At 70.1% G+C, this 57,671-nt stretch carries 49 protein-coding genes and 1 pseudogene; 38 read left to right on the top strand and 12 right to left on the bottom strand.

Features of this window, described 5'->3' with window-relative positions; all coding sequences use genetic code 11:
* Positions 1–25 precede the first annotated feature (25 nt).
* From mqnC to ACIBO8_RS33525, 22 genes are all read left to right on the top strand, one after another.
* Complete coding sequence (gene mqnC, locus ACIBO8_RS33630; RefSeq protein ID WP_396119459.1) at positions 26–1,261, top strand: cyclic dehypoxanthinyl futalosine synthase; 1,236 nt, start codon at positions 26–28, stop codon at positions 1,259–1,261.
* Between the two features lie 268 nt (positions 1,262–1,529).
* Positions 1,530–2,276 (top strand): demethylmenaquinone methyltransferase, encoded by a 747-nt coding sequence (locus tag ACIBO8_RS33625; protein ID WP_396119458.1) that lies wholly within the window; start codon positions 1,530–1,532, stop codon positions 2,274–2,276.
* A gap of 49 nt (positions 2,277–2,325) precedes the next feature.
* Entirely contained in the window at positions 2,326–2,619 is a 294-nt protein-coding gene (locus ACIBO8_RS33620) for a hypothetical protein (protein ID WP_396119457.1), read from the top strand.
* A gap of 98 nt (positions 2,620–2,717) precedes the next feature.
* On the top strand, positions 2,718–3,998 hold the full coding sequence (locus ACIBO8_RS33615; protein WP_396119456.1) for a geranylgeranyl reductase family protein: 1,281 nt from the start codon (positions 2,718–2,720) through the stop codon (positions 3,996–3,998).
* Between the two features lie 79 nt (positions 3,999–4,077).
* Positions 4,078–4,443: an NADH-quinone oxidoreductase subunit A gene (locus ACIBO8_RS33610; RefSeq protein ID WP_396119454.1), complete on the top strand. Its 366-nt coding sequence runs from the start codon at positions 4,078–4,080 to the stop codon at positions 4,441–4,443.
* A gap of 5 nt (positions 4,444–4,448) precedes the next feature.
* On the top strand, positions 4,449–5,120 hold the full coding sequence (locus ACIBO8_RS33605) for an NADH-quinone oxidoreductase subunit B family protein (protein ID WP_071806979.1): 672 nt from the start codon (positions 4,449–4,451) through the stop codon (positions 5,118–5,120).
* On the top strand, positions 5,078–5,827 hold the full coding sequence (locus ACIBO8_RS33600; RefSeq protein ID WP_396119591.1) for an NADH-quinone oxidoreductase subunit C: 750 nt from the start codon (positions 5,078–5,080) through the stop codon (positions 5,825–5,827). Before ACIBO8_RS33605 ends, ACIBO8_RS33600 begins: the two co-directional genes overlap by 43 nt.
* Positions 5,824–7,149, top strand: coding sequence for an NADH-quinone oxidoreductase subunit D (locus ACIBO8_RS33595; protein WP_396119453.1), 1,326 nt, complete (start codon positions 5,824–5,826; stop codon positions 7,147–7,149). Before ACIBO8_RS33600 ends, ACIBO8_RS33595 begins: the two co-directional genes overlap by 4 nt.
* Positions 7,150–8,355 carry an NADH-quinone oxidoreductase subunit NuoE gene (gene nuoE / locus ACIBO8_RS33590; protein ID WP_396119452.1) on the top strand — a complete coding sequence of 402 codons (1,206 nt, stop codon included), beginning with the start codon at positions 7,150–7,152 and terminating at the stop codon, positions 8,353–8,355.
* Positions 8,352–9,668 (top strand): NADH-quinone oxidoreductase subunit NuoF, encoded by a 1,317-nt coding sequence (gene nuoF / locus ACIBO8_RS33585; protein WP_396119451.1) that lies wholly within the window; start codon positions 8,352–8,354, stop codon positions 9,666–9,668. The genes nuoE and nuoF overlap by 4 nt, the downstream gene beginning before the upstream one ends.
* On the top strand, positions 9,668–12,142 hold the full coding sequence (locus ACIBO8_RS33580; RefSeq protein ID WP_396119450.1) for an NADH-quinone oxidoreductase subunit G: 2,475 nt from the start codon (positions 9,668–9,670) through the stop codon (positions 12,140–12,142). The genes nuoF and ACIBO8_RS33580 overlap by 1 nt, the downstream gene beginning before the upstream one ends.
* Positions 12,139–13,530, top strand: coding sequence for an NADH-quinone oxidoreductase subunit NuoH (gene nuoH, locus ACIBO8_RS33575; protein ID WP_396119449.1), 1,392 nt, complete (start codon positions 12,139–12,141; stop codon positions 13,528–13,530). Before ACIBO8_RS33580 ends, nuoH begins: the two co-directional genes overlap by 4 nt.
* 1 nt (position 13,531) lies before the next feature.
* Positions 13,532–14,122, top strand: a complete 591-nt coding sequence (gene nuoI / locus ACIBO8_RS33570; RefSeq protein ID WP_396119448.1) for an NADH-quinone oxidoreductase subunit NuoI — start codon at positions 13,532–13,534, stop codon at positions 14,120–14,122.
* Positions 14,122–14,889, top strand: coding sequence for an NADH-quinone oxidoreductase subunit J (locus ACIBO8_RS33565; RefSeq protein ID WP_396119447.1), 768 nt, complete (start codon positions 14,122–14,124; stop codon positions 14,887–14,889). Before nuoI ends, ACIBO8_RS33565 begins: the two co-directional genes overlap by 1 nt.
* Positions 14,886–15,185, top strand: coding sequence for an NADH-quinone oxidoreductase subunit NuoK (gene nuoK / locus ACIBO8_RS33560; RefSeq protein WP_015618499.1), 300 nt, complete (start codon positions 14,886–14,888; stop codon positions 15,183–15,185). The genes ACIBO8_RS33565 and nuoK overlap by 4 nt, the downstream gene beginning before the upstream one ends.
* A gap of 12 nt (positions 15,186–15,197) precedes the next feature.
* Positions 15,198–17,123, top strand: a complete 1,926-nt coding sequence (nuoL, locus tag ACIBO8_RS33555; protein WP_396119446.1) for an NADH-quinone oxidoreductase subunit L — start codon at positions 15,198–15,200, stop codon at positions 17,121–17,123.
* Positions 17,123–18,661 carry an NADH-quinone oxidoreductase subunit M gene (locus tag ACIBO8_RS33550; RefSeq protein ID WP_396119445.1) on the top strand — a complete coding sequence of 513 codons (1,539 nt, stop codon included), beginning with the start codon at positions 17,123–17,125 and terminating at the stop codon, positions 18,659–18,661. Before nuoL ends, ACIBO8_RS33550 begins: the two co-directional genes overlap by 1 nt.
* Before the next feature lie 2 nt (positions 18,662–18,663).
* Entirely contained in the window at positions 18,664–20,196 is a 1,533-nt protein-coding gene (gene nuoN / locus ACIBO8_RS33545; RefSeq protein WP_396119444.1) for an NADH-quinone oxidoreductase subunit NuoN, read from the top strand.
* 223 nt (positions 20,197–20,419) lie between these two features.
* Positions 20,420–21,412, top strand: coding sequence for a polyprenyl synthetase family protein (locus ACIBO8_RS33540; RefSeq protein WP_396119590.1), 993 nt, complete (start codon positions 20,420–20,422; stop codon positions 21,410–21,412).
* Between the two features lie 219 nt (positions 21,413–21,631).
* A complete protein-coding gene (locus ACIBO8_RS33535; RefSeq protein ID WP_396119443.1) occupies positions 21,632–22,426 on the top strand; it encodes an IclR family transcriptional regulator in 795 nt (264 codons plus the stop codon).
* A gap of 88 nt (positions 22,427–22,514) precedes the next feature.
* Entirely contained in the window at positions 22,515–23,030 is a 516-nt protein-coding gene (locus ACIBO8_RS33530; protein ID WP_396119442.1) for a sigma-70 family RNA polymerase sigma factor, read from the top strand.
* Positions 23,027–23,737 (top strand): anti-sigma factor family protein, encoded by a 711-nt coding sequence (locus ACIBO8_RS33525; protein WP_396119441.1) that lies wholly within the window; start codon positions 23,027–23,029, stop codon positions 23,735–23,737. The genes ACIBO8_RS33530 and ACIBO8_RS33525 overlap by 4 nt, the downstream gene beginning before the upstream one ends.
* A gap of 24 nt (positions 23,738–23,761) precedes the next feature.
* Here the strand turns inward: ACIBO8_RS33525 and rarD are convergent, their stop codons facing one another.
* The 4 genes from rarD to eccE form a co-directional block, all read right to left on the bottom strand.
* Positions 23,762–24,694, bottom strand: coding sequence for an EamA family transporter RarD (gene rarD / locus ACIBO8_RS33520; protein ID WP_396119440.1), 933 nt, complete (start codon positions 24,692–24,694; stop codon positions 23,762–23,764).
* Between the two features lie 72 nt (positions 24,695–24,766).
* On the bottom strand, positions 24,767–25,243 hold the full coding sequence (locus ACIBO8_RS33515) for a GNAT family N-acetyltransferase (protein ID WP_396119439.1): 477 nt from the start codon (positions 25,241–25,243) through the stop codon (positions 24,767–24,769).
* Between the two features lie 633 nt (positions 25,244–25,876).
* The gene (locus ACIBO8_RS33510) at positions 25,877–26,260 is read right to left on the bottom strand and encodes a phage holin family protein (RefSeq protein ID WP_396119438.1); all 384 of its coding nucleotides are present in this window, start codon (positions 26,258–26,260) and stop codon (positions 25,877–25,879) included.
* Between the two features lie 236 nt (positions 26,261–26,496).
* Positions 26,497–28,404, bottom strand: coding sequence for a type VII secretion protein EccE (eccE, locus tag ACIBO8_RS33505; protein WP_396119437.1), 1,908 nt, complete (start codon positions 28,402–28,404; stop codon positions 26,497–26,499).
* A 264-nt stretch (positions 28,405–28,668) separates the two neighbouring features.
* Here eccE and ACIBO8_RS33500 point away from each other — a divergent pair, with 264 nt between their 5' ends.
* From ACIBO8_RS33500 to ACIBO8_RS33485, 4 genes are all read left to right on the top strand, one after another.
* The gene (locus tag ACIBO8_RS33500) at positions 28,669–29,007 is read left to right on the top strand and encodes a WXG100 family type VII secretion target (protein WP_396119436.1); all 339 of its coding nucleotides are present in this window, start codon (positions 28,669–28,671) and stop codon (positions 29,005–29,007) included.
* A gap of 19 nt (positions 29,008–29,026) precedes the next feature.
* On the top strand, positions 29,027–29,323 hold the full coding sequence (locus ACIBO8_RS33495) for a WXG100 family type VII secretion target (RefSeq protein ID WP_396119435.1): 297 nt from the start codon (positions 29,027–29,029) through the stop codon (positions 29,321–29,323).
* Between the two features lie 1,004 nt (positions 29,324–30,327).
* Positions 30,328–33,702 carry an SseB family protein gene (locus ACIBO8_RS33490; RefSeq protein ID WP_396119434.1) on the top strand — a complete coding sequence of 1,125 codons (3,375 nt, stop codon included), beginning with the start codon at positions 30,328–30,330 and terminating at the stop codon, positions 33,700–33,702.
* A gap of 17 nt (positions 33,703–33,719) precedes the next feature.
* The gene (locus ACIBO8_RS33485) at positions 33,720–34,082 is read left to right on the top strand and encodes a hypothetical protein (RefSeq protein WP_396119433.1); all 363 of its coding nucleotides are present in this window, start codon (positions 33,720–33,722) and stop codon (positions 34,080–34,082) included.
* On the opposite strand, the gene ACIBO8_RS33480 is transcribed toward ACIBO8_RS33485, so the two are convergent.
* The 5 genes from ACIBO8_RS33480 to acs all read right to left on the bottom strand — a co-directional run bounded on the left by ACIBO8_RS33480 (position 34,079) and on the right by acs (position 42,809).
* A complete protein-coding gene (locus ACIBO8_RS33480) occupies positions 34,079–35,002 on the bottom strand; it encodes an alpha/beta fold hydrolase (protein ID WP_396119432.1) in 924 nt (307 codons plus the stop codon). The two genes, ACIBO8_RS33485 and ACIBO8_RS33480, sit on opposite strands and share 4 nt — an antisense overlap.
* 43 nt (positions 35,003–35,045) lie before the next feature.
* Entirely contained in the window at positions 35,046–35,504 is a 459-nt protein-coding gene (locus ACIBO8_RS33475) for a hypothetical protein (protein ID WP_396119431.1), read from the bottom strand.
* A gap of 115 nt (positions 35,505–35,619) precedes the next feature.
* The gene (locus ACIBO8_RS33470; protein WP_396119589.1) at positions 35,620–37,989 is read right to left on the bottom strand and encodes an immune inhibitor A domain-containing protein; all 2,370 of its coding nucleotides are present in this window, start codon (positions 37,987–37,989) and stop codon (positions 35,620–35,622) included.
* A gap of 199 nt (positions 37,990–38,188) precedes the next feature.
* The gene (locus ACIBO8_RS33465; protein WP_396119588.1) at positions 38,189–40,552 is read right to left on the bottom strand and encodes an immune inhibitor A domain-containing protein; all 2,364 of its coding nucleotides are present in this window, start codon (positions 40,550–40,552) and stop codon (positions 38,189–38,191) included.
* Positions 40,553–40,823: 271 nt separating this feature from the next.
* Positions 40,824–42,809 carry an acetate--CoA ligase gene (gene acs / locus ACIBO8_RS33460; RefSeq protein WP_396119430.1) on the bottom strand — a complete coding sequence of 662 codons (1,986 nt, stop codon included), beginning with the start codon at positions 42,807–42,809 and terminating at the stop codon, positions 40,824–40,826.
* Between the two features lie 160 nt (positions 42,810–42,969).
* Here acs and ACIBO8_RS33455 point away from each other — a divergent pair, with 160 nt between their 5' ends.
* Both ACIBO8_RS33455 and ACIBO8_RS33450 read left to right on the top strand, forming a co-directional pair.
* Positions 42,970–43,713 (top strand): oxidoreductase, encoded by a 744-nt coding sequence (locus tag ACIBO8_RS33455; RefSeq protein WP_396119429.1) that lies wholly within the window; start codon positions 42,970–42,972, stop codon positions 43,711–43,713.
* 58 nt (positions 43,714–43,771) lie between these two features.
* Entirely contained in the window at positions 43,772–44,245 is a 474-nt protein-coding gene (locus ACIBO8_RS33450; protein WP_396119428.1) for a PH domain-containing protein, read from the top strand.
* Between the two features lie 291 nt (positions 44,246–44,536).
* Here the strand turns inward: ACIBO8_RS33450 and ACIBO8_RS33445 are convergent, their stop codons facing one another.
* Both ACIBO8_RS33445 and ACIBO8_RS33440 read right to left on the bottom strand, forming a co-directional pair.
* Positions 44,537–45,337, bottom strand: a complete 801-nt coding sequence (locus ACIBO8_RS33445) for an HAD family hydrolase (protein ID WP_396119427.1) — start codon at positions 45,335–45,337, stop codon at positions 44,537–44,539.
* 705 nt (positions 45,338–46,042) lie between these two features.
* Positions 46,043–46,453: an STAS domain-containing protein gene (locus tag ACIBO8_RS33440; protein ID WP_396119426.1), complete on the bottom strand. Its 411-nt coding sequence runs from the start codon at positions 46,451–46,453 to the stop codon at positions 46,043–46,045.
* A 505-nt stretch (positions 46,454–46,958) separates the two neighbouring features.
* On the opposite strand from ACIBO8_RS33440, the gene ssd reads away from it, so the two are divergent.
* From ssd to ACIBO8_RS33400, 8 genes and pseudogenes are all read left to right on the top strand, one after another.
* Positions 46,959–47,996 carry a septum site-determining protein Ssd gene (gene ssd / locus ACIBO8_RS33435; RefSeq protein WP_396119587.1) on the top strand — a complete coding sequence of 346 codons (1,038 nt, stop codon included), beginning with the start codon at positions 46,959–46,961 and terminating at the stop codon, positions 47,994–47,996.
* 71 nt (positions 47,997–48,067) lie between these two features.
* On the top strand, positions 48,068–49,987 hold the full coding sequence (locus tag ACIBO8_RS33430; RefSeq protein WP_396119425.1) for a hypothetical protein: 1,920 nt from the start codon (positions 48,068–48,070) through the stop codon (positions 49,985–49,987).
* 212 nt (positions 49,988–50,199) lie between these two features.
* The gene (locus ACIBO8_RS33425) at positions 50,200–51,387 is read left to right on the top strand and encodes a TadA family conjugal transfer-associated ATPase (protein WP_396119424.1); all 1,188 of its coding nucleotides are present in this window, start codon (positions 50,200–50,202) and stop codon (positions 51,385–51,387) included.
* Complete coding sequence (locus ACIBO8_RS33420) at positions 51,384–52,406, top strand: type II secretion system F family protein (RefSeq protein WP_396119423.1); 1,023 nt, start codon at positions 51,384–51,386, stop codon at positions 52,404–52,406. The genes ACIBO8_RS33425 and ACIBO8_RS33420 overlap by 4 nt, the downstream gene beginning before the upstream one ends.
* A gap of 10 nt (positions 52,407–52,416) precedes the next feature.
* Positions 52,417–53,190, top strand: coding sequence for a type II secretion system F family protein (locus ACIBO8_RS33415; protein WP_396119585.1), 774 nt, complete (start codon positions 52,417–52,419; stop codon positions 53,188–53,190).
* 131 nt (positions 53,191–53,321) lie between these two features.
* Positions 53,322–53,498 (top strand): DUF4244 domain-containing protein, encoded by a 177-nt coding sequence (locus ACIBO8_RS33410; RefSeq protein ID WP_396119422.1) that lies wholly within the window; start codon positions 53,322–53,324, stop codon positions 53,496–53,498.
* Positions 53,495–53,890: a TadE family type IV pilus minor pilin gene (locus ACIBO8_RS33405; protein WP_396119420.1), complete on the top strand. Its 396-nt coding sequence runs from the start codon at positions 53,495–53,497 to the stop codon at positions 53,888–53,890. The genes ACIBO8_RS33410 and ACIBO8_RS33405 overlap by 4 nt, the downstream gene beginning before the upstream one ends.
* A pseudogene (locus tag ACIBO8_RS33400) lies at positions 53,887–54,195 on the top strand (Rv3654c family TadE-like protein); the annotation flags it as partial. The gene ACIBO8_RS33405 and the pseudogene ACIBO8_RS33400, both read left to right, overlap by 4 nt.
* 157 nt (positions 54,196–54,352) lie before the next feature.
* Here ACIBO8_RS33400 and ACIBO8_RS33395 read toward each other — a convergent pair.
* Positions 54,353–56,662 carry a DEAD/DEAH box helicase gene (locus tag ACIBO8_RS33395; protein WP_396119419.1) on the bottom strand — a complete coding sequence of 770 codons (2,310 nt, stop codon included), beginning with the start codon at positions 56,660–56,662 and terminating at the stop codon, positions 54,353–54,355.
* A 133-nt stretch (positions 56,663–56,795) separates the two neighbouring features.
* Here ACIBO8_RS33395 and ACIBO8_RS33390 point away from each other — a divergent pair, with 133 nt between their 5' ends.
* Both ACIBO8_RS33390 and ACIBO8_RS33385 read left to right on the top strand, forming a co-directional pair.
* Positions 56,796–57,167, top strand: a complete 372-nt coding sequence (locus ACIBO8_RS33390) for an STAS domain-containing protein (protein ID WP_366152612.1) — start codon at positions 56,796–56,798, stop codon at positions 57,165–57,167.
* Entirely contained in the window at positions 57,164–57,604 is a 441-nt protein-coding gene (locus ACIBO8_RS33385) for an ATP-binding protein (RefSeq protein WP_396119418.1), read from the top strand. Before ACIBO8_RS33390 ends, ACIBO8_RS33385 begins: the two co-directional genes overlap by 4 nt.
* The last annotated feature ends 67 nt before the right edge of the window (positions 57,605–57,671 follow it).

The raw sequence follows: 57,671 nt of genomic DNA, 5'->3' as shown, positions 1-57,671 counted from the left end.
GGCGGGGGGACGTAGTCTTCGAGGCGTGACGGTGAACGCGGAGATCGACAGCATTCTGCGGCGGGGTGCCGACGGCGGGCGGATCACGCCCGAGGAGGCCCTGCTGCTCTACACCGACGCGCCCTTCCATGCCCTGGGGGAGGCGGCCGACGCCGTCCGGCGGCGGCGGTATCCGGACGGCATCGTCACGTATCTGATCGATCGCAACATCAACTACACGAACGTCTGCGTCACCGCGTGCAAGTTCTGTGCCTTCTACCGGGCGCCGAAGCACAAGGAAGGCTGGTCGCACCCGATGGAGGAGATCCTCCACCGGTGCGGCGAGGCCGTCGACCTCGGCGCGACGCAGGTGATGCTCCAGGGCGGCCACCACCCCGACTACGGCGTCGAGTATTACGAGAACCTCTTCTCGTCGGTCAAGGCGGCCTACCCGCAGCTGGCCATCCACTCGATCGGCCCCAGCGAGATCCTGCACATGGCGAAGGTCTCCGGCGTCTCCATCGAGGAGGCGGTCGTGCGGATCAAGGCGGCCGGGCTGGACTCCATCGCGGGCGCGGGCGCGGAGATGCTGCCCGACCGGCCCCGCACGGCGATCGCCCCGCTCAAGGAGTCGGGGGCGCGCTGGCTGGAGGTCATGGCCGTCGCCCATCGCAACGGCCTGAGCTCCACGGCCACGATGATGATGGGTACGGGCGAGACGAACGCCGAGCGCATCGAGCACATCCGCATGATCCGCGAGGTGCAGGACCTGGCCGTCGCCAACGGGTACGTGGACTCGCCGGTCGAGGCCGACGGCGGTCTGGGCGGCTTCCGGGCCTTCATCCCGTGGACGTACCAGCCGGAGAACAACCACCTCAAGGGCCGCACCCAGGCCACCACCATGGAATACCTGCGGTTCATCGCGGTGTCCCGGCTGTTCTTCGACAACATCGCCCACCTGCAGGCCTCCTGGCTGACCACGGGCAAGGACGTCGGCCAGCTCTCGCTGCACCTGGGCGTCGACGACCTCGGCTCGATCATGCTGGAGGAGAACGTCATCTCCTCGGCGGGCGCCCGGCACCGCTCGAACCTGCACGAGCTGATCTGGATGATCCGTACGGCCGGCCGTATCCCGGCCCAGCGCGACACCCTCTACCGGCACCTCGCCGTGCACCACACCGAGGCCGACGACCCCACGGACGAGCGGGTGGTCTCGCACTACTCGTCGATCGCGATGCCCGAGGGGGGCCGCAAGAACCTGCCGCTGGTCGACGCGCGCTGAGGGGTGTCGATGGGCCGTACGACCTCGCCGGTCGGCCGATCGGCCAGGCGCGGCTCGGCGGACCGGGGAGGGGCGGATTGCTCCTCGGTAACGAGCTCAGCGTGTCTCTGGCAAGCCGCGTTCGCGCTGGTTACGGTGCCTGCGTAACACCGAGTAACAACGGTGTGGCACCGCACTAACTGAAGCGTCGCCGAGGCTTTGACCGCCGGCGGTGGGTTCGGACCCGACCGATGGCGGTCGTATATATAACGCACAAGGAACGGGCGGGATGGGTCACCATCCCGCCCGTTCTGCACGTGGGAGCTGGCAGTATTCACGCGTGACGCGCGCAGACCTGGACAAGCAGCCGCACGAGGTCGCCGAGATGTTCGACGGCGTGGCCGAGCGGTACGACCTCACCAACACCGTCCTCTCCTTCGGCCAGGACCGCGGCTGGCGCCGGGCGACCCGCGCCGCCCTGGGCCTGCGCCCGGGGGAGCGGGTCCTCGACGTGGGCGCCGGCACCGGCGTGTCGACCGAGGAACTGGGGCTTTCGGGCGCCTTCGCGGTCGGCGCTGACCTCTCTACCGGCATGCTTCGGGCCGGCCGCAAGGTCCGCCGGGACGTGCCGCTGGTCGCCGGTGACGCGCTCAAGCTGCCGTTCGCGGACGAGGCGTTCGACGCCGTCACGATCTCGTTCGCCCTGCGCAACGTCGTCGACACCGGCGCCGCGCTGCGGGAGCTGGCCCGGGTGACCCGGCGGGGCGGGCGCCTGGTGGTGTGCGAGTTCAGCAGCCCGACCAATCCCGCGTTCCGCAGGGTCTACATGTCGTACCTGATGCGGAGCCTGCCGGCGGTCGCCCGGGGCGTTTCCAGCAACCCGGACGCGTACGTGTATCTGGCCGAGTCGATCCGGGCCTGGCCGGACCAGGCGGCGCTGGCGGCCCGCATCGCGGAGGCCGGCCCGTGGAGCCGGGTGGGATGGCGCAACCTGACCGGCGGGATCGTGGCTCTCCACCGCGCTACAAAGAGCTAAAAAACGCTGTTCGCCCGTTTTGGCCGTGGTCGAGGTGTTAGCTCGGGGTATGACGACAATCGACCTCTTTGTCGACGACTCGGACATCGACGTCGCGATCGACGACCGGGACGAGGGCGAGCGACGGGCCCTGGAGCTGGCGGACCGGATCCGGATGGTCGCCGCCCACGACCCGGGACACGCGCAACGGCTGGTTGATGAGCTGATCGTCCAACTGGATCGAGCTCTGGGCGGTACGTTTCGGGAATACCTGGACGGACCCGCCCGCGACGTAGCGGATCGGGCGCTGACCGGGGCAGGCAGTGAAAGTTCGGCGGTAATTTCACCGGCGGAAAATAGTTAGGGTTCCCTAACCCTAACCCGCTTCGATGCCGGTCATAGACTCCGGACTGGGCTGGCTTGTGAACTGTTTCACGAGCCCGCGCGAGACGGAGGTGAGCCGTGAACGGGAGCGTCGCCGACGAGGCGGACGTGATCGTGGTCGGTGCCGGGCCGGGCGGATCCGCCGCGGCCTACCACATGGCCAGGCACGGGTTGAGGGTATTGCTGCTCGAGAAGACCGAGTTCCCGCGGGAGAAGGTTTGTGGCGACGGCCTCACTCCGCGGGCCGTGCGTCAGCTCGTCCGGATGGGTGTGGACACCTCCGAGAAGGCCGGTTGGCTCCACAATCGTGGGTTGCGCGTCATCGGCGGTGGCGTCCGCCTCGAGCTCGACTGGCCCGATCTCGCCAGCTTCCCCAACTACGGGCTCGTGCGCACCCGCCTCGACTTCGACGACATGCTGGCCCAGCGGGCCGTTGAGGCCGGCGCGCTGCTGCGTACCGGTGTCGCGGTCACCGGGCCGGTGCTGGACGCGGACGGCCGGGCCATCGGTGTGGAGGCCAAGGTCGGTCCCGCGAAGGAACCCGTCCAGTATCGAGCCCCGCTGGTGATCGCGGCGGACGGCGTGTCCGGCAAGCTGCCGCTCGCGATGGGCCTCGCGAAGCGCGACGACCGGCCGATCGGCGTCGCCGTCCGGCGCTACTACCACTCGCCCGCCCGCGCCGACGACGACTACCTGGAGTCCTGGCTGGAGCTGCGCAGCGCGCAGAACCCGGACCGGCTGCTCCCCGGGTACGGCTGGATCTTCGGTCTCGGCGACGGCCGGGTCAATGTGGGCCTCGGCATCCTGAACTCGTCCGACGCGTTCGGCAAGACGAACTACCGCGCGCTGCTCACCGACTGGCTGGGCTCCACTCCGGAGGACTGGGGCATGCGCGGCGAGGAGAACGCCGACGGGCCGATCCTCGGTGCCGCCCTGCCGATGGGGTTCAACCGCGTGCCGCACTACACGCGCGGGATGCTGCTCGTCGGCGACTCCGGCGGCATGGTCAACCCCATGAACGGCGAGGGCATCGCGTACGCGATGGAGTCCGGCGAACTGGCCGCGGAGGTCGCCGTCCAGGCGCTCGCCCGGGCCGCCGGTCCGGACCGTGAGCGGGCGCTGCGGGCGTACCCGGCGGAGTTGAAGGTCCGTTTCGGCGGGTACTACCGGCTCGGGGGGATCTTCGTGAAGCTCATCGGCAATCCGCAGATCATGCGGATCGCCACCAAGCACGGCATGCCGCACCCGACGCTCATGCGCTTCGTGCTCAAGCTCCTCGCCAACCTGACGGATCCGCGGGACGGAGACGCGATGGACCGAATCATCAACGGTCTGACGAAGGTTGCACCTGCGGTATGAGTATTCGGGACACCCCGGTCGAGGCCCGGCGAATGCGCATTAATAGTGTGAAGCGGCTAACAGTCGAGCAGGAGAAGGCATGACGCTCAATCCTTACGTACCGATCGTCGGGCTACTGATTCTCGGTGCGCTCTTCGCCCTGTTCTCGGTGTCGGTCGCGCCCATCGTCGGCCCCAAGCGCTACAACCGGGCCAAGCTGGACGCGTACGAGTGCGGCATCGAGCCGGCGCCCCAGCCGATCGGCGGTGGGCGCTTCCCGGTCAAGTTCTACCTGACCGCGATGCTCTTCATCGTCTTCGACATCGAGACCATTTTCCTGTACCCGTGGGCCGTGTCCTTCGAGGCGCTCGGCCTGTTCGGGTTCGTGGAGATGGTCCTCTTCATCGTCACCGTCTTCATCGCCTACACGTACGTGTGGCGGCGTGGCGGCCTGAACTGGGACTGAGTGCTATGGGAATCGAAGAGAAACTCCCGAGCGGCATCCTGCTGACCTCGGTCGAGAAGCTTTCGAACTGGGCCCGCAAGTCGTCGTTCTGGGGCGCCACGTTCGGCCTCGCGTGCTGCGCCATCGAGATGATGGCGGCCGGCGGCCCGCACTACGACCTGGGCCGCTGGGGCATGGAGGTCTTCCGGGCCTCGCCCCGCCAGGCCGACCTGATGATCGTCGCGGGCCGGGTGAGCCAGAAGATGGCCCCGGTCGTGCGCCAGATCTACGACCAGATGCCGGAGCCCCGCTCGGTCATCTCGATGGGCGTCTGCGCCTCGTCCGGCGGCATGTTCAACAACTACGCCATCGTGCAGGGCGTCGACCACATCGTCCCGGTCGACATCTACCTGCCCGGCTGCCCGCCGCGGCCGGAGATGCTGATCGACGCCATCCTCAAGATGCGCGAGAAGGTCATGGCCCAGCCGCTCGGCCCGAACGGCCGCAAGATGCTGGAGGCCCGCAAGGAGCGCGGTGACGTGCCGATCGTGGCCCCGGGCGCGATGCCGTCGTCGTACCGGGTGGACAAGGCCCGGCGTGCCGAGTGGACGCAGGCGGTCAAGGAAGGCCGCGAGGAGCAGCTCCGCATCGAGAACTGGATGAAGCTGCAGCCGCACCTGCGGGAGGGTGGCAAGTGACGAACTCCGACGGCGGCGTACCGGCGACCCAGCCGGTCGGCGCGAACATCGACGCCCCCGCCCAGATCCCGCCCAGCCCCGACAAGGGCATGTTCGGCGTCAGGGGCACGGGCGACGTCTCCGGCTTCGGCGGCCTGGCACGTCGGCGCCCCACCACGGTGGACAGCCCGCGGCCGTTCGGCGGCTACTTCGACGAGGTGTACGACGCGCTGGAGGAGGCCTACCCCGGCTTCGCCGACGCGATCGAGAAGGTGGTCGTCGACCGCGGCGAGCTCACGCTGCACATCCGCCCCGAGCGGATCGCCGAGGTCTGCCAGATCATGCGCGACGACGAGTCGCTGCGCTTCGAGCTGTGCTCCTCGGTCGACGGCGTGGACTACCTGGGCAGCGATGAGCGCCGGCTGCACGTGGCGTACCAGCTGACCTCCATGACGTTCCGGCGCCGGGTGCGGCTGGAGGCCGCGGTCGCGGTCGGGCAGAGCCTGCCGAGCGTGACCTCGGTCTACCCGACGGCGGACTGGCAGGAGCGGGAGATCTACGACATGTTCGGGGTCGTCTTCGACGGCCACCCGAACCTCACCCGCATCCTCATGCCGGACGACTGGGAGGGTCACCCCCAGCGCAAGGACTATCCGCTCGGCGGCGTGCCCGTCGAGTACAAGGGCGCCGAGATTCCGCCTCCTGACCAGCGGAGGGTCTACCAATGACACAGTCCGGATACGCCACCGAGCGAGAGACCACCGAGGGCCGCGTCTTCACGGTCACGGGCGGCGACTGGAACACCGTCACCGAGGGCATCGATCCGCTCAGCAACGAGAAGATCGTCGTCAACATGGGCCCCCAGCACCCGTCGACGCACGGCGTGCTGCGCCTCGTCCTGGAGCTCGAGGGCGAGACGGTCACCGAGTGCCGGCCGGTCATCGGCTACCTGCACACCGGCATCGAGAAGAACCTCGAGTACCGCAACTGGACCCAGGGCGTCACGTTCGTGACCCGCATGGACTACCTGTCCAACATGTTCAACGAGGCGGGTTACTGCCTCGCCGTGGAGAAGCTGCTCGGCATCACCGACCAGATCACCGAGCGGACGAACACGATCCGGGTCATGTTCATGGAGCTCCAGCGGATCGCCTCGCACCTGGTGTGGCTGGCGACCACGGGCATGGAGCTCGGCGCGATCTCGATGATGCTGTACGGCTTCCGCGAGCGTGAGTACATCCTCGACATCTTCGAGGAGACCTCCGGCCTGCGGATGAACAACGGCTACATCCGCCCCGGCGGCCTCTCGCAGGACCTGCCGGAATCCGCGGTCAAGAAGATCCGCGACTTCCTGGTCTACCTGCCCAAGAAGCTCAAGGAGTACGAGAGCCTCCTCTCCGGCCAGGTGATCTGGCACGAGCGGACGCAGGGCGTGGCCGTTCTCGACGTCACCGGCTGCCTGTCGCTGGGCATCACCGGCCCGGTTCTGCGCGCCTCCGGCCTTGCCTGGGATCTGCGCAAGACCATGCCGTACTGCGGGTACGAGAACTACGAGTTCGACGTCCCGACCGCGACGACGGGCGACGTGTGGGGCCGATACCTGGTGCGGGTCGCCGAGATCCGGGAGTCGCTCAAGATCATCGAGCAGGCCCTCGACCGGCTCCGGCCCGGCCCCATCTACGTCGAGGACAAGAAGATCGCCTGGCCCTCGCAGCTCGCGCTGGGCGTCGACGGCCTGGGCAACTCGCTCGAGCACGTCGCCAAGATCATGGGTCAGTCGATGGAGTCGCTGATCCACCACTTCAAGCTCGTGACCGAGGGCTTCCGGGTGCCGCCGGGCCAGGTCTACGTCGGCATCGAGCACCCGCGCGGCGAGCTCGGCGTGCACGCGGTCTCCGACGGTGGTACGCATCCCTACCGGGTGCACTACCGCGACCCGAGCTTCGTGAACCTCCAGGCCATCCCCGCGATGGCCGAGGGCGCGCTGCTGGCCGACGTGATCGCCGGCGGCGCCTCCCTGGACCCCGTGATGGGTGGGTGTGACCGCTAAATGTCCGATGTAACGGTGGACTTCTCCCCGGCCGCCGCTCCGCTGGCCGAGAAGCTTCTGGAGCCGGCGCGCGAGATCATTGCGCGCTACCCGGTGGGTCGTGAGCGCTCCGCGCTGCTGCCGCTGCTGCACCTCGTGCAGACGGTGGAGGGTCACGTGAGCCCCGACGGCGTTGCGTTCTGCGCCGAGGTCCTGGGCATCAACAAGGCCCAGGTCGGCGCGGTGGCGACGTTCTACACCATGTACAAGCGCCGCCCGACCGGTGAGTACCTGGTCAGCGTCTGCACCAACACCCTGTGCAATGTGCTCGGCGGCCAGGAGATCTACGACGGCCTCACCGAGCACCTCGGCGTCGGGCACGACGAGACGACCGCGGACGGCAAGATCACGCTGGAGCACGCGGAGTGCCTGGCGGCCTGCGATTACGCGCCGGTCGTGACGGTCAACTACGACTTCACGATCGACGAGGCCACCCCCGAGGCGGCAGTCGGCCTGGTCGACAAGCTGCGCAACGGCGAGCGGCCCACGCCGAGCCGTGGGGCGCGGCTCTGCACGCTGAAGGAGATGCAGCTCCAACTCGCCGGCTTCGCCGACGAGCGCGAGGGCGCGGTAGCCGACGGTGTCGCGGGCGCCCCCACGCTGCGTGGCGTCTCCCTGGCGCAGGAACACGGCGTCGCGGTAGCGAACTTCACCATCGACACTCCGATCACGACCACCAAGCCCGCCCGGGACGACTCCGCCAAGGCGGTCAAGGACCCGGCCCCGGCCGGCACGAAGGAGCCCGCGGCCAAGCCCGAGGGCAAGATCGCCAGTGTGGCGAAGAAGGCTGCGGGCGCGGTCAAGAGCGCGGCGGCCGCCGTCGTGGACAAGGCCGAGCACGTCGTCGAGCACCGCAAGGCGGGCGCGCCGGTCAAGGCCGGCGACGCCAAGGACCCGGAGGTACGCGCGGCGGAGGCCCGCAACCCCGACGCGTCCACGCCCACCCCGGACCCGGCGAAGACCGAGACCGCTCAGGTTCCCACCACGGCCGCCGAGGCGGCGGGCACGGCGGGCAACGTCCCGGCGGGCGACGGCAAGCCGGCCGGAGACAGCCAGCGCGGCGAGGACATCGTCAGCGAGGGCACCGCCGCCCGTAAGCGCGGGGCCAAGCCGCAGGACAACCCCGGGTGGAACAACGCCCAGCGCGGCACCGAGGAGAAGAAGTGACTCAGCCACGGCGCGAGGTGCTCCAGAAGCTCACCCCCGTCCTGACCAAGCGCTGGCTGTCGCCGGACGCTTGGAAGATCGACGTGTACGAGCGGCTCGACGGCTACGCCGCGGTCCGCAAGGCGCTGGACGTGCACCCCGACGATCTGATCCAGCTCGTCAAGGACTCGGGCCTGCGCGGCCGCGGCGGCGCCGGCTTCCCGACCGGTCTCAAGTGGGGGTTCATCCCGCAGGGCGACGGCAAGCCGCACTACCTCGTCATCAACGCCGACGAGGGCGAGCCGGGCACCTGCAAGGACCTGCCGCTGATGACGTACGACCCGCACTCGCTGATCGAGGGCGCGATCATCGCCTCGTACGCGATCCGCGCGAGCCGGGCGTACATCTACATCCGCGGCGAGGCCGTGCACGCCGCGCGGCGCCTGCGTCACGCGGTCAAGGAGGCGTACGCGAAGGGCTACCTGGGCGAGAACATCCTCGGCTCCGGGTTCGACCTCGACCTGGTCGTGCACAGCGGCGCGGGTGCGTACATCTGCGGCGAGGAGACGGCGCTGCTCGACTCGCTCGAGGGCTTCCGCGGCCAGCCCCGGCTGCGCCCGCCGTTCCCCGCGGTCGCCGGCCTCTACGCCAGCCCCACCGTCGTCAACAACGTCGGCACGATCGCCTCGGTGCCGTACATCGTGCTGGGCGGCGCGGACTGGTGGAAGAGCATGGGCACGGAGAAGTCGTCCGGTCCGATGATCTACTCGCTGTCCGGCCGGATCGCCAACCCCGGCCAGTACGAGTGCGGCCTCGGCATCACCCTCCGCGAGCTCATCGAGCTGGCGGGCGGCATGAAGCCCGGCCACAACCTGAAGTTCTGGACCCCGGGCGGCTCGTCGACGCCGCTGCTGACGGCCGAGCACATCGACACCCCGATGGACTTCGAGGGCGTGTCGGCGGCCGGCTCGATCCTGGGCACCACGGCGATGCAGATCTTCTCCGACCAGGACTGCCCGGTGTACGCGACCTGGCGCTGGCTGGAGTTCTACCACCACGAGTCCTGCGGCAAGTGCACCCCGTGCCGCGAGGGCAACTACTGGATGGTGCGGACGTACCGCCGGATCCTCTCCGGCCAGGGCACCTACCAGGACCTGGACACCCTGCAGGACACGGCGGACAACATCTTCGGGCGGTCCTTCTGCGGCCTCGGCGACGGTGCGGCCACCCCGGTCGTCTCCACGCTGAAGTGGTTCCGGCAGGACTACCTGGACTACATCGAGGGCCGGACCGCTCCGCGGCTGTCCGAAAAGGCCCTGGTAGGAGCGCACTGATGACCGACGTCGCCAAGAAGGCGGAGACCGTCACCCTCACCATCGACGGCGTCGAGGTGCAGGCGGAGAAGGGCGAGCTGGTCATCCGGGTCGCCGAGCGGATGGGCACCGCGATCCCGCGGTTCTGCGACCACCCGCTGCTGGCCCCGGCCGGCGCCTGCCGGCAGTGTCTGGTCGAGGTGGAGGGGCAGCGCAAGCCGGTCGCCTCCTGCACCCAGACGGTGGCCGAGGGCATGGTCGTCAAGACGCAGCTCACCTCGCCGGTCGCCGCCAAGGCGCAGGGTGGCGTGATGGAGCTGCTGCTCGCCAACCACCCGCTCGACTGCCCGACCTGCGACAAGGGCGGCGAGTGCCCGCTGCAGAACCAGGCCATGTCCAACGGTCGGGCGGACTCGCGGTTCCACGAGCACAAGCGCGAGTACGAGAAGCCGATCCACATCTCCAGCCAGGTGCTGCTGGACCGGGAGCGCTGCATCCTGTGCCAGCGCTGCACCCGGTTCTCCGAGGAGATCGCCGGCGACAAGTTCATCGACCTGATGGACCGCTCGTCCGGCGAGCAGATCAACGTGTACCGCGACGACTTCTTCGGTGGCACGGGCACGGGTGACGGCCAGGTGGGCGAGGGCGAGGGCGACGTCGCCTTCAACTCGTACTTCTCCGGCAACACCATCCAGATCTGCCCGGTGGGTGCGCTGACCGGTGAGCAGTACAGGTTCCGGGCCCGCCCGTTCGACCTGGTCTCCACGCCGACGACGTGCGAGCACTGCGCGGCCGGTTGCGCCATGCGCGCCGACCACCGTCGCGGCAAGGTGCTGCGCCGCCTGGCCGGCGATGACCCGGCGGTCAACGAGGAGTGGAACTGCGACAAGGGCCGGTGGGGCTTCCGCTACACCACCGGCTACGACCGCATCACCACCCCAATGATCCGCGACGCGGCCACCGGTGAGCTGCGTGAGGCCTCCTGGTCCGAGGCGCTGGTCGTCGCGGCCGAGGGGCTGGCCGCCGCCAGGGGCAAGGGCGTCGGCGTGCTCACCGGCGGCCGGGTCACGGTCGAGGATGCGTACGCGTACGCGAAGTTCGCCCGGGTCGCGCTCGGCACCAACGACATCGACTTCCGGGCCCGCCCGCTGTCGGCGGAGGAGGCGGACTTCCTTGCCGCCTCGGTCGCCGGGGTCACCGACGTGACGTACGAGGACGTGGAGAACGCGCCCTCCGCGCTGATCGTCGGGCTGGAGCCCGAGGAGGAGTGCCCGATCCTCTTCCTGCGCCTGCGCAAGGCCCACGGCAAGAAGAAGCTGAAGGTCACGGCGGTGGCGCCGTTCCTGACCCGCGGCTTCGAGAAGCTGGGCGCGGCGCTCGTTCCGGCCGCTCCCGGCGACGAGGCCCGGCTGCTGGGGACCGACGCCGCGGTAGCCGCCGCGTTGAGCGCCCCCGGTTCGCTGCTGTTCGTCGGCGAGCGGCTCGCGAGCGTGCCCGGTGGTCTTTCCGCCGCGGCGGCGCTGGCCGCGCGGACCGGCGCCCGGCTCGCCTGGGTGCCCCGGCGTGCGGGCGACCGCGGTGCGGTGGACGCCGGCTGCCTGCCGAACCTGCTGCCCGGTGGCCGCCCGGTCACCGATGCCGCGGCACGGGCTGAGCTGGCCGCCGCCTGGGACATCGACGCCGACGCGCTTCCCGCCGCTCCCGGCCGCGACACGGACGCGATCCTCGCGGCCGCCGCGGACGGTTCGCTCGGCGGCCTGCTGGTGGCCGGGGTGGATCCGGCCGACCTGGCCGACCCGGCCGCGGCCGAGCTGGCCCTGGACGCAGTGCCGTTCCTGGTCAGCATCGAGCTGCGGCAGAGCGCCGTGACCCGGCGTGCCGACGTGGTGCTGCCGATCGCCCCCGCGCCCGAGAAGGCCGGCACGTTCATGGACTGGGAGGGCCGCCTGCGGACCTTCGACGCCGTGCTGCCGACCGGTGCGATGACCGACGGCCGGGTGCTGGAGGCGATCGCTGCCTCGATGAACGTCACGCTGGGCACCGGCGACGTGGCTGCGATCCGCCGCGAGCTCGGCACGATGCCCGCCAGCCGCTCGGCCCGCCCGGCGCTGCCGACGGTCACCGCGGGCAGCCTGCCGAAGCCCGGCGCGCACGAGGCCGTCCTGGCGACCTGGCACCACCTGATCGACCTCGGCGTGCTGCTCGACGGCGACGAGGTGCTGGCCGGCACGGCCCGTACCCCGCTGATCCGCCTCGGCAAGGACCTGGCCGAGGCGCTCGGCGTGGCCGACGGCGACGCCGTCACGGTCGGCACCGACCGGGGCACGATCACGCTGCCGGCGGCGATCACCGACCTGCCGCCGCAGGTGGTGTGGCTGCCCACGAACTCGCCCGGCTCGACGGTGCGTCGCAGCCTCGGCGTCACCTCGGGAGCGGTGGTCCGGCTCAGTGCCGGCAAGCCGGGCCCGGTCCTCGCCCAAGGGGTCAACTCATGAACTCCATGATTCTCGGTGCCGCGCAGGACCCGACGCTCCAGACGTTCGAGCAGGACGTCTGGTGGATCTCGCTGATCAAGCTGCTCGGCGTCTTCGTCGTCCTGCTGCTGCTCACGCTCTTCACGATCAACTACGAGCGCAAGGTCGTGGCCCGGATGGCGGTCCGCCCGGGCCCCAACCAGGTCGGGCCCAAGGGTTGGCTGCAGAGCCTCACGGACGGCATCAAGCTGCCGTTCAAGGAGGAGATCATCCCGAAGACCGCCGACAAGGCGGTGTACTTCATCGCCCCGGTGATCTCGGCGACCTGCGCCTTCACCGCGTTCTCGGTGATCCCGTTCGGGCCGGTCGTGTCGATCTTCGGGCACAAGACCGCCCTGCAGCTCACCGACGTTCCGGCCTCGGTGCTGGTGCTGCTCGCCTGCTCCTCGATGAGCGTGTACGGCGTGGTGCTCGCCGGGTGGGCGTCGGGGTCGACGTACCCGCTGCTCGGCGGCCTGCGGTCGAGCGCCCAGATGATCTCGTACGAGGTCGCGATGGGCCTGTCGATCGTGGCGGTCTTCATGACCGCCGGCACGATGTCGACCTCGCAGATCGTCAAGGCACAGGCCGGCAACGGCGTGTCGGGCGTGGACATCCTCGGTTGGAATCCGACCGCGCCGAGCTGGTACGCGGTCCTGCTGCTGCCGAGCTTCATCATCTACTGCATCGCCGCGGTGGGCGAGACCAACCGGGCACCGTTCGACCTCCCCGAGGCGGAATCGGAGCTGGTCGGCGGCTTCCACACCGAGTACTCGTCCTTCAAGTTCGCGCTGTTCTTCCTGGCCGAGTACATCAACATGATCACCGTCTCGGCGTTCGCCACCACGCTGTTCCTCGGCGGCTGGCGCGCCCCGGCGCCGATCACCAGCTTCTGGGCGGGCGCCAACTCCGGGTGGTGGCCGCTGGTCTGGTGGCTGGTCAAGGTGCTCATCCTGCTCTTCGGCTTCATCTGGCTGCGGGCCACGCTGCCCCGGATGCGCTACGACCAGTTCATGCGCTTCGGCTGGAAGGTGCTGATCCCGGTCAACCTGGTCTGGATCCTCTTCCTGGCCGGCGTCCGGGTCACCAACAACCGGGTCGAGGGCAACGCCCGGTACCTCGTCTACATCGTCGCGGCGGTGGTGGTGCTCGGCATCGCGCTGCTGTGGCCGGCGAGCAAGAAGCCCCGCGAGTACTCGATCGAGGAGCAACTGGCGGCGCGGCCGCCGGGCAGCTTCCCGGTCCCGCCGATGGACCTGCAGGTCCCGCCCAGCCCGCGCGCCCGGCGTGCGGTCGCGGAGCGCCAGCCCGCCACGGTCGGCGGCACCAACGCCGGCCCGGACGACGACGCGTCAGACAAGGAGGTGTGACGTGGGAACGTTCACGGGCTCGTTCAAGGGCTTCGGGGTGACCTTCGCGCACATGTTCCGCAAGGTCATCACGACCGACTATCCCTTCACCCCGCCGACGCCGGCGCCGCGCTACCACGGGCGGCACATCCTCAACCGGCACCCGGACGGTCTCGAGAAGTGCATCGGCTGCGAGCTGTGCGCCTGGGCCTGCCCGGCGGACGCGATCTACGTGGAGGGTGGCGACAACACCGAGGAGATGCGCTTCTCGCCCGGTGAGCGGTACGCCAGCATCTACCAGATCAACTACACCCGCTGCATCTTCTGCGGGCTCTGCATCGAGGCCTGCCCGACCCGCTCGCTCACCATGAGCAACGAGTACGAGCTGGCCCGCGACAGCCGCCAGGACCTGATCTTCACCAAGAAGGAGCTCCTGGCGCCGCTGCTGCCCGGCATGGAGCAGCCGCCGCACCCGATGCGCCTCGGCGACACCGACAAGGACTACTACGTCGGTGCGCTCACCAACCCGGGCACGTCGGCCGGTGCGGAGCGGGCGCCGTGGTCGAACTCGGGCACGCAGGACGCCGCCGACCAGCCCGCAGAGGTGAAGTGATGATGACGTACGCGGCCGAGGCCGCAGCGCACGTCTCCACCGCTGAGGCCTGGGGATTCTGGATCCTCGGGTCGCTCGCCGTGATCGGGGCGCTCGGAATGGTGCTGGCCCGCAACGCGGTGCACTCCGCGCTGTGGCTCGTCGTGACGATGCTCTGCCTGGGTTTCCTCTACGTGGTCAACGCGGCGCCGTTCCTGGGCGCCGTACAGATCATCGTCTACACCGGCGCGATCATGATGCTGTTCCTGTTCGTGCTCATGCTCGTCGGCCGGGACGCCTCCGACTCGCTCATCGAGACCCTGCGGGGTCAGCGCGTGGCGGCGATCCTGCTCGGCGCGGGCTTCGGCGTGCTGGTCGCCACCGGCCTGGCCCGCTCGCTGGGTGACACCGCGGTCGCCGGCCTCACCGAGGCGAACGCCGCGGGCAACGTCCAGGGCATCGCCCGGCTGCTGTTCACCAAGTACGTCTTCGCCTTCGAGGTCACGTCGGCGCTGCTCATCACGGCGGCGGTCGGCGCGATGGTGCTCGCCCACGTGGAGCGGGCCAAGGAGGACAAGGCCGACCAGGTGACGCGGATGAAGGAACGCTTCCGGCCGGGCAACTACCCCGGCGCGAAGGCGGGCCCGGGCGTCTACGCCAACACCATGTCCGTCGCCGTGCCCGGCCGCCTGCCGGACGGCAACGCGTCGGAGCGCACCCTCTCGCCGATCCTGCCCGTGCGGGAGCTGACCGAGCGCGAGGCCGCACCCAAGGGGACTGAGAAGTGACTCCTGACTACTACCTCGTACTCGCGGCGATCCTGTTCACCATCGGCGCCGCCGGGGTGCTGGTCCGCCGCAACGCGATCGTGCTGTTCATGTGCATCGAGCTGATGCTGAACGCGGCGAACCTCGCGCTGGTGACCTTCAGCCGGATCAACGGCAGCCTGGACGGCCAGATCATCTCGTTCTTCGTGATGGTGGTCGCCGCGGCCGAGGTCGTGGTCGGGCTCGCCATCATCATGTCGATCTTCCGGACGCGGCGCTCGGCGAGCGTCGACGACGCCAACCTCCTCAAGTACTAAAGGGGCCTTCACGTGGAACAGACAGTGAAGTACGCCCACGCGACGGGGCTCCTGAGCAGCGTCTGGCTGCTCGTCGCCATTCCGCTCGTGAGCGCGGCGATCCTGCTGCTGCTCGGCAGGAAGGCCGACAAGTGGGGCCACTGGCTCGGCGTGCTGGCGGTCGCCACGACGTTCGTCCTCGGCCTGTTGATGTTCTTCAAGCTCGGCGGGCTGCCGGAGGACCGTCGCTCCGCCGAGCAGAGCCTGTGGCAGTTCATGGCCGTGGGCAATCTGAAAGTCCAGTTCGGGCTGCTCTTCGACCCGCTGTCGGGCATCTTCGTCCTGCTGATCACCGGCGTCGGCTCGCTGATTCACCTGTACGCGGTCGGCTACATGGAGCACGACGCCGGGCGGCGGAAGTTCTTCGCGTACTTCAACCTCTTCGTCGCGGCGATGTTGCTGCTGGTGCTCGGCAACAACTACGTGATGCTCTACTTCGGCTGGGAGGGCGTGGGTCTCGCGTCGTACCTGCTGATCTCGTTCTGGTACACCCGGCCGTCCGCGGCCACCGCCGGCAAGAAGGCGTTCCTGATGAACCGGGTCGGCGACGCCGGCCTGGCGATCGGCATCTTCCTGATGTTCGCCACGCTCGGCAGCACCCAGTACAGCTACGTCTTCAGCCACGTCTCCGCGCTCTCCGGCGGCACCGTGCTGATCATGGGTATCCTGCTGCTGCTCGGCGCCGCCGGTAAGTCCGGCCAGTTCCCGTTGCAGGCCTGGCTCCCGGACGCGATGGAGGGTCCGACCCCGGTTTCCGCCCTGATCCACGCGGCGACGATGGTCACCGCCGGCGTCTACCTGATCGCCCGCTCCCACGCGATCTTCACGGCGAACCACACGCTGCAGACGATCGTGGTCACCGTCGGCGCGATCACCCTGCTGATGGGCTGCATCATCGGCGCGGCCAAGGACGACATCAAGCGCGTCCTCGCCTGGTCGACGGTCAGCCAGATCGGTTACATGTTCCTCGGCGTCGGGCTTGGCGGGGCGGCGTACGCGCTGGCCCTGATCCACCTGCTCGCGCACGGCTTCTTCAAGGCCAACATGTTCCTCGGCGCCGGCTCGGTCATGCACGGCATGCACGACCAGGTCGACATCCGCCGCTTCGGCGGGCTGAGCAAGTACATGAAGTGGACCTGGCTCACCTTCATGATGGGCTGGCTCGCGATCATCGGCATCCCGCCGCTGTCCGGCTTCTTCTCCAAGGAGCCGATCATCGTCGCGGCGTTCGAGCGGGAGGGCTGGACCGCCTGGCTGTACGGCCTGGCCGCGCTCATCGGCGCCGGTCTCACGGCGTTCTACATGACCCGGCTCTTCATTCTGACGTTCCACGGGCCGAAGCGCTGGACCGAGGACATCAAGGAGCCGCACGAGTCGCCGTACATCATGACCGTGCCGCTGATGCTGCTGGCACTCGGCTCGATCGCGGCCGGTTGGCTCATGGCTACCTCCGTGCCGGACTGGCTCGAGCCGGTCTTCGGTCAGGAGGAGGCCGAGGCGACACCGGTCCTCGCACACTGGCTGCTCACCACTCTCAGCATCGTCGTCACGCTGATCGGTGCGGGCCTGGCCTGGTCGATGTTCCGCAACGGGACCGCCGAGCAGGAGCAACCGGCCGGCGCGGTCGTGCGCGCCGCCCGCCGCAACCTCTACACGGACGCGTTCAACGAGGCCGTGTTCGAGCGGCCCGGCATCTACCTGACCCGCGCCCTGGTCTTCCTCGACAACAAGGGCATCGACGGCGTGGTCAACGGCCTCGCGGCCGCCGTCGGCGGGAGCTCGGGGCGTCTGCGCCGGCTCCAGACCGGCTTCGTCCGTTCGTACGCGTTGTCCATGCTCACCGGCGCCGTGCTGGTCGTCGGCGCGTTCCTCGCGATCCAGCTGGGGTGGTTGGCGTAATGAAGGACTTCCCGTTCCTGTCCATCCTGACGCTGCTCCCGCTGGTGGGCGCGGCAGTGGTGGCCTTCATCCCTCGCGGAAAGGGCGGTCTCGCCAAGACGGTCGCCCTGGCCTGGTCGCTGGTGGTGCTCGCGCTGAGCATCGGCATGTGGGTGGCGTTCCAGGTCGACGGCGAACGCTTCCAGTTCCGCGAGTCCTACCAGTGGATCCCCACCTGGGACGCCCGGTTCACCTTCGCCACCGACGGCATCGCCCTGGTGATGCTCGTGCTGATCGCGGTGCTCGTGCCGCTGGTCATCCTGGCGTCCTGGAACGACATCGACGAGACGCAGCGGTCGGTGCCCACCTACTTCGCGCTGCTGCTCACCCTCGAGTGCACGATGATCGGCGTCTTCGCGGCCGCCGACGTCTTCCTCTTCTACGTGTTCTTCGAGGTCATGCTGGTGCCGATGTACTTCATCATCGGCTCGTACGGCGGCCAGCGCCGCCAGTACGCCGCGGTGAAGTTCTTCCTCTACTCGCTGGTCGGCGGCCTCTTCATGCTGGCCGCGGTGATCGGCCTCTGGGTGGTCGGCGGGCACACCTTCGACTGGATGAACCTCAAGGAGGCCTCCGCGGCGTTCGACACGAACACCGCCCGGTGGCTGTTCCTCGGCTTCTTCATCGCGTTCGCGGTCAAGGCGCCGTTCTTCCCGTTCCACACCTGGCTGCCGGACGCCGGTGGTGCCGCCCCGGCGCCCGCGGCCGCGCTGCTCGTCGGTGTGCTCGACAAGGTCGGCACCTTCGGCATCCTGCGCTACTGCCTCCCGCTCTTCCCGGAGGCCGCGCGCTGGTTCGCGCCCGCGGCACTGATCCTCGGCGTCATCGGGATCATCTATGCCGCCCTGCTGGCGGTGGGGCAGAACGATCTCAAGCGGCTGGTGTCGTACACGTCGATCGCCCACTTCGGGTTCATCGGCATCGGCATCTTCGCCTTCACCACCCAGGCCGGCACCGGCTCGGTGCTCTACATGGTCAACCACGGCCTCGCCACCGGCCTGCTCTTCCTGGTCGTGGGCATGTTCGTCGCGCGCCGCGGCTCGGCCCTGGTCAGCGACTTCGGCGGCGCCGGCAAGCTCGTACCGGTCCTGGCCGGCGTGCTCTTCTTCGCCGGTCTCGCCTCGCTGGCACTGCCCGGCACGGCGCCGTTCATCAGCGAGTTCCTGGTGCTCATCGGCACCTTCACCACGCACAAGGTCTACGCGGTCATCGCGACGGTGGGCATCATCCTGGCCGCCGCGTACGTGCTCTGGATGTTCCAGCGCACGACCCAGGGCACGCTGAACCCGGCACTGACCGAGGTCCCGGCGATGCAGAAGGACATCACCCTGCGCGAGAAGATCGTCGTCGCGCCGCTGGTGCTCCTGCTGCTGCTCCTCGGCTTCTACCCGAAGCCGGTCACCGATGTGATCAACCCGGCGGTCAAGGCGACGATGCAGGACGTCGGCACGACCGACCCGGCGCCGACGGCGGTCGCGAACGGAAAGGTGGCGCGGTAGCCATGGGAGACCTCAAACTGCCCGCGATCGACTATGCGGCGCTCGCGCCGATGTTGATCCTCTTCGGGGCGGCCTGCGTCGGTGTCCTGTTCGAGGCCCTGGTGCCGAAGACGCGCCGGCACGGCGTGCAGCTAGGGCTGGCGCTGCTGTCGCTGGTCGCCGCACTGGTCGTGCTGATCTGGATTCGGGACAAGCGGATCGTCACCATCGGCGGCGCGGTCGCCGTCGACGGGCCGACGTTGTTCCTCCAGGGTTCGATCGTGCTGCTGGGCATCGTCTCGCTGCTGCTGATCGGGGAGCGGTCCATCGAGGCCGGCGGGGCGTTCGTCTCCCAGGCCGCGATCACCGTCGGCTCGCAGAAGGACCTGCGGCAGGCCGGCGGCCGGCCCGGGGCCACCGAGGTCTACCCGCTGACTCTCTTCGCGCTCGGCGGCATGCTGCTGTTCGTCGCGGCGAACGACCTGCTGACGATGTTCGTGGCGCTCGAGGTGTTCTCGCTGCCGCTGTACCTGCTGTGCGCGCTGGCCCGCCGGCGCCGCCTGCTGAGCCAGGAAGCGGCCCTGAAGTACTTCCTGCTGGGCTCGTACGCCTCGGCCTTCTTCCTCTTCGGGGTGGCGCTCATCTACGGCTTCAGCGGCGCGGTGGACCTCGCGTCGATCCACGCCGCGGTGGCCGACCCGGCCCGCAGCGAGGTGCTGCTCTTCGGTGGCCTGGCGCTGGTCGCCATCGGCCTGCTCTTCAAGAGCGCCGCGGCGCCGTTCCACGTGTGGACCCCCGACGTCTACCAGGGCGCCCCGACGCCGATCACCGCGCTGATGGCGGCCTGCACCAAGGTCGCCGCGTTCGGTGCGCTGCTGCGGGTGCTCTACGTGGCGTTCGACGGGGTCGGCTGGGACTTCCAGCCGGTGCTCGGCGTCATCGCCGTCCTCACGATGTTCGTCGGCGCGGTGCTGGCGGTCACCCAGACCGACATGAAGCGGCTGCTGGCGTACTCGTCGATCGCCAACGCGGGCTACCTGCTGGTGGGCGTCCTGGCGCTCAACAAGGAGGGCCTGTCCAGCACGATGTTCTACCTGGTCGCGTACGGCTTCTCGGTGCTCGCCGCGTTCGGCATCGTCTCGCTGGTCCGCGACGCCGAGGGCGAGGCCACGCACCTGTCCCGCTGGGCCGGCCTGGGCCGCAAGAGCCCGCTGTTCGCCGGCGTCTTCTCCTTCATCCTGCTGGCCTTTGCGGGCATTCCGCTGACCAGCGGCTTCACGAGCAAGTTCGCGGTCTTCGGTGCGGCCATCGAGGGCGGGCAGACCTGGCTGGTCGTGTTCGGTGTGATCACCAGCATGCTGCTGGCGTTCCCGTACCTGCGGGTGATCGTGCTGATGTGGCTGTCGGAGCCGGGCGAGACCACCCCGACGGTGTCGATCCCGGGGTTCTACACCGCGGCGGCCCTGTCGATCGGCGTCATCGCGACCTTCGCGCTCGGCGTGGTGCCGGCTCCGCTGCTGGACCTGACCAACGACGCCGCGCAATTCGTCAGATAACCGTCAATGCGTGAGCAGCCCCGGCGTTCCGCCGGGGCTGCCTGCTTTCCCGGCAGTTCCGCCCGGCGGCCGCGTCGTGGGCTTGACCAGGCAATCAGCGACGCCGCGGGCCACTCCACCTCGGCTGTGTCCGTACCATCGGATGATTTTGATCTTCACACCCCTGGAGCGGTCGCGGAAAAACCCGTATGGCATCGTGAAACCCGTGACTGCTGACAGCGCGCTGACGTCGCTCGGCCTCGACATCGACCCCGCGGTCGATGCATCGGTGTCGGCGACGCTCGCCGTGGTGGAGGACGCGCTGCGCAGCAACGTGGCCAGCGCCGACCCCCTGGTCGCCGAGGCCGCACGGCACCTCATGGACGCGGGTGGCAAGCGGTTCCGGCCGCTTCTCGTGGCGCTCGGGGCGCAGTTCGGTGACCTGACCCGGCCGGAGATCGTGCCGGCCGCCCTGGTCGTCGAGCTGACCCACCTGGCGACGCTCTACCACGACGACGTGATGGACGAGGCCGCCGTGCGCCGGAGCGCACCCAGCGCCAACGCGCGCTGGGGCAACTCCGTGGCCATCCTGGTCGGCGACTACCTCTTCGCCCGCGCCGCGGACATCGCGGCGACGCTCGGCCCGGAAGCCGTCCGCCTGCAGGCGCAGACCTTCTCGCGGCTCGTGCACGGCCAGATCGCCGAGACCGTGGGGCCGCGCGGCAGCGACTCCATCGAGCACTACCTGCACGTGATCACCGAGAAAACCGCGTCGCTCATGGCGACGTCCGGGCGCTTCGGCGGCCTCTTCTCCGGTGCGTCACCCGAGCACGTCGAGGCCCTCGCCGGGTACGGCGAGACGATCGGCATCGCCTTCCAGCTCTCCGACGACCTGCTCGACATCGCCTCGGAGTCTGTGCAGTCCGGCAAGACCCCGGGCACCGACCTGCGTGAGGGTGTGCCGACCCTGCCGGTGCTCTACGCGCTGGCGGGAGACGACACGGACGCGTCCGCGGTGCGCCTGCGCGAGCTGCTCGCGTCCGGCCCGCTCGTCGAGGACGGCCCGCACGCCGAGGCGCTGGCGCTGCTGCGGGAGTCCCGGGCGATGAAGCGTGCGCGGGAGACCGTCCGCACCTACGCGGAGGAAGCGCGGGCTCAGCTCGCTCCTCTGCCGGACGGATCGCCGCGTCGCGCCATGGAGTCGCTCTGCGACTTCATCGCCGACCGCACCAGCTGACCCCGCCCCGACACCGCTCCACAATGCACCGCGGGGGCTTCTGCGCTGCTCGCGGCCTTGCGCTGCCTGCAAATCGTGCACGCGCCCTGTCGGTGTTCTTCGACCCTGAGTGTCAAGAGCCACACGTCGCGTAGAGATTGGTCATGGTCGACACGCTCCAGGCATTCCGTCGAGGGAAGATTATTCATATGGTGTAAGTCCCCGGCGTCGGAGGTAGCTGTGCGCGACCCCCTGGCGGAGCCGTCAGATCTCATCCGGAGCGTGTCACGCGCCCTGCGTGTGCTCGAGTCGGTAGGTCGGGCCCCGCGCGGACTCACCGTGAAACAGATCGCTCGGCGATGCGAGCTGACCGTTGCCACGACATATCACCTCGTCCGCACCCTGGCGTACGAGGGATACGTGATCCGGCGAGAAGACGGCACGTACATCGTGGGCCTCGAGATCGCGGACCGGTACCGCGAGCTGGTGTCCGCGTTCCGCGGCCCGCCGTCGGTCGGTGAGGCGCTGCGACGGGCGGCGATCGACACCGGCTACAGCCACTACCTGGGCCGGTTCGTCGGCGGCCGGATCGCGGTGACCGCCAGCGCCGAGGGCGCCCGCTCGCCGTTCATGGACGACATGGCCCCCGGCTTCGACGAGGGCAGCCACGCCACCGCGCTGGGCAAGGCGCTGCTGGCGACGCTGACCCCCGACCAGCGGGCCCGGTACCTGCGCGACTGGGGCATGCGGGCCTTCACCCCGGCGACGCTGACCACCGCCGAGGCGCTCGAGGCCGACCTGGCCGCCGGCGAACGGCGGGGGATGCAGCTCGAGATGGGCCAGTTCCGCCAGGGGCTCGCCTGCGCCGCGGTCAACGTCATCGCGGACCGGGACATGGAACGCCGGCTGGTCCTCGCCTGCGCGCTGCCCGCCGCGGAGATGCTCACCTCGGCCCGGGTCGTCCGCGCCAAGCTGACCGCGGCCGCCCGCAGCGTCGCCGAGGCGTTGTCCACCGGCGACGCGGCGACCGCCTGAATGAACTTGCTCGTTCAATGACCTGTTGAACCCGTGGACCCCTCGCGCCCGTAAGACAGGGTGGAACGCGCGAGGGAGGTCGGCAGCCTTGGAGAATCACGACGCCGAGCTGCTGCGCGCTCTGCAGGACGAGCACGGGGACGCCCTGTTCGCGCACGCCGTACGCCTCTCCGGGGGTGACCGGCAACGCGCCGAGGACCTCGTGCAGGAGACCCTGCTGCGGGCCTGGCGGTATCCCGAAGCGCTGGACCCCGAGCGGGGCACGGTGCGGTCATGGCTGTTCACCACCGCGCGCAACCTGGCCATCGATGCCTGGCGACGCCGGTCGGTACGGGTCGGCGAGGTGGTCACGGACATGATTCCCGAGCCTCCGCCCAGCGCGGACGAGGCGGACCGAGCGGTGGAGGCCTGGACGGTGTCCGAGGCCCTGGGGCGGCTGTCCCAGAGCCATCGCGAGGTGCTGGTCGAGTGCTTCTACCAGGGGCGCTCGGTGGCCGAGGCGGCCGCCCGGTTGGGCGTACCGCCCGGCACGGTCAAATCGCGGACGCACTATGCCCTGCGCTCGCTGCGCATGGTTCTGAACGAGATGGGGGTGACAGGATGAGATGCGACCATGAGCACGACGACGGCGCGTACGTCCTCGGCGCCCTGTCCCCGTCGGAACGCGCCGCCTACGAACGTCACCTCGCCACCTGCTCGTTCTGCCGGGAAGCGGTGGCCGACATCGCGGTCCTGCCGGGGCTGCTCGGCCGCCTCGACCCGGCGGACTTCGAACGGCTGCTGGAACCCGACTTCCCGCCCGTACCCGCGCCGCGCCGCCGGGCCAGCATGCCGGACCTCGTCTCGGCCGCCCAGACCACCCGCCGCCAGGAACGCAAGCGCGTGCGGTGGCGGGTGCTCGGCGGGGCACTCGCGGCGGCCTGTCTGGCCCTGGTGGCCGGCATCGGCGCCGTCTTCTGGACCGGCCGGAGCGCCCCCGACCCGACCGTGCCGGGCCCCACGGTGGCGATGACGCCGGCCAACGAGCAGGTCCCGGTTTCCGCACAGATCAACCTCACGGGTGCGCCGGGCGGGACGAAGGTCAACCTTCTGTGTTCGTACAACCGGGGGAACGCCGGGTCCGAGCCCTACACGATCCGGCTGATGGCGTACGGACCGGACCAGGAGACCGAGCAGCTCGGATCCTGGACCGCATCGCCGGGCAAGGAGTTCAGCATGTCGGGGGTCACGCACTTCACGGCCGGCGCGCTCTCCCGGCTGGCGCTGGTCCGCAACGACGGCCGGACGCTGCTGGCCTACGACGTCCCCTGATGGTCCGTCTCCTCCGTGGGACCGTCAGCGTGGCGGTAGGGCGGTGGCCGGCTCCGCGGTGGCGGCCGCGGGGTCGGCCGCCGTCCTCTGACCTCTCCGGCTCCGCAACCCGTCGACCGTGAAGATCACGAGAGCGATCCAGACCAGCGCGAACCCGGCGAGGCGCGCGATCGGCATCGGCTCGTGGAAGAGCAGAACCCCGAAACCCAACTGCAGGATCGGCGCGACGTACTGAAGGATGCCGAGACCGACCAGCGGCACCCGGTTGGCGGCCCCGGCGAAGAGCAGCAACGGTACGGCCGTGGCGACGCCGGACAGGACCATCAGTACGGTGTGCCGGGCGGAGACGTGCCCGAACGCGGCATCCCCGTTCAGCCACGCCAGGTAAACCAGCGCGGGAACCGCCAGCACGAACGACTCGACGAACAACCCCTCGGCGGGTGGCAACGACAACCGCTTCTTCACCAAGCTGTACGCCCCGAAGCTCGCGGCCAGCAGCAAAGCGATGTACGGCAGATGCCCGTAGTCGATGGTCAGCACGGCCACAGCCACGGCACCGACCCCCACAGCGATCCACTGCCACATCCGCAGCCGCTCCCGCAGCACGGTGACGCCGAGAAGGACGACGACCAGCGGCGTGATGAAGTACCCCAGCGCGGTCTCCACGACCCGATCGGAGTTGACCCCGTAGATGTAGGTCGCCCAGTTGACCCCGATGAGCAGCGCGGCGATCGTCACGCCGCCGAGCAGGCGCCGGTTCCGGACCACGCGGCCGACGAACCGCCAGTTGCGCAGGGCGGCGAGCAGAAGGCTGACGAAGACGACCGACCAGATCACGCGGTGGGCGAGGATCTCGACCGGGCCGGCGGGCTTGAGCAGCTTGAAGTAGACCGGGAAGAAACCCCAGCACACGTACGCGGTCAAGCCGTACAGATACCCGCGGCGTTCGTCAGCCATACCGCTACCGTAAGGGGCGGTATGGGGTGCGGTCCTTGCATATGTCGAAGCTCACGGGGTTTCGAGCTCGCTTCACCGGGTCTCGAGCTCGCTTCGCGGGGTTTCGAGTTCGCTTCGCGGGGTTTCGAGTTCGCAGAGCATCCACCGGGTGGGATCGACAGGGGCGAAGCCGAGCGGCCGGTACACGCCTTGAGCGGTCTGGGTGACGAGGAGGAAGCGCTTCAACCCCCGAGCGGCGAGGTCGTCGCGGACGGCCGCGACGAGCCAGCGCCCGAGCCCCCGGCCGCGAAGGTCCGGATCCACGTAGACATCGCAGAGGTACGCGAAGACGACGCCGTCGGTGACGATCCGGGCGAAGGCGACCTGGCGCTGATCAGACTCCCGGTAAATGCCTGCGACCTCGGATCCGGCGATGGCGCGGTCCATGGCGTCGCGATCGCGGCCTGCGGCCCAGTAGGTGTCGGTGGAGATCCAGCGGTGGACCAGCTCGCGGTCTAGGAGATCGGGATCGTCGGTCAGGAGGAAGCCGTCGCGGCGGTCTTTCAGCATGGATCTAGTTAAGGGGAGGGTGATGGGGGACGCGATTGGTTTCTCTGGCTTCGGGTGGGGTTGTTGCGGGTCGCGCCTTGCGCCCCTCCTCGGCGCCTAGCGACGTTGTGTTTGGCGTCCGACGTCGCGGCGCTAGGTGACACGCGCCCGGCAGGCCGGCGGCCTCCCCGCGTCCGTGCCGGGCGGTCCCGCGTCCGTGCCGGGCGGTCCCGCGTCCGTGCCGGGCGGTCCCGCGTCCGTGCCGGGCGGTCCCGCGTCCGTGCCGAGCGGTCCCGCGTCCGTGCCGAGCGGTCCCGCGTCCGTGCCGGGCGGCCCCGCGTCCGTGCCCGGCGGTCCGGCGACCCAGACGGTCCGGGGTTCCGGCACCCGCGTCCCGCGTCGTTGCGTCCGGCGTCCTTGCGTTCCTCCGGCCGCCGCTGGTGCTTGCCGCCGCCGTTGACCCGGCCGGTGTTGTCGCGACCGTGTCGGGGTCCGGCCCGTCGTGTCGGGGCCGGCCCCGTAGTCGGCGGCTGGGAGCCACTTGGGCGGTTGTGGCGTCGCCGGGAGTGGCCGTGGTTGTCGGGGATGTCAGTCGTCGGGTGGTCGCCGGCGCCGGGGATGGCAGTCGTCGGGTGGTCGACGGCGCCGGGGATGTCAGTCGTCGCCGCCGTCGGGGACGAGCATGTTGAGCACCCAGCTGACGATGCCGACGAGCAGGGCGCCGAAGATGGCGGACGGCCAGAAGTCGTCGACGTGGAACGGCAGGTCGAACCGGCCCGCGATCCAGCTGGTGAGGAGGAAGAGGAGCCCGTTGATCACCAGTGAGATCAGGCCCAGGGTGAGCACGTACAGCCCGCACCCGATCGTCTTGATGATCGGACGCAGCACCGCGTTGACGATGCCGAAGATGACGGCGACGGCCAGGAGGGTGCCGACCTTCCCGGGTGCCGAATCAGTGGTCAGTCGGATGCCGTCGATGACCAAGGTAGCGATCCACAGCGATACGGCGGTGATCACCAGCCGGATGATGATGCCCATGGCAGGCGATGGTGCCACGCCCGGGCCACCAAGAGCAGCAACACTCCGCGATCTTGTTGGCCGCCGGCCGAGAAAGTCGTCGAATCGACGGCTGCGGAGTGGCGAGTGACTGCAGGCGGCCGGCGGCTCGGCAGCAGGGTCTGTGGGACGCCTCGGTGGGCGTGCCTGTTCTGACGTCCTCGGTTGAGGGTCCCTGACCGGCTGATCGGTGTAGGGCGCTAGATCGCGCGGTCCGGTCAGTCCCGCGCCGGGGGACCGATCAGGTGGGCTTCGATCGGGGTTTGGGACAGGGCGGCCCAGCGGACGGCGCGGCGGTTGATGACGGCGACCATGTCCGGACGGATCTGGGTGAGCCATTTGGCTGTTTCGCCCAGGCCGAGGGCGGCGCCGACGAGTGGGGATTCCTCCGGGCGCAGGGGCTGGACGAGCAGGAGGTCCGCCCGGGAGGCCACGTCCGCGTCCGCGGGGCTGAAGTCGTCGCGTACGACCAAGGTGGCCTGCCAGCCTCCGCCGGGGCGGTTGTCCGCGCCGACGGGGCCGATGTCCACCACCATGAGCAGGGGGTGCAGGGCGGAGCCCGGTGGGATGTCCACCGGCCGGCCCGGCGGGATCACCGCGATCGACTCGCCGGGGACGGCTGCGCCGCGTACGAAGGGTTCCCAGGCTTGGGGGCGGGACGTCTGAACCACTACGCGCGCGCCCAGCGCCATCGCTCGTAGGGACACGAGCTGGGCGCAGCGCACGCCGCCGACGAGGAGGGCGCGGGTCTGTTCCGGCCGGAAGAGGCGGGCCACGACCGGGTCTCCGTGGCGGTTGCTGCCGATCATGAGGCCCGCGTTGCCGAGAGGCAGGGCGAGGTTGTCCAGCTGCTCGGCCGGGTTGTCGTCGGTTCCGGGGCGGCCGGGTATGGCCGGAGCCGTCGGCATGCCCAGCGGCAGAGTGGCGGTCAGGCCGTCCAGGTGCTCGCCGTCGAGGCGCCGGGCGGAGGCTCGTTCGGCGGCGAGGAGTTTGCGCAGGGTCTGGGTGGCGAACGACAGTGTGGTGGCATCCGGGGCGGCGAGCCGGATGGTCAGGTCGACAGCTGCGTCCGTACCCAAGGAGGAGCGTGGGCCGGCGCCGAGCGCGACCGTCGTGGCGGCCGCAGGCAGCGCCAGCATGCGAGCGATGATGCGCCGCGAGGTCTCGATGCGAAGGTCCGGCCACCTCTGCAGGCGGAATGTGGCTTGCGTCATGCCACCGATCTGCAGCCCGGGCCACGTCTCCTGGGCGACGCCTATGCCGTCGTCGTGTGCCAGCTCGGCGATCACGCGCAGCGCCGCCGCCTCGCCGAGGGGGCGCGCCGGGGTGGGTGCCAGCCGCCGCACCAGCTTGCGGACCAGGCCGGACAGCGCGCGCCGGAGGTCTTCCTCGGACCAACCCTCGGCGCGCAGGACACGCACGGCGAGGTGGGCACGGCTGTGACCGAGGACGCGGCCTTCGGTCAATTGACGGTACGAGTTGGCAGGCGTGCCGCTGCCCGCGCGCAGCGAGGGTGCGGGAGCCCCGGTGAGGACGAGCTGGATGCGGCACGGGGGATGCTCGGCGCCGGCAAGCGGCAGTAGTCCGGCCGGAGACGGCATGGCGTCGGCGTCCTCGGCGAGCAGGCCGGCGGGGTCCCCGATCTCCAGGACGCTGGTGAAGCCGTGCTCGTCGACGATGATCGCGGCGGGGTCTCCGGCCAGCTCGGTCTGCTCGACGCGGGAGCCGGGGGCGACAAATGTCAACAGAGCGGTCGGATCGCCCTCGACGGAGACAACGTGCCGGCGGCCCGCATACTGCATAGCTGTGCCGAGCCACTCGAACGCCCAGCGGCCGCGAAGGCGGAGCCATGTGACGGCGAGCACCACGACTGACACGAAGGCTGCCGCGCCGAGGGCTATGGGTCCGTTCGCGGCGCCGATCAGTAAGGCCACGGCGGCCACTTGGGTGCTGACCAGCTGACCAGTGCGAATACCGAACAATCGTCCATGTCGGACACGCCGTGTGCGGACCTTGGAAAGGCGCTGACCGGCGCCGCCGAGCTCCGGGAAGCTGCGGCCGCTCGCCACCTCTGCCGTCACCTGCGCCGTCCCTCCGATCCTGCGTTTTTCCTTGCGGGGACCCATCGTAGGGGGCGGCGGGTCGGGGCGGGGGGTGGCTGTGGATAACTCGGACATCGATATCCACAGGTTCACTTTCCGGGTTACCTTGACCGGCGTCGTACCGTTACGGTCGGCCTCTGGAACCAACAAAGGGCTGCTCAGGGGTGCCCCCCACCGTTTCGCGGGAGGGGCTAACCTGGGGGCCACGTCAATGCGCCGGCCGGTCGTCCACCAGGCACGACCTGTCCCCTCAGGACCCGGCGCACGACAGACGACAGAGAAAGCGGGGTGACGTCCGGGGTGGCCCAGACGCAGGCAGAATCCGCGGTGATGGCGCAGACCGCCGCGAAGTTCGATCAGGTCAACCACACGTTGACTTCGATGCTCAACAAGCTCATGTCCGAGCTCTCGGTGCTGCAGACCGCGTGGGTCGGCGCCGGCGGCCGAGCTTTCGAGACGGTCAAGAATCAGTACCACCGGGACCTGGCCGACCTGAACAAGGCCCTGGCCGACACCGCCGAAGCGATTCGCACCTCGGGTGTCAGCTACGAGAACACCGACAGCTCGGCTGCCGGCACGGTGACCAAGGCCGGTGGCGGCGGCTACAGCCTGCCGCTCGAGAACTGACGGCGGGGGAGGATCACTCATGAACGACGGATTGCTCCGCGTGAACTTCGGCGCCCTGGCTCAGGCCGGCGCCGACATCCAGAAGGCTGTGAACGACCTCGAGTCGCAGCTGAGCCAGCTCGAGGCTGACGCGCGCCCGCTCGTGGCGACGTGGGAAGGCCGGGCGCAGGACGCGTACGCCCAGCGTCAGCAGAAGTGGACCGTGGCGTCCAACGACCTCAAGAACATCCTCCGCGACATCAAGGTCGCGGTGGACCAGGCGGCGCAGGACTACGCCACCACCGAGGGCAACGCGGAGAAGCGCTTCGCGGGCTGATCTGCACGGCGCGGCCGGGCCTTCCGTTGGGGAGTGCCCGGCCGCTGCCGTTCCCGGGCGAGCGGGTCGGGCGTGTCTGTCCGGGGCGATGCGCTGGCCACAGCCGTGGCTCACGCAGTCCGCGGCCCACTCCGGGGGCCTTACCGGCCACACGTCGGGCTCGCGCCGGAGGTGGCGATGGAGCGCTGGGCCGGCACCGGATTGGGCTGGAACCGGGCCGGCCGAAGCGGGTCGCTTGCGGCCAGGACCGGCGGCTACGGAACGGGTCGAGGCCGCGGCGTGCGGGCCACGGAACGGGTCGGGCGGACGCTTGCGGGCCACGGAGCGGGTTGAGGCGGAGGCGTGCGGGCCCCGGAGCGGGTTGAGGCGGAGGCGTGCGGGCCCCGGAGCGGGTTGAGGCGGAGGCGTGCGGGCCCCGGAACGGGTTGAGGCGGAGGCGTGCGGTCTCGTCTGGAACGGGCCGGGGTCGACGCCAGGGCAGACGACTGGGGCCGGGCCCGGACGAAAGGGCCGGCGCCCCGTAGGTTGCGGCAGAGCGGGCCAGCGCCAAGCGTGACGGTGGCCCGCGGGCCGGGGTCGAGCGGGTCGGGGTCGACCGGGCCAGGGCTGAGCGGGCCAGGGCTGAGCGGGACGGGGCTGAGCGGGCCAGGGCTGAGCGGGCCAGGGCCGAGTGCGCCGGGGTCGAGCGGGCCGAGGCGGACAGCATTGCGGCCGAGCCAGCTAGGCCGCGTGAGCTGCGGCCGAACGGGCTAGTGCCGGAAATGCCGGGCCGAATGACTGATACCACGAAGCCTCGCGGCAGCCGCGTCGGTAGTTGGTCCTGTTCCGCCCTCTCCTCCGGAATTGCGGCTACCTAAGGTCATCGGATCGTGTCTTTAGGCGACTGTTGCGCAGGTGGAAAGCCTGGTTGGCTGTATCCACGCAGCCGCCCATTGTGATCGGGGCCTGACCTTGTAGGTTGTACGCGTTGAGGTGGCCCGTTCGCCGCGAAGGGAGAGGTGGACGTGACCGAGTGGGAACCGGCTACGGACGCCGAAGTCGCGATGCGCAACGCCCTGCGCACCGATGACCAGGAGTCCTACTTCCGCATTCTCGCCGGCGTCGACCTGCTCCTGCCCGTCTCCGCGGATGCCCTCGCCGGCCTCGCGCCGATGGGGTGGGGCACGTGGAGCACGGGCGGACGTACGCACGTGCTCGCGTTCACGTCTCCGTCGGCACTTCAGGCTTGTTTGTCTGATTACACCGGTTCTGCGCGGCGCGTGCCGTACTCGGAACTCGCCGAGACCTGGCCGAACCTCGAATGGTGGCTGGCGGTCAATCCCGGACTGCCCATCGAGGGTTACCTCCCGGCCTGGTTCGTGGCGCAGCTCAGCCGTGGTGACCTGCGGCTTCCGAAGCGCGGGCCGGCCCGGGACGGCGCCAACGCGACCGACCGGATCAAGGACCTTCACGCGGCCGCTATGGCCGCCAACGCGGCCGCGGCCCGGAACTATGCCTCGCCGGCGTCCGGCGGCCCGATGTCGGGCGATCCGACGGGTACGGCCACCGCGGCCGGAGCCGAATCCGGGGCATACGCCGCAGGCGCTCCGGGCGCCGGTGAACACGGGGCAGCTCGATCAAACGCCGGCGGGTACGGCCCGGGCGGCCCCGATGCCCCCGAGAACGCGCCCGGCGCCGCAGCCGCCGGATACGGACCCGGCGCCGCACCCGCCGGATACGGACCCGGCAGTGCAGCCGCCGGATACGGACCCGGCGCCGCAGCCGCCGGATTCGGACCCGGCAGCGCAGCCGCCGGATATGGCCAGGGCCGAGCTGCCGCTGGATACGGGCCGGGCGAACCTGCCGCCGGATACGACCAGGGTGAAGCCGCCGGTGGCCGCGAACCGGGAGTTTCCGCAGGTCAAGGCGCGGTGGCGGCAAGCGGCGCCGGAACCTACGGCGGCCCGAATCCTGCATCATCCGGCCAGGCCGCCGATGCACCGCCGACCGGTCCGGGCGGGCTTCCGGTGCGTACGCCGGGCGCTGTCCTCCCCAGCGGGCTGCCGTCTCGCGTTCCGGCCACGCCGCCGGGGCTGGGTGGGCCGGGCAGCTCTTCCTCGTTCAGTGGCTTCACGCCCGGCTCGGGGCAGGACCGGCCGGGGCCCGACGTACCCGCTTCCTCCAGTCCGCCCAGCGTTCCCCCGGCCTCGGCGGCGTCCGGGGGCCGTGGCCCGGGTTCCGGATCCGCGGTTCCTCCGGGAAGCGCGCTGGATGCGCTGGCGAGCAGGTCCGGCATGGCTGCTCCATCGAGCGGTGCGAGTGCGCTCGACGCACTCGGCAGCCGGGCCGGTGCTCCCGCCCGCCCGGGTAACGCAGACACTCCCGCCGGCGGCGCCGCCCAGGAGGGTGGCAGTCTGCCCCCTCTGCAGCGACCCGACGGGCCCCTCCCGACCCGCACGCCGATGGCGCAGACTCCGCCCCTTCCCAGCCACCTCGCGCAGCGCGAGACGGCCGGCGGCGCGGCGGTAAGTCCCGACAAGCAGGCCACAACGGCCGCCGGCCAAGGCGCGACAGCCGCAGGCCAGAGTCCGGCGGCGGACGACACCGCGGCGGCCGCAGGTGAGAGCCCGGCGGGTCAAGGGGCGGCAGCCGCAGGCCAGAGCCCGGCGGGTCAAGGGGCGGCAGCCGCAGGTGAGAGCCCGGCGGGTCAAGGGGCGGCAGCCGCAGGTGAGAGCCCGGCGGGTCAAGGGCCGGCAGCCGCAGGCCAGAGTCCGGCGGGAGAAGGCGCAGCAGCCTCGGGTCAAGGCTCGGCGGCCCAAGGCGCAGCAGCCGCAAGTCAGGCCCAGGAAGCAGGTCAGGGCGCAACGGCCGTCGGCCAAAGCGCGACAGCAGGTCCAGAAGCCAAGGCCGCGAACCAGGGCGACACCGGCCAACAGGCAGGCGACACCGCCGGCCCGGGCGGCCTCCCGCGCCGGCAGGTGGCTTCGCCCGCGGAGCGTCCTCCCAGCATGGCCGCGGCCGCTCAGGCCCTGGCAGCGAAGGGTGAGGCCGGTGCCAGCCCGACCGAAGGGCCGGCCGCCGACACGGGATCGCGTCCGCCCTCCAGCCCGCCCCGGGCCAGCATCGCTCCGCCGGTGATTCCGGGTGCGGGCGGTGCCAACCGTACGAGCGTTCCGGAACCGGCAACGCGCCCCACGATTCCCGGTGTCTCGTCGGCGAGCGGGCTGCCCACGCGGCCGACCGGAGGGAACCGGGAGACGCCGGGGAGCGTGGCCGAGACCCAGCGCTTCGAGGCCCCGCCGACAGTGTCCCGCGCCCCCATCGAGCGGGTGCCGGGTGACGTCGGTCCGGCCGCGGGAGCGATGCCTCACGCGGGTCCCGCGCCGCAGGCGGCGGCGCCCGCCACCGGGCATGCGGGCCGCATCGCCCCGCCGCCGTACGTGGCGGACGAGGATGACTTCATTCCCGCGAATGAGGTCGAGCGGAATCTCTACCACGCGACGCTCGATCACAGCACCGATGCCTTCCTTTCCACGCTGCTTCTCGCCACCGTTCTCGTGCCGGTCGCGGACAATTCGCGGCCGGGGAGTTCGCCGGGGGAGTCCGGGTTTGCTTCCCGGACCGAGGAGATGGACGGGGAGCGGTTCCTGGTCGTCTTCACGAGCCGGGATCGGTTGAGCGATCACTACGCCGAGCCGGCGCGTACCGTGGCGGTTCGGTTCGTCGAGTTGATTCGGAACTGGCCCGATCCGGCCTGGTCGTTCGCCGTGAATCCGGGGACCGCGGTCGGGGCGAAGTATCCGGGACCCCAGGTCATCGCGTTGGCCAACTGGGCGCTCGAGGCCGGGCTCGGCGGGGATCCGGTCGAGGAGGTCAGCGACGCCGCCGCGGTGCCGGAGCGTTCCGGTGAGGCCGAGGCGCGACCGACCACGATGCAGAAGACGGTTGCGGCCGAGCAGGTCGACTATTACCTGGAGCGCGGTTACGACCGGGTGGCCGGGTTCGTGCACCGTGCTGCTGAGGTCGAGCATCTGCGCAGTCCCGGGGAGTTGTTCGCGGCTCTCGGGTTGCTCTACGACGGGTCGCCTTATCAGGCCGATGCCAAGGAGGCCTTTGTGCTCCGGTGGCCGGCTTTCCGGCCCAGTCTTTACCGCATTCCGTACGGCGGGCAGAGTGAGCAGGCGCTGCGCGCCATGGACGGCTGGGTGATCGAGCGGCCGCCGTTCCGGGGTAACGGGTTTGCGCCGGGCGAGGGCAAGGACGTCATCGCCGAGTTCAAGGTGGACAGTGTCCGGCTGCCGCACGGGGCTCAGTTGTGGCACCTGGACGCCGAGGGGCAGGAGCGCCTGCTCGCCGTCTTCGACTGCGATGCCCCGGTCTGGCGCCGGGTCGCAGAGTGACAACCAAGGGGTAGGCGATGCGTGACGGGTACGTCGTGACCTGGCACGGGCGCGAGTACGACGCCGCGCCCGACGGTGAGAACGTGCGGATCTACGCTCCCGAGGCCGCCGACGGCTTCGAGGAGGTGCAGCCGGGGCGCTATGTCCGGGTGCTGCGGCCCGGGGAGTTCAGCGACCTCGTGTACGTCCGCACGACCTGCTCCTGGCGGGGTGAGCCGTTCATCGTGCTCGCCGAGGCCGACAACTGGCTGCGCGTGGAGTACACCGGCGGCCGGGCTCCCGTGGCGCGGTCACTCGGGCTGGAGGAGTTCGACTTCGGGGTCTACCAGGGGTGGGCGCCGGCCCATGAGGTGAGCGACCTCTACGAGCACCGGGTCTAGGACGCCTTCAGCCAGCGCAGGATCTCACCGGTCACCACGTCGGGCGCCTCCTGGTGGAGGAAGTGGCCCGCGTCCTCGATGAGCCGCCATTCGTACGGTGCGATCACGTATCGTCCCGAGCCCTGGGCCGTCCGCGGTAATACCGCCGTGTCCAGCGCCCCGTGCATCTGGAGGGTCGGGGTGGTCAGGGGTTTCTGCATCAGCTTGACGAAGCGGTATCCCTGCAGGCGCAACGCCGAGCGGAACACCCAGCGGTACGCCTCCAGGGCGCAGAACGACGCCTGGGGGATCTGCAGTGCCTCACGGCAGCGGGCTGCGTACTCGGCGTATTCCGGGGTCTGTGTCCATGTCGGACCGCTCCACCGCTCGATGAGCTCGCCGACGACCGCGGCGTCGTCCTTGGTGAGGACGTGTTCGTAGCGGGGGACCTGGAACTTCAGCGTCGGGGCCGTGGCCGCGATCTGGCCTCGAGGGTCGGCGAAGAGGGCCGCGCGCAGGCGCAGGGGGTGCGCCGCCCCCAGGACGACGAGGCGGCTCACCATCTTGGGGTGGAAGGCCGCCGCCGTCCAGCCGATCATGCCGCCCGCGCCCGTTCCGACGATCATCGCGGAACGTTCGCCGAGGGCGCGGATCAGGCCGGTGACGTCGGCGGCCATGGTGTAGCCGTCGTATCCGCGGGGTGGCTTGTCGCTGGCGCCGTAGCCGCGGAGGTCGATCGCGACCGCCCGGAAGCCCGCGTCGGCGATCCGGGGCAGCATGTCGTGCCACGCCCACCAGAACTCCGGGAAGCCGTGCAGCAGCAGCACGAGCGGCCCGGTGCCGGCCTCGACGACGTGGAACCGGCTGCCGTTGGCGCCGACGAAACGGTGGGTCCAGGGACCCTCCGTCAGGACGCACGACTCGTCCACCTGCGAACTCATGCGGAACAGGGTACGGGCAGCCGGCTATGGCGTGATGCCCCGGTCACTTCACGCGCTCGAAGGCCTCCATGACGACCTGCGTCCCCTCGCCGCAGTCGATGCGCAGCTTGTTGGGGACGAAACGGGCCCGGATGTGGTCGCCCTTCTTCAGCTCCGTGCCGAGGGGCGAGTAAACCGCGAACGGCTTGCCGTCCCAGTCGGCGAAGCCGTAGCAGGGGCCGCTGCCGCCGCGGGTGACGAGGCCGTCGGTCCAGCCGGGGCTGGCGATGACGTCCGTGGGGGTCTTGGGGATGCCACTGGGCTTCTTCGCCCCCGGGGGCGCTCCGGTGGCGACCGAGTTGTCCGGCGAGGGGATCGATGAGGTTCCCGGGGCGGCGGCCGACGGAGAGACGCTGGGCGAGGGGGGCACGGAGATGCCGGGATTCGCGGCCTCGTGCGATGTGCAGGCTGTCAGAAACCCCAGGACCAGGGACGTCGCTGCGGCCGTACGGAAAAGGGACATGATGTTGCACCTCCGGTGAGTGAGACCCGGTCTGAGCGTGGCAGGTTCCCACCGACAGCGAGAAAGGGTGACGCCCGGGGACCGACGGTCCCCGGGCGTCAGGTGGTGCGGTGGATCAGGAAATCTTGATCTTCATCGAGGTGCCGTCCTGCGACACGACCTTGATCTTGACCCCCACGGCCGGCAGCTTGACGCCGTTCCACGGGATCTCGTCGTAGAAGTACTTCTTGGTGTCGTCGAACGTCGACTTCGCGGCCTGGCCCCGGACGTAGCTGGGCTTGCCGTTGATGTGCAGCGTGAACGAGTCGGCCTTGTTCAGGCTGAACGGGGCGTCGTACAGCTGGACGCGGGCCCGCCACGGGGCACCTTCCAGGTTGTACAGCGGCGCCGGGTGGCTGTCGATGATCAGGTTCAGGCCCGAGCCGGGGTGCTGGTTGACGTTGTTGTTCGCCACCGACTGGTCGTTGTACGAGATCAGCAGGCCCTGCTGGTACGCGAAGTGCTCGGCCCAGTCCGGCTTGGTGTCGGCCCAGCCGATGTTGTACGGGCCGGTCTTCAGGTACTTGTCGAACGAGGTGTAGCTGCGGTTGCCCGCGATGTAGAAGTTGTCGAACTCCGCGGTCGTGGTCTGGCCCACGACGCTGAAGCCGGCAGCCGTCCACGCCGGGGTGCCCTCGGCACCGTCGGTCGACGTCGCGGCGCCGTTCACCTTGATGGTGAGGTCGTCGCCGAAGAAGCCGCCCTCGGAGACGCCGCCGTCGGTCAGGTAGTGCAGGCGGACCTGAACCTTCTTGCCGGCGTACGCGTCGAGCGGGATGTGGATGTCCTTCCACGCGCCACCGCTGGTGCCGGTGATCGCCGGACGACCGGGGTCGCCGCCGTCCTTGCCGAGCGGGGCGCCGTCAATGGTGCCGTCGACCGCGGTCCAGGTGGTGCCGTTGTCGCTCGAGACCTCGAAGTACAGGTAGTCGTAGCCGTCTTCGATCTTGTAGCGGCCCTTGAGGTCCAGCGACGCGGAGGTGGCGCCGGTCAGGTCGACCGCCTTGGTCAGCGAGTTGTTGAGCTTGTCGGCGTTGCCGGAGAAGTACTGCTTGGTGCCGGCGAAGGGTGCGCCGAGGTCGGTGGTGACCTTCTTGTCCGGCAGGACCACGACCACGCCCTGGGCCTTGGAGGTGTTGTACTCCTGCGGGCCGAGGTTGAGGGTCTTCTTGTGGCCCGCGACGACGGTCTCGTAGTCGAGCCAGCCGAGCTGCAGCTTGTTCCAGGCGCCGATGTCACCGGGGCGCGTGCCGAGGGGCTCGCCCGCGCCGGAGAGACGGCTCTGCGCCATCAGCGTCCAGTACTCGCTGTTGTTGTTGGTGCCGCCGCTGGTGTCGTAGTCGTCCGGCAGACCGAGGTCGTGGCCGTACTCGTGCGCGAACACGCTGAGGCCGCCGTTCTCGGGCTGCATGGTGTAGTCCGAGATCCAGACGCCGGTGTTGCCGATCTGGGTGCCGCCGTACTTGTTGTACGAGGGGCCGTCGACGCCGACGGTGTTCAGGAAGGCGTTCCAGCGGTGCGCCCAGATGGCGTCCTCGCCGTACTGCGGGTCACCGTCGGACTCGTCGCCGCCGGCGTGGACGATCTGGAAGTGGTCGATGTAGCCGTCCGGCTCGTTGAAGTTGCCGTCACCGTCGTAGTCGTTGCGGTCCCACTTGTCGTACTCCTTGACCTCCGCGGCGATCTGCGCGTCGGTGCGGCCGGCGGCCTTGCGGTCGGCCACCCACTGGTTGACGGCGTCGCGGACCAGGGCCCAGGCGTTCGTGTCGGTGCAGGTGCCGTTGACGTCGCAGTTGCGACCGTAGCGGGCCTCGTTGTAGGGCACCTTGACCCAGTCCGAGACCTCGCCGTCGACGCTGTAACGCCCCGAGGACTGCGTCTCGTAGTAGGTCTTGAGCGACTCGACGCCCTTGCCCTTGCCGAAGTACAGGTCCTCGTAGTGCTTCTTGTTGTAGTCCGGCTGCCAGACCGTGGTGTTGTCCGTGGTGCGGTCGGGTGCCGGAATCTTGTTGTGCAGCGGGCCCTCGAACGTCGTCGGGCCCGGCGTCTTCGGGTCGCTGTCGACGTCGGGGTAGTTCGGGTGCCGCTGGTTACCGAACTCCGCGAGGATCACGAAGATCTTGTCGGTGCGCTCGTTGCTGAGCTCGACGTACTGGTCCTGGCCGGCCGCCTTGACGGTACGGTCGTTCAGGCCGCCGCCCCGCGTCTTGCCGACCTTCGCAACGGTGCTGCCGCCGCGCTCCTGCGTCTTGATCTCGCCCTTCAGGACGCCGTTGAGGGCCTCCTGACGCAGTTCCCGGCGCTTGTCCTCGACCGGGTTGGGGAGGTCGTCCATCGCGGCCCGCTTGCTGGCCGCCGGGGTCGGCTCCACCGGAGGCGCCGCCTGGGCCACGGTCGGGAGCGAAATCCCGACACCGGTGACCATCGCGGCGCCGAGTAGTCCCACGACTACTTTTCGCACTACGTACCTCCGTCGACGTGCCCGAAGCGCTGGGTTGCAGCGATCGGCGTGCAGCGACCTTGTGATCAAGGCCTCAGAGAACGTATGCAAAAAGAGAGATGCATGGAAGTCTTCGCAACGAATTCTTTATGAGAAGCGAACGGCGCCCGGGAGATTTCCCGAGCGCCGTTCCAAATGTCCTAGATCAGCTGATCTTGATCTTCATCGAGGTGCCGTTGACCTCCTGCACCTTGATCTTGACGCCGACCGCCGGCAGCTTGACGCCGTGGTTCGGCAGCTCGTCGTAGAAGTACTTCTTGGTGTCGTCGAACGTCGACTGCGCGGCCTGTCCCCGGATGTAGCTGGGCTTGCCGTTGATGTGCAGCGTGAACGAATCCGCCTTCTTCAGGCTGAACGGGGCGTCGTACACCTGGATGCGGGCCCGCCACGGCAGCCCTTCCAGGTTGTAGAACGGCGCCGGGTGCGCGTCGATGTACAGGTTGCGGCCCGTACCCGGGTGCACGTTGGTGTTGTTGTCGACCTGCGACGTGTCCCAGTACGAGATCAGCAGACCCTCCTGGTAGGAGTAGTGGTCCACCTTGTCCGGCAATGTCGGCAAGTAGCCGAAGAAGTACGGTCCGGTCTTGAGGTACTGGTCGTACGACACGTAGCTGCGGTGGCCGGCGATGTAGAAGTTGTCGAACTTCTCGCTGGAGGTCGCACCGACGATCGAGAAGCCGTCCAGCGTCCACGTGGTGGCGGCCTCGGCCCCGTCGGCCAGCACCGTCGCGCCGTCCGCCGTGATCGTCACGTCGTCACCGAAGAAGCCGCCCGCGGACACGCCGCCGTCGGTCAGGTAGTGGAGACGGAACGTGATCTTCTTGCCCGCGTACGCGTTCAGCGGCACCGCGATGTCCGCCCATGCGCCGCCCGTGCTGCCGGTCAGGGCCGGCGTGTTGCTGGCGTCCCGCGGGAACGCCGCGCCGTTCAGGGTGCCGTCCAGGCGGGTCCAGGTGGCGCCGTTGTCCGTCGAGGCCTCGAAGTACAGGAAGTCGTAGTCCTGCTCGATGTTGTACCGGCCCTTGAGCGTGACGGCGGCGGTGGTCTTGCCGGTCAGGTCGATGGTCTTCGACATGGAGTTGTTGAGGTCGTCGGCGTTGCCGGAGAAGAACTGCTTCGTGCCGGCGAAGGGTGCGCCGAGGTCGGTGGTGACCTCCTTGTCGGGCAGCACCACGACCACGCCCTGGGCCTTGGAGGTGTTGTACTCCTGCGGGCCGAGGTTCAGGGTCTTCTTCTGACCCGCGACGACGGTCTCGTAGTCGAGCCAGCCGAGCTGCAGCTTGTTCCAGGCGCCGAGGTCGCCCGGCTTCGTGCCGATGGCCTGGTCGCCGGCGGCGTTGAGCCGGCTCTGGGCCATCAGGGTCCAGTGCTCGTTGTTGTTGTCGCCCAGGCCGGAGGTGTCGTAGTCGTCCGGCAGGCCCAGGTCGTGGGTGTACTCGTGCGCGAAGACGCTGAGGCCACCGTTCTCCGGCTGGATGGTGTAGTCGCCGATCCAGATGCCGGTGTTGCCGATCTGGGTGCCGCCGAGCAGGTTGCCGGCCGGGCCGGTGCGGCCCTGGTCGGTGCCGTACGCGTACCAGCGGTGGCTCCAGATCGCGTCCTCGCCCTGCTGCGGGTCGCCGTCGGCCTGGTCGCCGCCGGCGTGGACGATCTGGAAGTGGTCGATGTAGCCGTCGGGCTCGTTGAAGTTGCCGTCGTTGTCGAAGTCGTACCGGTCGTACTGGTCGAACGACTTCATGTCCGCGGCGATCTGCGCGTCCGTACGCCCGGAGGCCTTCTGGTCCGCGACCCACTGGTTCGCGGCGTCACGCACCAGCGCCCAGGTGTTGTTGCAGACGTGGGCGCCGCAGAAGTCGCGGCCGTACCGGGCCTCGTTGTACTTGACCTTGACCCAGTCGGTGACCTCGCCGTCGACGCTGTAGCGCCCGGACGACTGGGTCTCGAAGTAGGTCTTCACCGACTCCTTGCCGGCGCCCTCACCGAAGTACAGGTCGCGGTAGTGCTCGGCGTTGTAGTCGGGCTGCCACACCGTCGAGTTGTCCTTCGAGCGGTCAGGCGCGGGGATCTTGTTGTGCAGGGGTCCGTCCCACGTCGTGGGGCCCGGGGTGTTCGGGTCGCTGTCGACGTCCGGGAAGCTGGGGTGCCGGTCGTTGCCGAACTCGGCCAGGATCACGAAGATCCGGTCGGTCCGCTCGCGGCTGAGCTCGACGTACTGGTCCGTGCCGGACTTGGCCACCTTGCGGTTGGTCACGCCCGAGCCCTGCGTACGGCCGACCTTGACGACCGTGCTGCCGTTCCTCTTTATCGGCTTCGCCTTGCCGCTGACGACGTCGGCGACAGCCTCCTCGCGCAGAGCGCGACGCTTGTCCTCGAGCGGGTTGGGCAGATCGTCCACTTGAGCCGTGTCGGCCTTCGCCGCCGGCTTCGGATCGACCGGCGGTGCTGCGAGGGCACCGGCCGGGAGTGACATCCCGACACTAGTGACCATCGCGGCGCCGAGCAGTCCCACGACCACCTTGCGCACTACGTTTACCTCCGTTGGCATGACCGCGCGCTGGGGTACAGCGACGGCGGTGAACCGCCCCGGATTCGGAGCTCAGGTGAACGTATGCAAACTCACCGATCTATCGGAAGGGGCCACACGGATTGTTCGGGGATGGTTACGCATTATGGATTTGACATAATGCGAGTACCGGCAAATGGCAAAAATTGGACCGTCCACATGAAACAGCGGCAGATCCCTACGATCGCAGATCTGCCGCTGTTCATAGATGAATATCTCAGTCCTCGGACTTGGCCTCCTGCATTCCGGAGGAGATCAGGTCCATGACCGTGGAGTCCTGCAGCGTCGTGACGTCGCCCAGCGACCGGTTCTCGGCCACGTCCCGCAGCAGCCGCCGCATGATCTTCCCGGAGCGGGTCTTGGGCAGCTCGGGCACGAGCATGATCTGCCGCGGCTTGGCGATCGGGCCCAGCTTCTTGGCCACGTGGTTGCGCAGGTCCTGGATGAGCTTCTCGCCCGCCTCGCCCGCGGTGTCCACATTGCCCCGCGGGATGGTGAATGCCACGATCGCCTGCCCGGTCGTCGGGTCGGTCGCGCCGACCACCGCCGCCTCGGCGACCGATGGGTGCGACACCAGCGCCGACTCGACCTCGGTCGTCGAGATGTTGTGGCCGGACACCAGCATCACGTCGTCGACCCGGCCCAGCAGCCAGAGGGCGCCGTCCTCGTCCCTCTTCGCGCCGTCGCCGGCGAAGTAGACCCAGTCCTCGCCGGAGCCGGCGCCCTTGCCGAAGCGCGACCAGTACGTGTCGATGAAGCGCTGGTCGTCGCCCCAGATCGTGCGCAGCATCGACGGCCACGGCTCGCGCAGCACCAGGAAGCCGCCACCGCCGTCCGGCACCGACTCCGCGGCGTCGTCGACAACGTCCGCGGAGATGCCGGGCAGCGGGGTCATCGCGGAGCCGGGCTTGGCGCTGGTGACGCCGGGCAACGGAGAGATCATGATCGCGCCGGTCTCGGTCTGCCACCACGTGTCCACGATGGGGCAGTTGTCGCGGCCCACGTTGGCGCGATACCACATCCAGGCCTCGGGGTTGATCGGCTCGCCGACGCTGCCCAGGACGCGTAGCGACGACAGGTCGTACTTGGCCGGGATGTCGTCGCCCCACTTCATCATCGTGCGGATGAGCGTGGGCGCGGTGTAGAGGATCGTCACCTTGTACTTGTCGACGATCTCCCAGAACCGTCCCTTGTGGGGGGTGTCCGGCGTGCCCTCGTACATGATCTGGGTGGCGCCGTTGGAGAGCGGCCCGTAGACGATGTACGAGTGTCCGGTGACCCAGCCGATGTCGGCGGTGCACCAGTAGACGTCGGTCTCCGGCTTGAGGTCGAACACGGCGTGGTGCGTGTACGACGTCTGCGTCAGGTAGCCGCCGGTGGTGTGCAGGATGCCCTTCGGCTTGCCGGTCGTGCCGGAGGTGTAGAGGATGAACAGCGGGTGCTCGGAGTCGAAGGCCTTCGGCTCGTGCTTGTCGCTCGCCTGCTCGACCGTCTCGTGCCACCAGAGGTCCTTGTCGCTCCAGGCGACGTCCTCGCCCGTGCGGCGGACGACCAGCACGTGCTCGATGCTCGGGCACTGCGCGACGGCCTCGTCGACCGTCGGCTTGAGCGCGGACGGCTTGCCCCGGCGGTAGCCGCCGTCCGCGGTGATCACGACCTTGCAGTCCGCGTCCTGGATGCGCGTGGCCAGCGCGTCGACCGAGAAGCCGCCGAAGACCACGCTGTGCAGGGCGCCGATCCGGGCGCAGGCCAACATGGCGACCGCCGCCTCCGGGATCATCGGGAGGTAGATCGCCACCCGGTCGCCGGCCGTGACACCGAGCTCGGTCAGCGTGTTCGCCGCCTGGCTCACGCTCCGGAGCAGGTCGGCGTACGTGATGGCGCGGGTGTCGCCCGGCTCGCCCTCCCAGTGGATCGCGACCTTGTCGCCGTGGCCGGCCTCGACGTGCCGGTCGACGCAGTTGTACGCGATGTTGAGCTCGCCGCCGACGAACCACTTGGCGAACGGCGGGTTGGACCAGTCCAGCACCTGGTCCCACGGCTTGGCCCAGGTGAGCCGCCGGGCCTGCTCCTCCCAGTACGCCAGCCGGTCCGCGTCGGCCCGTTCGTACGCCTCGGCCGTGACGTTCGCCGCGGCGGCGAGCTCGGCCGGCGGCGGGAACTGCCGCGTCTCCGAATACAGGTTCTCCAGCGTCTCACTCATGAGGGCGGCTCCTCTGCTCTCTTTTGCGGTGAACACTAGTTCCGCCGGGCGTGTCGAGCGAGGATTGCGCGCGGCGTGATCAGTGCTGCGCGAATCTTGCCATTTCCGAGCCCGTACGCGCATCCCCGGGAAGAGGTCAATTTCCGGCTAAGTTAGGCGCGTGACGAACGATCCCCTGGCACCGCTGCTCGAGCTCGCCGACATCGACCAGGCCTTCACCGACGCCCGCGCCGGCGTGGACGCCGCCCTGCGGCACCGGGCCCTGCGGCGCAACGGCGGCCAGGTCGCGGCCGAGATCGGCCTGCGCGCCGCCGTCGCGAGCGCCGCCCTCGAGGACCACCGCTACGAGCTGTCGGTCGTCCGGGCGGGCACCGTCACCGACCCGGTCGTGCAGGGTGCGCTGCGGGTGTCCGAGGCGCTCGACGGCCTCGCCGACCTCTGGCCGCGGGCTCCCCGCCAGGTCCTGGCCCGGCTGCACGTGCTGGCGGCGCGCGGAACGGTCGCCGACGGCGAGCTGGGCCGGCTGGTGTCCGGAGCCGAGCGGATCGACGCGCTGGCCGGGTTGGTCGCCGGCAACGAGAGCACGCCGCCGCTGCTGCTGGCCGCGATCGTGCACGCCGAGCTGCTGACGCTCCGCCCGTTCGCCGGCCCGGCGGGCGTGGTGGCTCGTGCGGCCGCGCGGCTCACCCTGGTCTCGCGCGGCTTCGACATCCGTGGCCTGGTCGGCGTGGAGCAGGGTCACCTGGAGCGCGAACCCGAGTACGTCGGCTCGGCCGGCGCGTACGCGACCGGAACGCCCGACGGCGTCCGTTCCTGGCTGCGCCACTACGCCGCCGCGGTGACGGCGGGCACGGAGGAGTTGGTTCGGGTGGCCGATGAGGTGCTGGCACCTTCAGGCAAATGACGCCTCGGCAGAACGGATTGCCCCTTTCGTCCCTGGATCGGTTGGCATACTCGTGCGGGTGGGAGACGACTGGGTTCGCCCCTACTCGCCGGGCACCGGCCGCTGGCTGGTCATCGGCTGGGAGGCGGTGGCGTTCGGGCTGCTGGGCTGGGCGAGCATCGGGCTTTTCGAGCTGACCGGCGTCGGGGTGCGCATCCTCGCCGTCCTCATGGCGATCGTGTGGGTGGTCGGCGGCTGGCGCATCCTCGAGATGGGCGTCTACGTCAGCCCGCACGCGCTGCGCATCCGCGGTCTCCTGCGCTCGCGCACGCTCCGCTGGGACGAGATCGCCCACGTCCGCCTGCACCGGCACACCAACAAGATCGGCCGGTGGGAACTCGAGGGCGGCATGACGGTGCTGATCGAGCGGCGCGACGGCTCGACGGTCAACACCGAGCTGTGGGCGCAGGGCGTGGACTTCCACCGCCGCCCGCACCTCTTCCGCGAGGTCTACCACGAACTGCGCAACCGCCACCTGGCGGCGACGGTCTGAGCGGAGAAAAGTAAGGACGGCGCCTCACTGATGAGGCGCCGCCGCTTGCGCGTCCGACCGGGTTATCAAGCGTGCACCTGGGTCGTTGTCGGCAGTCCCGCCGGTATCCCCGGTGGGTCCCGCCGCAACGTGCCTGCCGTGGCTGATCGCGCGTGGGTTCCCGGTGGCCGTGCACGGAACCTTCGGTGGTGCTAAGTGGTCCCGCGTGTTCTTTCTACGCCGCCGCGCCCTTGATCACCAGGGCAAAAGCTACCAACGGTGATTAGTCAGACCCTTGCCGGTGACGATTTTCTATGCGAGCGCGGCCCGCAGCCGCCGGTGCCGCCCGTACAGCGCTATCCCGATGGCGAGGCCCACACCCACACCCAGAGCGGCGGCGGCCACCGGCACGGCCGGACGATCTCGCAGCCGGCGGCCCAGCGGCACCGGGTGCCGGAACTCCAGCACCGGCCACGAGCGTTCCAGCGCCACCCGCCGCAACGCCCGGTCGGGGTTCACCACGCTCGGACGCCCCACGGCCTCCAGCAGGGGAAGGTCACTGCTCGAATCCGAATAGGCGTAACACTCCGCAAGGTCGTACCCGCGCCCCTCGGCAAGCTCCCGCACTCCGGCAACCTTGCTGGGACCCGCCGCGTAGAACTCCACCTCGCCGCTGTAGCGCCCGTCGACGATCCCCATCCGCGTGGCGATCACGTCGGTCACCCCGAGCAGCGCGCCGATCGGCCGCACCATCTCGTCCCCGGAAGCGGACACCAGCACGACGTCGCGGCCGGCCGCCTGGTGCTCGCCGATGAGGATGGCCGCCTCGGCGTACACGTAAGGGTTGATGAGCTCTTCCAGGGTCTCCGCAACGATCTGCCGAACCTGCTCGACCTTCCAGCCCTTGCACAGCGCGGCCAGATAGTCCCGAGTGCGCGCCATGGTGTGCTCGTCGGCGCCGCCCAGCCGAAACATCAGCTGCGCATAGGCCGACTTCACGACATCCCGGCGGCTGATCAGCCCATCCCGGTAGAACGGCCGTCCGAAGGCCAGTGCACTGGACTTGGCAATGACGGTCTTGTCGAGGTCGAAGAACGCGGCGCTCTGGCCCACGGGCCGAAAGTGTAGCCGCAAGTCGCACCGGAACCGGGTCTGTGGTGTTTCTCGTGACGGTGGGTACTCGACGGTAGCCGGGGACTGAGGCATGCTTGTGTTGCGACTGGGATTCACGTTGCCCGTGGTTTGTCTTGTTCAGTCGCCTTTTCCCGCAAGATTCTCGGTGATTGCGCCCCCCGCGATCGCCGAGCCGATTCGGCTCGACCCCCCCGGAGCCGAATCCTCGGACGGCCCCCGTCACCCCCGACGGGGGTCGTTCTTATTTGCTCGGTTTCGGCGGAATTTACGGTACGGCGGTGGGGAGGCGGGGCCCGCACACCGCGCGAGGCGGTGCGGGGTCGCTCTGCGGGGACGCGACCATCCGGGCGGAGGCGGTGGTCCGGCGGGTTGGCGCGGATCGCTCGGCGGGCGGCCCGACTTTTTGCTTCGCGCGTCCGGGACCTGCTGTGCTCGGCCGACGTAGCTGTGCTGGCGGGCGTGACTGTGCTCGGCCTAACCTGACCCTGGCTGTGTCCTGGCTGGCCGTGGCGGTGTCCTGGCCGTGGCCGTGGCCGTGGCTGGCTGGCCGTGGCGGTGTGTGGCTGGCCTGGGTTTGCGCGGCTGGTCGTGGCGGTGTCCGGCTGGCCTGGCTCGGCGGGGTTGTCTTTCGCTTGATCTTCGCCGGCGGCCTGCAGTCTCACCTGGCGGCCGGCTCTTTGCCGGTCAGGCCCCGGTGGCTTGGCTCAGGTCGGCCGACTGCTCTTCCTCGGGAATGCCGAACAGCTCGCACAGCCCGGTCACCGAAAGCACCCGGCGGAAACTCGGGCTCGGATTGGTCACCACGAAGCGGCTCTCCGCCTGCGTCACCGCTCGATAGCCCTCGATCAGAGCACCCAGCCCGGTGGAGTCGATGAACGTGGCCTCGGCCAGATCGATCCGGATCTCCGGCGGCGCCCAGTCGTCAACGGCATCCCGCACCGCCTGCGCGACATCGTCGGCGTTGGAGAAGTCGATCTCCCCATACAGGGTCACCAGGGCGATGCCGTCCTCGCCGAGCTCGCTCCGTATCGGGTGCTCCATGCCAACTCCATCGGTCGTGTCGGCAACAACATACCCAACGTCAGCCCCATCCACCCTTCACGAGTCTGTCGCGGGCCCGACGATGCTACGCCCGCACCCGCCCCTACAGCCCGCTGCGCGTAGCAGATCAGCCGGGGGAGTGGGCGGTTGTACACAGCCCGGTGGTTCATCCACAGCCCCGGGCGCCACTGCTTGAGCCGCACCCGCCTACCCGAGACGGTGGACGCAATCCCGCTGCGCCCCGCATCGGCGGGTCGCTCCATGTGCGGGCGACGCATCCCCCTCGGCCTGCTCGTCTTCACCCACTCGGCTATCCCCTTTCCGCATCGACTATCCAGTTCCCGCCCGTGGCTCCGTCTTTTCGTCCGCTGTCCTACTTGCCGTAGTCCGTCCTTTGCTCGCGTCTTGCCGTAGTCCCGTCTTTCGCTCGCGGCCGGCCTTCCCTGTTCGTCGCCTCGTACTCGTCCTCGCCCGCCCTGTCGTCCTTGTCCGTCCCCGTGCCGTCTTTCGCCGTCCCTCTGGAGTCCTGATGTCTGCGCGTACCTCATTGCCGCTGGTCGTGACCGCCGACCCGGAGCTGCTCGACGACCTGGTCCGGCTCGCCGCCGCAGGCGGGACCGAGGTCGACGTCGCGGCGGACCCGGCTGCGGCCCGCGACCGCTATCTCGGCGCGCCCCTCGTCATGATCGGCGCTGACCAGGCCATCGCCTGCCTGCGCGCCCGCCTCCCGCGCCGTCCCCGCGTGATCGTCACCGGACACGAACCGATCGTGCACGCGGCATGGGAGGTGGCCCAGCCGCTCGGCGCCGAGCACGTGGCGATGCTCCCGGCCGCCGAGCCCTGGCTGGTCGACCGGTTCGCCACCGCCGGCCCCGCCGAGCCCTCACCGGCCGGCCGCATTCTCGCGGTCCTGGGCGGCCGGGGCGGCGCCGGAGCGAGCACCCTCGCCGGCGGACTCGCCGTCACGGCGGTGCACGAGGGCCTCCGTACGCTCCTCCTGGACGCGGACCCCCTCGGCGGCGGCCTGGATCTCGTCCTCGGCTGGGAGCGCGTCGAAGGTCTCCGCTGGCCCGCGTTGGCCGAGGCGGGCGCCCACGCCGATCCGTCCGCCCTCCTCAAGGCGCTCCCGCACCAGGGCGACCTGGTCCTCCTGTCGTTCTCCCGAGACGGCCTTCCGGGCGTCCCACCCGAAGCCATGGCGGTCACGATGCAAGCCGCCCGGGAGAACCGCGACGTGACCGTGGTGGACGTGCCACGCCACCTGGACGACGCCGCAACCATCGCCCTCGCAGCCGCGGACCGGGCGATCTTGATCGTCCCGGCGGAGCTCCGGGCCACCGCATCCGCGGCCCGGGTGGCGGCTGCGGCCCAGCGGCATTGCCCGCAACTCTCCGTGGTGGTACGCGGCCCAGCACCCGGCCGTTTACGCGCGACGGAGGTCGCCCGGTCACTGGGGCTTCCGCTGGCCGGCTCTCTCCGCCCTGAGCCGGCGCTGTGCGAAGGGCTCGAGCAGGGTCAGCCGCCCGCCGCAGGAGGACGCGGACCCCTCGCGGACCTCTGCCGACGCATCCTCGGTGGCTTGAACGCCGCACGGTGACCATCACCTGTGTACGGCTGATTTTGATCAAGCGCAGAGCACGCTGGCGAGCGGCAAGTATCATTTCGTCGGTGGCTAATGACGTTGCTGGCCGGTCCACCGTCGACATGCCGGTCGATGCAGACCGGCGGATCCGCGGGGACCTGCAGGTCGGTGCCGACGCGCCGGTCCCCAGCGACGCGGCGGCCCCCAGCGACGGGCCGGTCCCGAGCGACGCGGCGGTCCGCAGTGACGAGCCCGACACAGGTGACTCGCCGGCCCACCCCGACCCGCGACCTCATGCCGGCGTGATCGCCAACACTGACGAGCCGGCCCGCACTGTCCGCTGGCTGCATCGGGGCCTGACCCTGGCCGCGATCATGGGTCTGGTCGTCGGCACTCGCGGCTTCTGGAACACCCACGCACTCACCCGGCCCGGGCTGGCACTCGCGCTGACCGGTGCGTACCTCGTGATGCTGGTCGCGGCGATCCTGGCCCTCTGCGTGTCCAGCGGCAGGTCGCTCGCCCGCCTGGACGTGGCCGTTCTCGGCACCGCCATGGCGATCAAGGTGATCGGCGGGTGGCCCAGCCTGATCGGCGAGAAGCCCATCACCGTCGACGAGGGCATGTTCCTGGACGGCGCCGCGCGGAGCCTGGCGAACGGTCACAACCCGTACGTGGGTGCCTGGGCCTTCATCGATCCGGACCTGCCCACCCAGTTGATGAACGGGCGCACGGTCTACGACTTCGGCTACCCGCCGTTCGGCGCCGAGCTCGGCGCCCTTGCGCAGCGACTGTTGCCGTCGGTCCCCGGCATCGTGGTCGTCACCTGGCTCGCCCTGCTCGCCACCGCGGCCCTGATTTTCCTGGCGGCTCCCGCGCCGCTGCGACCGCTGGCCACGCTGGGCGTTCTCGGTCTCGGCACGCTGACCTCGTACGCGAATAATGCGTACCCGTCATTGATCGCACTTCCGTTCCTCTGCGTGGCGGTCTGGCGCTGGACGGTGATCGGCCGTGGCGGCCGATTGGGCGCCGGCGGGGTCATTCGTGCGGTCGCGCTCGGCCTCGCGTGCTCCACCCATCAGCTCGGATGGTTTATCGCGCTGTTCCTCGCGGTCGGTCTGGTGGTGCTGCGCCGAGGCGAGATGCCGCTCCGGGCGGCGACCGTCCTGGTGGCGCGCTATGTGGGAGTTGCGCTCGGCGTATTCCTCCTTGTCAGCGGCTGGTTCATCGTGACCTCGCCGGTGGCGTGGCTGACCGCCATTTTCGAGCCGATGCTGCAGCACGCGGTTCCTCACGGGCAGGGGTTGATGGGCCTGTCCGCGTACGTGATCGGTGGCAGCGGCGCACTCGACTTCTACGGCTACGCCTCGTTGTTGCTGCTCGCGGCGCTGCTGATCACGTTCGCCGTACGTCTGCGCACGCTCGGACCGGCAGCGGTGGTCCTGCCGTGGCTGGTCTTCATGGTCGCCAACCGTTCCCAGGACGGCTACTGGGTGCTGACCATGCCGCTGTGGATCGTCGCGCTCGTCACCACCAGCCGCGACGATTTCGCGGGCGCTCATCGTTTCCGCCTGCCGGGACGTCTGGCGGGAAGGCTGCGGGCGAGCCTGCCCACCGGGCTCATCCGGACCGCCGGCATTTTCGGGACGGCCGCACTGTTCGTGCCCGCGATAGCCTGCGTCGTAGTGGCCGCTGCCACTCCACAGCCGCTCGAGCTTCTCGTCACCAGTGTCATCTCCCCCGGTCAATCCGTTGAGAACGTCATGGTGCAGGTCACCAATCGCTCGTCGGACCCGATCACGCCGCACTTCGCGGTCGCCACGGACGTCACCATCGACAGCTATTGGTACGTCTACTCGGGCCCGCAGAGCCTCCCGCCGGACGGGTCCGCGCTCTACACGCTGATCCCGCGGGAGGGGGATTGGAAGGCGCCGGTCGACGGGCCGGCCTTCCTGCGCGTCGTGTCCGACCACCCGCAGACCCTGAGCAGCCTGCGCCTGCTCGGCTGAGGACAGGATCGCACGGCCTTCATGACGTCCGCCGGTTTTCCACAACAGCCTTCGTTGTCCACAGGCTCGGCCGTCGTCGGTTGAGCCCTCGGGCGCCGCCGAGCGAACGTATGCGACCTATCCACCACCTCCGGGGGTCGCTGTGTTCGTTCGTTTGCTTGTCCTGAAAAGACAGTCCTTTGTGCCTCGCCGGGACGCTTCCGGGCGCTCCGATGCTTGAGGTGACCGAGCCGGGCATCACGGAAAAGGTGCGGCATCGGTTCGCGGTCGAGGGCGTGAATCCGACGACCGCGGCCGTGGTCACCGCGGTGAAAGAAGACTCGTCGGTCTCCTTGCTCGGCGACACCGCCGTGCGGCGGCTTGCCGACCGGGTCCGCCACGACCTCGTCGGCGCCGGACCCCTGGCGTCGCTGCTCGCCGACCCCGAGGTGACGGACGTCCTCGTCAACGGCACCGACGTGTGGGTCGACCGCGGCGCGGGGCTGCTTCGGGCGCCTTCGACGTTTGCTCACCCCGACGACGTACGCCGCCTGGCTCAGCGCCTCGCGGCAAGCTGCGGCCGCCGCCTGGACGATGGCCGGCCTTACGTGGACGCCTACTTGCCCGACGGCACCAGGCTGCATGCCGTGTTGCCGCCGGTCGCCACCTCGGGGCCGTACCTGTCTCTGCGGACTTTCCGGCAGCGTCCGTTCACGCTGGCCGACCTGGTCCGGTGTGGAACGGTTTCATCGCAGGTCGCTCCGCTGCTCGCGGCGGTGGTCGAGGCGCGGCTTGCCTACCTGGTCGTCGGCGGTACGGGCTCCGGAAAGACGACCTTGCTCGGCACGCTGCTGGGCATGGTGCCGGCCACGGAGCGGATCGTCCTGGTCGAGGACGCCGCCGAGCTGCGGCCCGCGCACCCGCACCTGGTGGCCCTGCAGACGCGGACATCGAACGTCGAGGGCGCCGGCGCGGTCAGTCTCACCGATCTGCTGCGCCAGGCACTGCGTATGCGGCCGGACCGGCTGGTGGTCGGCGAATGCCGAGGCGCGGAGGTCGTGGATCTGCTCGGCGCGCTGAACACCGGGCACGAAGGCGGTGCCGGCACGTTGCATGCCAACACGCCGGCCGACGTCCCGGCCCGGCTCGAGGCGCTCGGCCTGCTAGGTGGGCTTCCCAGAGCGGCCTTGCACGCTCAGGTCGTCGCGGCACTGCAGGTGATTCTTCAGGTACACCGCCAAGCAGGCGGCCGCGTCCTCGACTCGATCGGAGTGCTGCTTCCGACGGGGGAGCAGCACCTCGCCACGGTGGTTCCGGCCTGGCAGCGAGGCCGGGGAACCGGACCCGGTGCGCCAACCCTCGGGCGCCTCCTGGCCGACCGCGGCATGCGCGTCCCTCCGGTGCTGGGGTGTCCGCGATGACGACGTGGCCTTGGCTGTTCGCGGCAGTCCTGTTGGCCACGGCCGCGCTGGTGGCCGTCTGGCCGGTGAGGCACGGTCTGCGCCGCCTCGCCCTGCCGTCCCGGCCGCTGCACCTCGTCGCTGTCGGAGCGCGCGTGGTTCGTTCGCCGCGACGCTTGGTCGTCGTCTCGGGGACGTCCGCCGTGCTCGTCGGCGCTTTCCTCGGCGGTCCCGTCGCCGCGCTGATCGCCCTCGCATACGCGATGCTGGGCGCCCGCGCGCTCAATCGCAGGGCGGCGCGACGACAGTCCGCCGAGGGCCGGGCGCGTGATCTCGACGAGCTCAGCGCGCTGGCTGCTGACCTGCGCGCCGGCCTTCCGCGCGCAACGGCGCCGATCGGCGGGCGGCTCGGCGAGCTGACGGCAGCGGCTGGGCAGCTCGCTGAACGTACGGGTGCTCCCACCGCTGATCTCATCGAACGCATCGAAGCCGACGCCCGCGCCGCCGACCGGGCGGCTGCAAACGCTGCGGCCCAGGCAGCCGGCGCTCAGGCGACCGCCGTCCTGCTGGCGGCGCTGCCAATCGGCGGCATCGCGCTCGGGTACGGAATCGGCGTCGACCCTTTGCACGTCCTGCTCCACACGCCGGCAGGCGCGGCGTGCGCAATCGGTGCCGTCGTGCTGCAGGTCGCGGGCTTGCTGTGGGCGGACCGCCTCACGAACGGTTCGTCCGGCGAGAGACCTCCCGCGGCGGGTTCCGAAGCCGCACGGTCGCCCGCGTCGCACGCCGATCCCGCGGCGATACGGTGGCGCGGACCCGCCCGCCTGTTTGAGCCGTCGCGTGGGCGCGGATCCGCCCGCCTGCTTCGGCCGCAGCGGTGGCGGGGAACCGGCCGCGAGGTCCAGTTGCCGCGTGGGCGCGGATCCGCCCGCCTGCAGCCGCCGGGACAGGCTCGCCGACGGTCGATGCCGCCTACAGGCGGCGCAGCCGGCGCACCGGTTGTGCAGCGGCCCGCTACCCGGGTCGGACGGCGCGGATGAGTGCCTCGACCTGCGGTGCCGAGTCGATCCTGCGAAGTGGCGGCCCGGTTCAAGTGCCGCTCCAGCCGTGTTGCGTCGTCGCGCTTCTGCACTCCGCGCGTACGCCGGACCCGATGATGCCCCTGCCCTGCCCCCTCCGTGCCGACCTGACCGCCCTGACGGCCGCCTTGGCCCGGGAGAGGGAAGGCGTCGCATGATTCGCCGCCTCCTCACCGCGTGTGTCTGCGGTGCCGCTGTGGCCTGGTACGTCGGGCACTGGTGGGGTGTTCCGCCTGCGCTGCTCATCGCGTACGGGACGAACCGATGGTTGAGCAAGCAGGAGCCCGCCGCGGTTCGAGCCGCCCGCGCCCGTGCTCAGGCCGACCTGCCGCTCAGTGCCGATCTTGTGGCGGCGGCTCTTCGTGCCGGGGCGCCGGTCGACCGTGCGATGTCCGCCGTCGCCGAGGCGTTGGGTGGTCCGCTGGGGGAGCGGCTTGCACGCATCGGCCGGTCCCTGCGGCTGGGTGCCGACCCGCCGGAGGCGTGGGCGCATCTCGCCGGCGTACCGGGCGCTGACCGGCTGGTCGCCGCGGCGGTGCGGTCCAGTGCGAGCGGCGGGGCGTTGGCGGGAGCGTTCACCCGGCTGGCCGAAGACCTGCGCGCCGATCGCGCGATCGCGGCGGAGGCGGCCGCTCGCCGGGCCGGAGTGTTGATCGTCCTGCCGCTGGGCGTGTGCTTCCTGCCGGCGTTCCTGCTCGCCGGCCTGGTGCCAGTAGTGATCGCCGTCCTCGCCGATGTTTTGTGAACCTGCGCCGGCGTACGGAGCGCGCCGGCAGGTGAGCAGCGCGGAGCGAAAGAGCTCGCCGGTTCGCGGACCGGTGCTGGTCGCCCTTCGCGGCGACGTCCTGTGACAACCCACGACATCAAGGAGTCCCCATGTACCGACTCATCGCCCGCCTCACCGGGTCCCAGGCCGACGAAGGGATGAACACGGCGGAGTACGCCGTCGGCACCCTCGCCGCCGTAGCGTTCGCCGGCGTGCTGCTCAAGGTTCTGACGAGCCCGGGCATCGCGCAGTCCCTCACCAGAGTGATCACCGAGGCCCTGAAGTGACACGGCGCCGGCAGCCTGGACGCTGGTGCGGTGGCCGCGTCCCGGCGGGCCTGGGGCGAGACCGGGGATCCTTCACGGCCGAGCTGGCGGCCGGGCTGCCGGCGCTGATGCTGCTGCTTTTCGCCGGCCTGACGGCGGTCGTCGCGGTTACTACCCAGGGCCGCTGCGTCGACGCAGCCCGCGAAGGTGCCATCGTTGCCGCTCGCGGTGGGCCGGGTGTTGAGAACGCCGTCAGGATCGGGCCGCCCGGCGCGGAGGTGATGGTCGTCGAGGGCGACGACACCGTGACCGTCGAAGTCCGTGCGAAGGTGGCGGTCCTGGGCGGGCATCTGCCGATGATCACGGTAGGTTCGGCGGCGGTGGCCGCCCGTGAACCAGCCGGCGTCCCGTGAAGGCGCTCAGGGTGGACCGAGGCGGCCTTGTCGGATCGGATCGTGGGGCCGGGTCGGTGTTCGTGCTCGCCGTCGGCATGGTTCTGGTCGCCGCCGGGGTAGCCGGTGCGGCTGTCGGTACGGCTCGGGTGGGACGGCATCAGGCGCGTACGGCGGCCGATCTCGGGGCCTTGGCCGGAGCCATGCGGGCGATCGAGGGGCCGGAGTCCGCTTGCGGCCGGGCGGCCGAGCTCGTATCGGCCAACGGCGGTCGGGTGGTCTCCTGCCGGCTGGAGGGACTGGAGATCGTCGTTGAGGTCGCGACGCCCGTGAGTCCTCTGCCAGGCCTGACGGTCCAGGCAGAAGCCGCCGCTCGGGCGGGCCCGGTGCAGGTGGTCGCCGCAGCGCCGGCCGGCACGGTCGGAGAAGAGGCCGCTGTCCGGGGGCCACCCGTTTCAGAAGGGGCCACGCCACCGGACCGGCTCAGGAAGGAGGGGCGTCCGGCAGTGCGGTCAGCACCGCATCCAGCACGGCGATCGCCTTCGCTTTGTCGAGGGGGTTGTTGCCGTTGCCGCACTTCGGCGACTGCACGCAGGACGGGCAGCCCGTCTCGCACGCGCACGACGCCACTGCCTCGCGAGTCGCGCGGAGCCAGGCGGACGCCGTCCCGTACGCACGCTCCGCGAAGCCCGCCCCGCCCGGGTGCCCGTCGTAGACGAACACCGTAGGGCTCTGCGTGTCCACATGGTTGGCGGTCGACAGCCCGCCGATATCCCATCGGTCGCACGTCGCGATCAGTGGAAGGAGGCCGATGCCCGCATGCTCCGCGGCATGCAACGCGCCCGGTACGTCCGCCGGTGCAACGCCCGCCGCGTGCAGTGCCTGTGGCGAGACGGTGAACCAGACCGCGACCGTACGCAGCTCGCGGGCGGGCAGGTCCAGCGGGCGGGTGTCCAGCACCTCTCCGCTACCGAGGCGGCGGCGCTGGTACGACACCACCTGGCTGGTCACGTCCACCGAGCCCAGGAACAGGCCGACCGGCCCCGCGTCGACGTACTCGCGGATCGACACCACCGACAGGTCCGTGACGTCGCGGGCGTGGGTGGACCAGTCCGGTTCCGCGGCGTGGACGAGGGCTACCGCCTCGTCCAGATCGAGGTCGTCCACCAGATAGGAGGCTCCCTGGTGCAGGTAGACCGCGCCCGGGTGGAGCATGGCGTGGGACGAGCCCTGGTCGACCGTGCCGAGCAGGCGGCCCGTTGCCGATTCCACCACCGCTACCGGCGTGCCGCCCGTGCCGCGCAGGTCAACCTCGGGACGTCCCTGGCGGGTCCAGTACCAGCCCGTGGGACGTTTGCGGAGGGCGCCCGAGCGGGTCAGGGCATCGACCGCCTCGGCGGCGCCGAAGAGGTCCAGGTCGGCGGGGCGCAGCGGTGCTTCCGCCGCCGCGCAGCACAGTTGGGGGCCGAGGACGTAGGGGTTGGCCGGGTCCAGGACCGTTGCTTCCACGGGCCGGCCGAAGAGGGCGTCCGGGTGGTGCACCAGGTAGGTGTCCAGCGGGTCGTCGCGGGCCACGAGCACCGCCAGCGCCTCGCCGCCCGCCCGGCCCGCGCGGCCGGCCTGCTGCCACAGCGACGCTCGGGTGCCCGGGTAGCCGCAGATCAGTACCGCGTCCAGGCCGACCAGGTCGACGCCGAGCTCGAGCGCGTTCGTCGACGCCAGGGCGAGAAGTTCCCCGGTCATCAGGGCGCGTTCGATCGCGCGGCGGTCCTCCTTGAGGTAGCCCGCCCGGTACGCCGCGACGCGCTCGCCCAGGCCCGGCACCGCCTCGTCCAGCGAGCGCCGGGTCATCGTCGCCACCACTTCCGCGCCTCGGCGGGAGCGGACGAAGGCGAGGGTGCGTGTGCCTGCCACGACGGCGTCAGTCAGCAGGTCCGCGGTTTCCGAGAGTGCCGATCGGCGGGTCGGGGGGAGGTCCGGGTCCTCGTGCGGGAGGAGCGGGGGCTCCCACAGTGCGAAGGTCACCGCACCGCGCGGCGAGGCGTCCTCGGTCACGGCGGTCACCGGCAGGCCGGTGAGCCGGGTCGCGGCGTCGCCCGGGTCGCCGGAGGTCGCGGACGCGAGGACGAAGGTCGGGGTGCCGCCGTACTGGGCTGCCAGGCGGCGGAGGCGGCGCAGGACGTGGGCCACGTGGGAGCCGAACACTCCCCGGTAGGCGTGGCACTCGTCGATCACCACGTACGCGAGACGGCGCAGGAAGGTGGCCCACCTGGCGTGACCGGGCAGCAGGGCGTGATGGAGCATGTCCGGGTTCGTCAGGACGAACCGGGAGTGCTGGCGGATCCACTCGCGTTGCTCGCGGGGCGTGTCACCGTCGTATGTGGCCGGCCGCACTCCGTCGAGGCCGAGCCGGGTCAGCGCCCGGAGCTGGTCGGCTGCCAGGGCCTTGGTCGGCGACAGATACAGGACCGTCGCGCGCGGGTCGTCGAGCAGCCGGCTCAGTGCAGGCATCTGGTACGCGAGGGACTTACCGGACGCCGTACCCGTGGCGATGACGACGTGGTGACCGTCGTGGGCGAGCGATCCCGCGGTGGCCTGGTGTTCCCAGGGTTCGAAGCCGTACGCGTCCCGCAGCTGCCGCGGCACCCAGTCCGGCCACGGCACCGTCCGCCCCGATCGCGCCTCGACGCGTTCGATGTGGGTGACGCGGGAGCCGTCCGACGAGGGGCCGAGCGCCTTCAATGCGCCGCGCGCGGCCGGAATGTCCGGGGCGGTCGTGGTCACGTCCTGCACTCTGACATCGGTATGGCCCGAACCCCAAACGGGTACGACGGTGGGTGCCCACGCGTCGGGGGATGACGGTCGGTGGTTAGATTCGCTGGGGAGATCGGCTGCCTGAGGGCTTGCCCCGGAGGGAGGAGGACCGATGGAGCTGTCGCTGACGACCCGGACCGTCGGCGAGCACACGGTGCTCGACGTCGGCGGTGAGGTCGACGTTTATACGGCCCCGCGGCTGCGGGAACGCCTGGTCGAGCTGGTCGACGGCGGCGCGCGCCACGTGGTGGTGGATCTCGCCCGGGTCGACTTCCTCGACTCCACCGGCCTCGGTGTGCTGGTCGGCGCGCTGAAGCGGCTGCGGGCCGCGAGCGGCACGTTCGGCCTGGTGTGCTCGAAGGAACCGCTGCTCAAGATCTTCCGGATCACCGCCCTCGACCAGGTGTTCCCGATCTACCCCTCCGTCGAGGCGGCCACCTCGACTCCGTCAGGCGATCGCGACGACACCACTGAAACAGCGTGATGGCCACGGTACGGCTGTCGTTCTCCCCGGCCCCGGTGCACGTCCGTACGGCCCGGCTGGTCGGCGTGGCGGTGGCTCGGCGTGCGGGGGTCGCCGAGGAACTGCTCGACGAGGTGCGGCTGGCGATAGGCGAGGCGTGCACCCGGGCGGTAGCCCTGCACAACCAGTACGGCCTGCCCGACCTCGTCATGGTGGAAATGTCGGACTCGGACTCGTACACGGTGCGGGTGATCGACCGCGCGCCGATCGAGGCGAGCATCGGTCTCGCGAAGCTCCCGCCGGACGAGCTGGCGGATGAGTCGCTGACGGACGAAGCCCTGACCACCGGTGTCGGCTTCGCCCTGCTGGCCGGCTTTGTGGACGATCTTCAGGTTCGTCCGGTCGACGAGGGCGCAGGCACCGAGGTCCGAATGGTGTGGCCCGTCCACCGTCGCTGACGGAGAAACTGTCGCTGCCGGAGAAGCCGTCGCTGCCGGGATAGGCCGTCGCTGCCGAGGAGACCGT

It is taken from the genome of Actinoplanes sp. NPDC049681 (genome assembly GCF_044465265.1).
In the GTDB taxonomy this organism is placed as follows: Bacteria; Actinomycetota; Actinomycetes; order Mycobacteriales; family Micromonosporaceae; genus Actinoplanes.
This window is presented reverse-complemented; position numbering and strand designations above follow the sequence as displayed.

Coding starts and splice junctions, on each gene's coding strand:
- ACIBO8_RS33625 (WP_396119458.1), top strand. CDS start 1,530: ATGGGTCACCATCCCGCCCGTTCTGCACGTGGGAGCTGGCAGTATTCA.
- ACIBO8_RS33620 (WP_396119457.1), top strand. CDS start 2,326: ATGACGACAATCGACCTCTTTGTCGACGACTCGGACATCGACGTCGCG.
- ACIBO8_RS33610 (WP_396119454.1), top strand. CDS start 4,078: ATGACGCTCAATCCTTACGTACCGATCGTCGGGCTACTGATTCTCGGT.
- ACIBO8_RS33605 (WP_071806979.1), top strand. CDS start 4,449: ATGGGAATCGAAGAGAAACTCCCGAGCGGCATCCTGCTGACCTCGGTC.
- ACIBO8_RS33595 (WP_396119453.1), top strand. CDS start 5,824: ATGACACAGTCCGGATACGCCACCGAGCGAGAGACCACCGAGGGCCGC.
- nuoE (WP_396119452.1), top strand. CDS start 7,150: ATGTCCGATGTAACGGTGGACTTCTCCCCGGCCGCCGCTCCGCTGGCC.
- ACIBO8_RS33580 (WP_396119450.1), top strand. CDS start 9,668: ATGACCGACGTCGCCAAGAAGGCGGAGACCGTCACCCTCACCATCGAC.
- nuoH (WP_396119449.1), top strand. CDS start 12,139: ATGAACTCCATGATTCTCGGTGCCGCGCAGGACCCGACGCTCCAGACG.
- ACIBO8_RS33565 (WP_396119447.1), top strand. CDS start 14,122: ATGATGACGTACGCGGCCGAGGCCGCAGCGCACGTCTCCACCGCTGAG.
- ACIBO8_RS33550 (WP_396119445.1), top strand. CDS start 17,123: ATGAAGGACTTCCCGTTCCTGTCCATCCTGACGCTGCTCCCGCTGGTG.
- nuoN (WP_396119444.1), top strand. CDS start 18,664: ATGGGAGACCTCAAACTGCCCGCGATCGACTATGCGGCGCTCGCGCCG.
- ACIBO8_RS33525 (WP_396119441.1), top strand. CDS start 23,027: ATGAGATGCGACCATGAGCACGACGACGGCGCGTACGTCCTCGGCGCC.
- rarD (WP_396119440.1), bottom strand. CDS start 24,694: ATGGCTGACGAACGCCGCGGGTATCTGTACGGCTTGACCGCGTACGTG.
- ACIBO8_RS33515 (WP_396119439.1), bottom strand. CDS start 25,243: ATGCTGAAAGACCGCCGCGACGGCTTCCTCCTGACCGACGATCCCGAT.
- ACIBO8_RS33510 (WP_396119438.1), bottom strand. CDS start 26,260: ATGGGCATCATCATCCGGCTGGTGATCACCGCCGTATCGCTGTGGATC.
- eccE (WP_396119437.1), bottom strand. CDS start 28,404: ATGGGTCCCCGCAAGGAAAAACGCAGGATCGGAGGGACGGCGCAGGTG.
- ACIBO8_RS33495 (WP_396119435.1), top strand. CDS start 29,027: ATGAACGACGGATTGCTCCGCGTGAACTTCGGCGCCCTGGCTCAGGCC.
- ACIBO8_RS33485 (WP_396119433.1), top strand. CDS start 33,720: ATGCGTGACGGGTACGTCGTGACCTGGCACGGGCGCGAGTACGACGCC.
- ACIBO8_RS33480 (WP_396119432.1), bottom strand. CDS start 35,002: ATGAGTTCGCAGGTGGACGAGTCGTGCGTCCTGACGGAGGGTCCCTGG.
- ACIBO8_RS33475 (WP_396119431.1), bottom strand. CDS start 35,504: ATGTCCCTTTTCCGTACGGCCGCAGCGACGTCCCTGGTCCTGGGGTTT.
- acs (WP_396119430.1), bottom strand. CDS start 42,809: ATGAGTGAGACGCTGGAGAACCTGTATTCGGAGACGCGGCAGTTCCCG.
- ACIBO8_RS33425 (WP_396119424.1), top strand. CDS start 50,200: ATGCTTGAGGTGACCGAGCCGGGCATCACGGAAAAGGTGCGGCATCGG.
- ACIBO8_RS33420 (WP_396119423.1), top strand. CDS start 51,384: ATGACGACGTGGCCTTGGCTGTTCGCGGCAGTCCTGTTGGCCACGGCC.
- ACIBO8_RS33410 (WP_396119422.1), top strand. CDS start 53,322: ATGTACCGACTCATCGCCCGCCTCACCGGGTCCCAGGCCGACGAAGGG.
- ACIBO8_RS33390 (WP_366152612.1), top strand. CDS start 56,796: ATGGAGCTGTCGCTGACGACCCGGACCGTCGGCGAGCACACGGTGCTC.